38 protein-coding genes and 1 pseudogene are annotated in these 40389 nt (G+C 72.3%); 22 read left to right on the top strand and 17 right to left on the bottom strand.

The window, feature by feature from the left end; genetic code table 11:
- A pseudogene (locus ABZ930_RS35670) lies at window positions 1–95 on the bottom strand (phosphoglyceromutase); the annotation flags it as partial.
- Window positions 96–431: 336 nt separating this feature from the next.
- On the opposite strand from ABZ930_RS35670, the gene ABZ930_RS35665 reads away from it, so the two are divergent.
- From ABZ930_RS35665 to ABZ930_RS35655, 3 genes are all read left to right on the top strand, one after another.
- Window positions 432–1133 carry an AAA family ATPase gene (locus ABZ930_RS35665; RefSeq protein ID WP_361557665.1) on the top strand — a complete coding sequence of 234 codons (702 nt, stop codon included), beginning with the start codon at window positions 432–434 and terminating at the stop codon, window positions 1131–1133.
- A gap of 64 nt (window positions 1134–1197) precedes the next feature.
- Window positions 1198–1803, top strand: coding sequence for an AAA family ATPase (locus ABZ930_RS35660; RefSeq protein ID WP_361557662.1), 606 nt, complete (start codon window positions 1198–1200; stop codon window positions 1801–1803).
- 53 nt (window positions 1804–1856) lie between these two features.
- Window positions 1857–3017, top strand: coding sequence for an LLM class flavin-dependent oxidoreductase (locus ABZ930_RS35655; protein WP_361557659.1), 1161 nt, complete (start codon window positions 1857–1859; stop codon window positions 3015–3017).
- A gap of 76 nt (window positions 3018–3093) precedes the next feature.
- Here the strand turns inward: ABZ930_RS35655 and ABZ930_RS35650 are convergent, their stop codons facing one another.
- From ABZ930_RS35650 to ABZ930_RS35635, 4 genes are all read right to left on the bottom strand, one after another.
- Window positions 3094–3849 carry a glucose 1-dehydrogenase gene (locus ABZ930_RS35650; protein WP_361557656.1) on the bottom strand — a complete coding sequence of 252 codons (756 nt, stop codon included), beginning with the start codon at window positions 3847–3849 and terminating at the stop codon, window positions 3094–3096.
- Window positions 3850–4518: an HAD family phosphatase gene (locus ABZ930_RS35645; protein WP_361557653.1), complete on the bottom strand. Its 669-nt coding sequence runs from the start codon at window positions 4516–4518 to the stop codon at window positions 3850–3852. It abuts the gene before it with no gap.
- Window positions 4519–4850: 332 nt separating this feature from the next.
- Window positions 4851–5777, bottom strand: a complete 927-nt coding sequence (locus ABZ930_RS35640; protein WP_361557650.1) for a hypothetical protein — start codon at window positions 5775–5777, stop codon at window positions 4851–4853.
- 59 nt (window positions 5778–5836) lie between these two features.
- A complete protein-coding gene (locus ABZ930_RS35635) occupies window positions 5837–6589 on the bottom strand; it encodes a serine hydrolase (RefSeq protein WP_361557648.1) in 753 nt (250 codons plus the stop codon).
- Window positions 6590–7069: 480 nt separating this feature from the next.
- Here ABZ930_RS35635 and ABZ930_RS35630 point away from each other — a divergent pair, with 480 nt between their 5' ends.
- Window positions 7070–7492 (top strand): fumarylacetoacetate hydrolase family protein, encoded by a 423-nt coding sequence (locus ABZ930_RS35630; protein WP_361557671.1) that lies wholly within the window; start codon window positions 7070–7072, stop codon window positions 7490–7492.
- A gap of 382 nt (window positions 7493–7874) precedes the next feature.
- Window positions 7875–8018 carry a hypothetical protein gene (locus ABZ930_RS35625; RefSeq protein ID WP_361557645.1) on the top strand — a complete coding sequence of 48 codons (144 nt, stop codon included), beginning with the start codon at window positions 7875–7877 and terminating at the stop codon, window positions 8016–8018.
- 39 nt (window positions 8019–8057) lie between these two features.
- Here ABZ930_RS35625 and ABZ930_RS35620 read toward each other — a convergent pair whose 3' ends face one another.
- Window positions 8058–8345, bottom strand: coding sequence for a hypothetical protein (locus tag ABZ930_RS35620; protein WP_361557642.1), 288 nt, complete (start codon window positions 8343–8345; stop codon window positions 8058–8060).
- A gap of 163 nt (window positions 8346–8508) precedes the next feature.
- The gene (locus tag ABZ930_RS35615; protein WP_361557640.1) at window positions 8509–9765 is read right to left on the bottom strand and encodes an MFS transporter; all 1257 of its coding nucleotides are present in this window, start codon (window positions 9763–9765) and stop codon (window positions 8509–8511) included.
- 401 nt (window positions 9766–10166) lie between these two features.
- Here ABZ930_RS35615 and ABZ930_RS35610 point away from each other — a divergent pair, with 401 nt between their 5' ends.
- From ABZ930_RS35610 to ABZ930_RS35595, 4 genes are all read left to right on the top strand, one after another.
- Window positions 10167–13730, top strand: a complete 3564-nt coding sequence (locus tag ABZ930_RS35610; RefSeq protein ID WP_361557637.1) for a BTAD domain-containing putative transcriptional regulator — start codon at window positions 10167–10169, stop codon at window positions 13728–13730.
- A gap of 320 nt (window positions 13731–14050) precedes the next feature.
- Entirely contained in the window at window positions 14051–15043 is a 993-nt protein-coding gene (gene dhaK, locus ABZ930_RS35605; protein WP_361557634.1) for a dihydroxyacetone kinase subunit DhaK, read from the top strand.
- Between the two features lie 47 nt (window positions 15044–15090).
- Window positions 15091–15702: a dihydroxyacetone kinase subunit DhaL gene (gene dhaL, locus ABZ930_RS35600; RefSeq protein WP_361557631.1), complete on the top strand. Its 612-nt coding sequence runs from the start codon at window positions 15091–15093 to the stop codon at window positions 15700–15702.
- Entirely contained in the window at window positions 15699–16112 is a 414-nt protein-coding gene (locus ABZ930_RS35595) for a PTS fructose transporter subunit IIA (protein WP_361557628.1), read from the top strand. The genes dhaL and ABZ930_RS35595 overlap by 4 nt, the downstream gene beginning before the upstream one ends.
- Window positions 16113–16126: 14 nt before the next feature.
- On the opposite strand, the gene ABZ930_RS35590 is transcribed toward ABZ930_RS35595, so the two are convergent.
- Window positions 16127–16843, bottom strand: coding sequence for a glycoside hydrolase family 75 protein (locus tag ABZ930_RS35590; RefSeq protein ID WP_361557625.1), 717 nt, complete (start codon window positions 16841–16843; stop codon window positions 16127–16129).
- A gap of 218 nt (window positions 16844–17061) precedes the next feature.
- Here ABZ930_RS35590 and ABZ930_RS35585 point away from each other — a divergent pair, with 218 nt between their 5' ends.
- Together ABZ930_RS35585 and ABZ930_RS35580 are read left to right on the top strand one after the other, a co-directional pair.
- Window positions 17062–18054 (top strand): fibronectin type III domain-containing protein, encoded by a 993-nt coding sequence (locus ABZ930_RS35585; RefSeq protein WP_361557622.1) that lies wholly within the window; start codon window positions 17062–17064, stop codon window positions 18052–18054.
- Between the two features lie 161 nt (window positions 18055–18215).
- Window positions 18216–18707 (top strand): hypothetical protein, encoded by a 492-nt coding sequence (locus ABZ930_RS35580; protein ID WP_361557619.1) that lies wholly within the window; start codon window positions 18216–18218, stop codon window positions 18705–18707.
- Between the two features lie 51 nt (window positions 18708–18758).
- Here ABZ930_RS35580 and ABZ930_RS35575 read toward each other — a convergent pair whose 3' ends face one another.
- The 3 genes from ABZ930_RS35575 to ABZ930_RS35565 form a co-directional block, all read right to left on the bottom strand.
- Window positions 18759–19313 (bottom strand): PadR family transcriptional regulator, encoded by a 555-nt coding sequence (locus tag ABZ930_RS35575; RefSeq protein ID WP_361557616.1) that lies wholly within the window; start codon window positions 19311–19313, stop codon window positions 18759–18761.
- Window positions 19314–19410: 97 nt separating this feature from the next.
- Window positions 19411–21426 carry an NADPH-dependent 2,4-dienoyl-CoA reductase gene (locus ABZ930_RS35570; RefSeq protein WP_361557613.1) on the bottom strand — a complete coding sequence of 672 codons (2016 nt, stop codon included), beginning with the start codon at window positions 21424–21426 and terminating at the stop codon, window positions 19411–19413.
- Between the two features lie 102 nt (window positions 21427–21528).
- On the bottom strand, window positions 21529–22620 hold the full coding sequence (locus ABZ930_RS35565; protein WP_361557609.1) for a tyrosine-protein phosphatase: 1092 nt from the start codon (window positions 22618–22620) through the stop codon (window positions 21529–21531).
- A 742-nt stretch (window positions 22621–23362) separates the two neighbouring features.
- On the opposite strand from ABZ930_RS35565, the gene ABZ930_RS35560 reads away from it, so the two are divergent.
- Window positions 23363–23812, top strand: coding sequence for a MarR family winged helix-turn-helix transcriptional regulator (locus ABZ930_RS35560; RefSeq protein WP_361557607.1), 450 nt, complete (start codon window positions 23363–23365; stop codon window positions 23810–23812).
- Here the strand turns inward: ABZ930_RS35560 and ABZ930_RS35555 are convergent.
- Entirely contained in the window at window positions 23785–24540 is a 756-nt protein-coding gene (locus ABZ930_RS35555) for a GNAT family N-acetyltransferase (protein WP_361557605.1), read from the bottom strand. The genes ABZ930_RS35560 and ABZ930_RS35555 overlap by 28 nt on opposite strands.
- Before the next feature lie 169 nt (window positions 24541–24709).
- Between ABZ930_RS35555 and def the strand changes: the two genes are divergently transcribed.
- Complete coding sequence (gene def, locus ABZ930_RS35550) at window positions 24710–25366, top strand: peptide deformylase (protein ID WP_361557603.1); 657 nt, start codon at window positions 24710–24712, stop codon at window positions 25364–25366.
- 3 nt (window positions 25367–25369) lie between these two features.
- Here def and ABZ930_RS35545 read toward each other — a convergent pair whose 3' ends face one another.
- Together ABZ930_RS35545 and ABZ930_RS35540 are read right to left on the bottom strand one after the other, a co-directional pair.
- Complete coding sequence (locus ABZ930_RS35545) at window positions 25370–26164, bottom strand: VOC family protein (RefSeq protein ID WP_361557601.1); 795 nt, start codon at window positions 26162–26164, stop codon at window positions 25370–25372.
- Window positions 26165–26212: 48 nt separating this feature from the next.
- Window positions 26213–26875, bottom strand: coding sequence for a TetR family transcriptional regulator (locus ABZ930_RS35540; protein WP_361557598.1), 663 nt, complete (start codon window positions 26873–26875; stop codon window positions 26213–26215).
- A gap of 82 nt (window positions 26876–26957) precedes the next feature.
- On the opposite strand from ABZ930_RS35540, the gene ABZ930_RS35535 reads away from it, so the two are divergent.
- Entirely contained in the window at window positions 26958–27890 is a 933-nt protein-coding gene (locus tag ABZ930_RS35535; RefSeq protein ID WP_361557595.1) for an oxidoreductase, read from the top strand.
- Here the strand turns inward: ABZ930_RS35535 and ABZ930_RS35530 are convergent.
- Window positions 27817–29592, bottom strand: coding sequence for a phosphatidylglycerol lysyltransferase domain-containing protein (locus ABZ930_RS35530; RefSeq protein WP_361557592.1), 1776 nt, complete (start codon window positions 29590–29592; stop codon window positions 27817–27819). The two genes, ABZ930_RS35535 and ABZ930_RS35530, sit on opposite strands and share 74 nt — an antisense overlap.
- 160 nt (window positions 29593–29752) lie before the next feature.
- On the opposite strand from ABZ930_RS35530, the gene ABZ930_RS35525 reads away from it, so the two are divergent.
- Together ABZ930_RS35525 and ABZ930_RS35520 are read left to right on the top strand one after the other, a co-directional pair.
- Window positions 29753–30976, top strand: a complete 1224-nt coding sequence (locus ABZ930_RS35525; RefSeq protein ID WP_361557589.1) for an alpha/beta hydrolase-fold protein — start codon at window positions 29753–29755, stop codon at window positions 30974–30976.
- Window positions 30977–31072: 96 nt separating this feature from the next.
- A complete protein-coding gene (locus ABZ930_RS35520; protein ID WP_361557586.1) occupies window positions 31073–31585 on the top strand; it encodes an NUDIX domain-containing protein in 513 nt (170 codons plus the stop codon).
- Between the two features lie 21 nt (window positions 31586–31606).
- Here ABZ930_RS35520 and ABZ930_RS35515 read toward each other — a convergent pair whose 3' ends face one another.
- Together ABZ930_RS35515 and ABZ930_RS35510 are read right to left on the bottom strand one after the other, a co-directional pair.
- On the bottom strand, window positions 31607–32638 hold the full coding sequence (locus ABZ930_RS35515) for an NlpC/P60 family protein (protein WP_361557668.1): 1032 nt from the start codon (window positions 32636–32638) through the stop codon (window positions 31607–31609).
- A gap of 215 nt (window positions 32639–32853) precedes the next feature.
- On the bottom strand, window positions 32854–33570 hold the full coding sequence (locus ABZ930_RS35510; RefSeq protein ID WP_361557583.1) for a class I SAM-dependent methyltransferase: 717 nt from the start codon (window positions 33568–33570) through the stop codon (window positions 32854–32856).
- 364 nt (window positions 33571–33934) lie between these two features.
- Between ABZ930_RS35510 and rho the strand changes: the two genes are divergently transcribed.
- The 6 genes from rho to ABZ930_RS35480 all read left to right on the top strand — a co-directional run bounded on the left by rho (window position 33935) and on the right by ABZ930_RS35480 (window position 40254).
- Entirely contained in the window at window positions 33935–35101 is a 1167-nt protein-coding gene (rho, locus tag ABZ930_RS35505) for a transcription termination factor Rho (RefSeq protein WP_361557580.1), read from the top strand.
- Window positions 35102–35131: 30 nt separating this feature from the next.
- Window positions 35132–35638: a GNAT family N-acetyltransferase gene (locus tag ABZ930_RS35500; RefSeq protein WP_361557577.1), complete on the top strand. Its 507-nt coding sequence runs from the start codon at window positions 35132–35134 to the stop codon at window positions 35636–35638.
- Between the two features lie 75 nt (window positions 35639–35713).
- Window positions 35714–36229 (top strand): inorganic diphosphatase, encoded by a 516-nt coding sequence (locus ABZ930_RS35495; RefSeq protein ID WP_361557575.1) that lies wholly within the window; start codon window positions 35714–35716, stop codon window positions 36227–36229.
- Window positions 36230–36544: 315 nt separating this feature from the next.
- The gene (locus ABZ930_RS35490) at window positions 36545–37753 is read left to right on the top strand and encodes a hypothetical protein (RefSeq protein ID WP_361557573.1); all 1209 of its coding nucleotides are present in this window, start codon (window positions 36545–36547) and stop codon (window positions 37751–37753) included.
- Between the two features lie 190 nt (window positions 37754–37943).
- Window positions 37944–39458, top strand: a complete 1515-nt coding sequence (locus tag ABZ930_RS35485; protein ID WP_361557570.1) for an MFS transporter — start codon at window positions 37944–37946, stop codon at window positions 39456–39458.
- 82 nt (window positions 39459–39540) lie between these two features.
- Complete coding sequence (locus ABZ930_RS35480; RefSeq protein WP_361557567.1) at window positions 39541–40254, top strand: dienelactone hydrolase family protein; 714 nt, start codon at window positions 39541–39543, stop codon at window positions 40252–40254.
- The last annotated feature ends 135 nt before the right edge of the window (window positions 40255–40389 follow it).

The following is a 40389-nucleotide window of genomic DNA, read 5'->3' as shown; positions in this document are numbered from 1 at the left end:
AGGTACGTGCCGCCCGGCTTCACCGGCTTGAAGTCGGCGTCCAGTTCGTAGGCCAGCGGGATGCCCGTCGGGATGTTGAGGCCCGCGATGTCGGCTGTGTGTGTCACGGACCGCCGCGTGTCACACCCCGCCGCACCCGTCATCCGTCCGACTCCCCTTGCCCGGGATGCTGTTGGTGGGGGCAATGGTGTGCGCGACGGCTGGCCCGCCAACACTGTTGAATCGGGAGTCTGGGCACCTCCGCGGGCCGTTGCCATGCTTCTCACGTAGGCCGCGAGGGCCGAACACGCAGTGCCCCGCACCGTGTTCACCCGCCCACGCCGGCGGACCGGACGTCCGGGCACCGTCCAGCGCACGGACGACCCGTCCCACGCCCCCCGGCCCACGCCACCTTCCTCGTCACGCCCCTCACGACTCCAACGGGAGCATCAGTGAACCTGTCCATCTCCGGCACCTACTCCGTCGGCAAGACGATCACCAGCATGGCGATCGCCCACCTGACCGGGATCCCGCGCACCTCGGCTCCCACCATGCGCGAGCTGCTGCCCATCTCCCTCCCGGGGAAGACGCTCGAGGAGTGCAACGGCGCCGAGCTGATCATGCTGATCACCCGCCGGATCCAGGGCCGCGCGGTCGCCGAGAGCCACCTGCCGAACGGCTACATCTCCGACGGCTCGGCCCTGCACGAGTGGTCGTACGCCAACGTCCGGGTCAAGGTCGGCATCAACCCGAACGAGTCCGTGGACCTCGACAACGTCGAGATGCCGGACGACGTCCGCTTCTACGCCGAGGTCATGAAGCAGATCGCGATACCGGCGAAGCAGCACACCAAGAGCAACTACGACGCCTTCGTCCACCTGCCCATCGAGTTCCCGATCGTCGAGGACGGGCACCGCCCGGTGAACGAGCGCTTCCGCCAGCTCGCCGAGCAGCTGCTCCTGGAGACCCTGGAAGAGCTGGAGATCCCGGTCCACATCGTCGGCGGCACGATCCCCGAGCGGCTGGCGCGGATCGTCGAGATCTTCGGCTTCCCGCAGGTGATGACCGTCGAGCAGGCCATCGCCCGGGCCGAGGAGGAGTACGCGCAGCTCGACACCCGCAACGAGCTGGAGCGCATGGCCGACGCCGCCTGACGCCCACCCCCCCCGGCCACGACTTCGACTTCGGATTCAGCTTCGACCTACGAGAGGTACCCACATGCGCATCGCTTTCGTCGGCGCGTACGGCAACGGCAAGACGACGCTCACCACCGAACTGTCCAAGAAGCTCGGCCTCGATCGCTCCCACGGCAGCGCCATGCGCGACCCCGCCGGCGGCACGCCCAAGGCGCTGGAGGAGACGAACGAGCCCGAGCTGGTCCAGCTCGCCGTCCGCCGCTTCACCGAGCGGGCCGTCGAGGAGGCCGCCCACCCCGAGGGCTTCCTGTCGGACGGTTCCGTGCTGCACGAGTGGGTGTACAGCAAGGTCCGCCTGGCCGTCGGCCGCTTCCCCGAGCCGACCGACACCCTGGCCGACGCGGTCCGCGAACCGCGCACCCGGCTGTTCGAGGAGGTCGTGGACCAGCTGGGCCTGCTCGCCAAGGAGCACGCCCGCACCGGCTACGACGTGTTCGTCCACTGCCCCGTCGAGTTCCCGCTGCCGCAGGGCGTCGACCCGATCAGCGAGAGCTTCCGCACGCTGTCGGACGAGCTGATGCTCGACATCCTCAAGACGCTCGACATCCCCGTGCACATCGTGACCGGAACCTTCGAGGAGCGGCTGGACAAGATCCTCGCCATCCCCGGTGTGTCCGGCTCCGCCTGACGCTCCACGATCCCGTACCGCCCTGATCGCCCCCGCCAAGCCGAGGAGACACCTTGCACACCGGAATCGGAGCGTTCCTCTCACCGCTGCACGCGCCCGGCCAGGACCCGCACCTGACCATCCGCCGCGATCTGCAACTGGTGGAGCACCTCGATGAGTTGAACTACGACGAGTGCTGGTTCGGCGAGCACCACTCCCTCGCCTGGCCGACGATCGGCGCGCCGGAGACCTTCATCGCGGCCGCCGCCGAGCGGACCCGCCAGATCAAGCTGGCCAACGGCGTCGTCCCGCTGCCCTTCCACCACCCGTACAACGTCGCGAGCCGGGCGATCATGCTCGACCACCTGTCGCGCGGCCGCTACATCCTCGGTGTGGGACCGGGGGCGACGCCCAACGACGCCCACCAGTTCGGTGTCGATCAGGACGAGCTCAAGCGGATGGCCAGTGAGGCGATCCCCGCGGTCCGCGAGCTGGTGAACGGCGAGGAGCGGGTCAGCGCCAAGAGCGACTGGTTCGTGCTGCAGGACGCCAAGATGCAGCTGCCCCGCTACAGCAAGCCGGGCATCGAGATGGCGATCTCCAGCATCGGGTCGGCCAACAGCCCAAAGGTCGCGGGCCAGTTCGGCCTGAGCCTGGTCTCGTGGGGCGCGCCCCCGCCCGGCGCGCCGGCCGTCGACCTCGCGCAGCAGTGGCGCTACGCGGAGGAGTCGGCCGAGGAGCACGGCAACACGATGGACCGCGCCAAGTGGCGCGTGGTGGCTCCGCTGTACATCGCCGAGACCCGCGAGGAGGCCTACCGCGACGCCCGCGAGGGCTTCTCCACGTGGCTCTGGGACTACTGGGGCAAGGCCGCGGGGTTCGACGTCGCCACGAGCATGGAGGGGGTCAAGCGCTCCCAGGAGCTCGAGGCGGGCGTGGAGCAGGGCCTGGCGATCGTGGGTTCCGTCGACGACGCGGCGGCCGCCATCCAGCGCCTCCAGGAGGAGACGGGCGGCTTCGGCACGTTCCTCGTCTACGCCATGAACTGGGCCTCGTTCGAGAAGACGAAGCGGAGCTACGAGCTCCTCGCCGAGCAGGTGGCGCCCCACTTCTCGGGCAGCACCGCACGGGGCGACGAGTCGATCCGGTGGAGCGTCGACAACCGGCACGTCTTCCCGCACACGCAGGCCAGGCGTGAGCGGGCCGAACGCGAGGGACGGTCCATCCACTCCTAGACCGCGCACCGGTCACCGGCCCGGGCGGGATCCCCGCCCGGGCCGGAGCCACGAGGGCCTGTCGCGCACGTGCCGGTCAGGCCGTGGCCGTGGCACCGCCGTCGACCGGTACGGCGGCACCCGTGACGAAGGAGGACTGGTCGCTGCAGAGCCAGGCGGCGGCTCGGGCGATCTCGACCGGGTCCGCCATTCTGTGCTGCACCGACTCCGCCATGAAGTCGCCCTCCAGGCTCGGGTGTTCCGTGATGACCTGCTGCATCATCTCGGTCCTTGTGGCCCCGACGACCAGCGCGTTGACCCGCACCCCCTGTCGTCCGTAGTCGGCCGCCGCGGCCTTGGTCATGCCGATGACCGCGTGCTTGGCGGCGACGTACGCGGCGGAGGCGCCGGTGGCGGCCACACCGGCGACGCTGGAGGTGTTGACCACCGCGCCACCGCCGCCCGCCAGCATCGCCGGGATCTGCCGCACGAGACAGTTCCAGACGCCGCGCACGTTCACGTCCATCGTGCGGTCGTAGACGTCGGCGCCGATCTCGTGCAGCGGGACGCCGGCCGTGGCGAAGCCCGCGTTGTTGAACGCCGCGTCGAGCCTGCCGAACTCCTCCACCGCCTCGCGCACCGCGCGTTCCACGTCCTCCTCGCGGCAGACGTCCCCGGTCACGTCCAGCGCCCGGCCGCCGTCCGCGCGGATCCGCCCGGCCAGTTCGGCCAGCCGGTCCTTGCGGCGTGCCATCAGTACGACGGACGCTCCCTGAGCGGCGAACAGTTCGGCCGCCGCGGCGCCTATGCCGCTGGAAGCGCCCGTGATCATCACGACCTTGCCGTTCAGCATTCAGTTCCCCCAGAGCGTGCCGGTGGTCGCCTCTTCGTCGACGGTGCGCAGCAGGTCCTCGTCGATGTCGTCCAGGGACCGGATCAGGTGACGCACACCGGCCTCCTTCATCAGGTGCGCCTGGAAACTGTGCTCGAACGACGTGGGGAACCCTATGAACGGGAAGCCGTCCGCGCGCGCGGCCTCCGCCACCCGCGCCACGTCGTCCACGAACAGGGCCTGGTCGTGCCCGAGCGAGAAGACGTCGGTGGCGATCTCCCGGAGTCCGGGACGGATGGCATCGGTGCAGACGTATCCCGGCCCGTCGAACAGGGCGGCGTGCTCACCGAGGAACCGGTCGAAGTGGCTCTTGTCCAGGCCTCCGTAACAGACGGTCAGCAGCCCTTTCGCACGCAGCCGCGTCAGCAGTTCGACGGCCCCGGGCTGGACGGTGACCGGATGCTCCCGCAGGTACTCCTCCCGTTCCCGGAAGTACGCGGCCAGAGCCTGCGGGCCGGTCAGCCCGCCTCCCAGGACCGCTGCCATCCGCTCCCCCGCGATCTTCTGGGGCTGGGAGAAGACGGTGCGCTCCACGTCGGCCGTGTAGGCGGCACCGTGGCCGGTGATGTAGCGGTGGATGACAGGACTGAAGGTGTCGTTGAGCAGAACACCGTCAATGTTCAACGCCACCAGGCGCAAGCGGGCAAAACCAAGCGCGTTCGTCATTCACGCCTCTCTCGACGGAAGCCCACGCGACGACGCCCCGAACCCCGGGACGCACAGGGGGCACACCCAACAATCAGAACGTTCTTTATGTTATGGAGTCCCAGCCATGCGTGTCTACAGCTCCCCACCGCTCGAGCGCGCACAGCGGGGTGCCCCCACACAGGGACCCACGTCCTGACGTCCGGCTTACGCAGGAACGACCAACTGCTGCCTGCGGCCTCGGAACCGATGGCCCTCTGGGCAGCACGACGGGCCGCCTCAGCCCAGGGGCCTGGAAGCTGTCAGGTATCCGTGTTTCAAGGGGTGGGACCAGGGTTTCCCCGGTCGATGCTGAACACCACGCTGCTGCCGGTCTGCAACGGCGTGGTGAAAATGGCGTGGGCGGCGACCTGGCCGAATGAGTTCGGATAGGTCTGCCCATGGTGTGCCATGCCACCTGATCCTAGGCGGCTGAGCCCCGACACCTGTGTGTTGATGATCTGAGCATGGATTGACTCTCCGACGGTGAGACGGTACTCGGCGTCCAGAACCGGGCGGAACACATAGGCCTGAACTCGAATCTCCCGATCAACTCCCAAGTATTTCTTCGCGGTGACGCTGAACTCCACCGAATGGAATCCGTGGTGGCGGCGTGGTTCAGAGACGGGATAGCGGTATTCAACGGCGCGGGAGCCGTGCAGTGTGGTCGGGCGGGGACCCGGCGCGTTGAGTAGCTGGCCGTCCACGCGGACGTGCCCAATGCGGAAGCAGTCAGGATCGTCGGGGGTGAGTCCTTCGTCGACCTGCCAGCGGAAGACATACCGATCATCTCCGGCGAGACGGGTGAAGGACTCGTCCGTCAGGGACGAGACGCAGATGAAGCGAATTTCGCGCGGCAACTCATGAACCTGATATGAGACGCGCATGGCCTGCACAGCGTAGCCATCCGCTTCTGGCGCGTCGAGATGGCAGTCCCACCGGTATCGGGCGAGCGCGCCGGCGAAGAGATTCTCCCGGATCGGTTCGAGGACTTCCCTGAGCGCGTCATCGATGGCCTGGTCCACCTGCAAAGTCGTGTCCCGGACCGTGATCTGGCCGAAGATGAAACTCACCAGAGCTGCTGAGACCAGGGTGCTGCCCACCACCTCCAGAGTCTTGACCAGAACGTCCTCGTGCGCACGATTGACCGACAGGACGAGCGCGATCGCCCCCATGACGAAGACCAGCAGGTTGTAGGTGCGCACCGTGCGTCGCACCTCGGTGATGAGGCGTCGTTGGTCGCTCATCCGATGCCGCCGGCCGGCTAGACGGCTTCACCGAGGCGCCGCCAGACGCCCGCGATGCAGTCGCCGATTTCGATGCCGACCAGTGCCGTGTCCGGCTGCTCCTGGGTGAGAAAGACGGCAACCAAATCGGTGTCGCGGCCGAAAAGAACGCCCGCATCGTGCGCAAGCCCACGGAGGCTGCCAGTTTTGTGCGCCACATGCAGTTCATCGGGTAAGCGCAACGGCAGGCGGAAATTGCGCATGCTGTTGCGCATGGCATGGACCATGCTGTGCAGGCCCTTCCGCTCGGCCACATGGCGGAGGATGATAGCCATGTCACTGGCCGTCGTGACGCTGTCCCGGGCGGGCGCGCCCAGTTCGGCGTCGGTAAAACCTACGCGCATCTGCGTGTGCGTCGCCCCGATCCGGTGAGCGGTACGGGTCACCGCGGCCATGCCCACCAGCTCCGTCAGATACGCAGCGATCGGATTGTCACTGGTGGACAGCATGAGCGAGCACAATTCGCGCAGGGTGAACTGGTGATTCGCCGTGAAGATATCGAGCAGGGACGGATAGTCAGTCGATCCGATGTGCGCCCGCCTGACGGGCCGTTCGGCGTCAAGCTGTTCGAGTGCCGTGATGGCCAGGGGAACTTTCATCAAGCTGGCCGCCGGGAATTCCACGTCGGCATTGCGGTCTACCCGAAAGTCGCCGCCGCGCAGGGACCTCAGGACGACAGCCCGTCCGGGATCCTCGCGCACGAAAAGATCGACTGGATGTGCTGCGTCCATACCCGCCCCCGAGTAGCCCCGTCGAAGATTCAAGAATAGAGCGAACCTGAGTAGGACGTCCACGTACTGTGCCGCCCTCCCCTTAGACGCCACCTCGGTTGGCGTGACCTTGCGGCAGCCTGAGGTGACGACTGCTGCGCTTCCCGCCGGAGGACCTGTGGACCTCATTTCAGCGGGCGGTGCCGACCACACCGGTTCGCCCTCGGTTCGGAGGCCATCGGGACGCCCGGGAGTGGCCCGAACTCCATCGCCTGGTCACGGACGACGTCGGTCCTCGGGACGCGGAACGCACGGTCGTCGAGGTGAGCCGGGCCGGCCCGCGACGACGCAGGCATCCTCCACCTGTATCGCACGAACAACAGGATCGGCCCATCGGTGGCTCGCGCTGAGTGCCGGTGACGAGCCCGCCCCAGGCAGTCGTTTTCACATCGTCTCAGGGAGGAGCACTGGCACCGAAGGCGAGCAACATGTTGTCGTACTCTGCGGCAGCGTCCACCTCCACCGACTGCTGGAAACCGGGGCAGAGAGCGGCGTCGTCATCGGCAAGACGGTGCACCGCGCCTCACCGGACGAAACGCGGAGGGGCAGTGGGGAAGCGGCGACGAGATCGACGATCCCAAGGACATCACCATCCGCACCTGGTGCACCGGCACGCTTGCACAAGAAGGCAGCACGAGATCGAGGATCTTCAGCGTCGCCGAACTCATCGCCTACTGCTCACGTTGGTTCACCCCGGCACCCGGCGATGTCATCCTCCTCGGCGCACCGTCCAGATCGAGATCGCCGGTCTCGGACGGCTGCGTAGTCCCTGTTCGGGCCACGCTGACACGGCACTTCATCCGACCGATCCATCCGGCTGCCCCGGGACAATCCCCATCGCTCGGTCACCCCGCCTTCGCGTAGCGGCTGGCGGGGCGCGGCAGGCGCAGGTGGCCGCGGAGAGTGGCCCTGTCCTACGCGGTGCGGAAGGCACCGCGGCGCCGAGGCTCGGGTACCAGGCCGCGGGTGACCGCCGTGAGAACGTGCGGCAGGACGGCCTCACGGAGCCGGAAGCCGTCCAGTCCGGCGGCGCGCCAATCGCGCAGCAGGTCGGCCAGTTCGCCCGGGGTCCCGGTGAATATCTCGGCGTCGGAGCGGAGTTCGGCCCCGCCCCGCTCGTCGAGGAGGACGAGGAGGTCGGCGAAGCTCTGCAGCGGGCTCTCGGCGGGGTCGCGGGAACTGCCGGATCGTCGCGTCCTCGTGGGCGAGGATCGCCGCCACGCCCGCCCGATCGTGCGGGGTGACGGTGACGACGTCGGAGGCGGCGACGGCGAACTCGTACGGCGTGGAGGCGTGGGCGAGGCTGATCACGGGCGGCTGGCCCTGGGGGCTGCGCGGGGTGATCGACAGGCCCTTGACGCTGAAGTACCGGCCCTGGAAGTCGATGTGATGGACCTTGTCGCGGTCGAGGAAGCGGCCGGTCGGCGCGTCACGTATCTCGGCGTCGTCCCCAGCTGTCCCAGAGCCGCCGCACCGCCTCCACCACGCCGGTGGCGTCGGCGAACAGGTCGCGCAGCCGCGCGGCGATCCGCTCCGGGTCGGTGACGTCCTCGTCGGTGAGCCGAGGCCTGATACGGCGGCAGAGGTCGGCATCGGCCGCGCGGGACGCGGTCTGCGGGCGCCGGCTGGCCCGGCCCCGGCCGGCGTGGTCGAGGGTGGCGATGCCGATGGTCAGGTGGAAGGGCTCGGTGTGGGTGGCGTTCGCGGTCGGGACCAACCCGATGCGCGGGGATGGAACGCCGGCGGTGGTCCGCCGAGCGTGCACGCGCCCGCCGTCCGCCGCACAGTCCCGCCGGTCTCACTTCACGAGGTGTTCATTCCGGTCAAAGCGGCTCCCGGACGGTCGCAGCAGCTTGCTAGCCGTCGGTCGCCTTCGGGGGTCAGGGGGCCGGTGGCGCTCCCTCCGTCGGAGCCACCGGCCGGTGCGCCGGGAACCCCGCGCTGCGGGCGTGCAGGACGACCGCGATCACCGGCAGGAGGAGCAGCAGCACCGTCCAGGGGAACGACTGGCTGCCCAGCGCGTCCAGCAGGATGCCGCCGAGGATGCCGCCGCCGGCCATGGCGACGTTCCAGAGGGTGACGAGCATGGCCTGGGCCGAGTCGGCGTGGTCGCCGCCGGCGTCGCCCACGGCCGTCTGGAGCAGCGTCGGCACACCGCCCCAGCCCAGGCCCCACAGGACCACCGCGACGTAGACGAGGGCGGTGCTGTCGGACAGGGCGGCCAGCATCGCGGCCGCAACGGCGACGAGCACGGCGCCGCCGACGGTCAGTCCGCGCAGTCGGCGGTTGATCTGCGCGCCGACGATCCAGATGCTCGCCAGCGAGGCCCCGCCGAAGGCGAGCAGCACCAGGCCCGTGCTGCCGCCCAGGCCGATGTCGTCGAGGTAGGTGGCGATGTACGCGTACAGGATGGTGTGGGCGAGGACGAAGACGAGCGTGACGAAGAGGACCGGGGTGACGCCGGGGACGCGCAGGACGGGCAGCAGCCGGGACCGTTCGGCGCGCGCCTGTCCGGGGAAGTCCGGTACGGCCGCCACGATCCACCCGAGCAGGACGACCGTGAGCGCCGTCATGGACAGGAACGCCGTACGCCAGCCGAGCCAGTCGCCGAGGAAGGTGCCGGCGGGTACGCCCAGGGAGAGGGCGACGGGGATGCCCGCCATGGCGATGGCCATGGCCTTGCCCTGGAGGTGCACGGGGGCCAGGCGCCGCGCGTAGCCGGCGAGCAGGGCCCAGGCCAGGCCCGCCGCGACTCCGGCGACGAACCGCGCCACCATGGTCAGCCCGTAGACGGACGACACGGCCGTCACGGTGTTGGCGACGGCGAAGCCGCCCACGGCGGCGAGCAGCAGCTTCTTGCGCCGCCGGCTTGAGGTGGCGGCGGTGAGCGGGAGCGCGGTCAGGGCGGTGCCCAGGGCGTAGACGGTGACGGTCTGGCCGATGGCGGACTCGCTCACCCCGATGTCCCGGCTCATCGCGGGCAGCAGTCCGGCCGGCAGGGTCTCGGTGAGGCTGGTGATGAAGACGGCGGTGGCGAGGGCCAGCAGGGCGGACAGCGGGAGTTTCGGCCCGCCCGCCCCGCTCTCGTCGGCCGGTGCCGCCGCCGGGTCGGGTGCCGTGTCCGATGCGGTGCTCATGGGATGTGCTCCAGGTCTTCCGGATGCCGGAGGTGGGGCCTCGGTGCGGAGGCGGGGACGGGTGGCGGCGCCGATGGGCGTCCGGACGGTGGTGGGCGGTTCGCGGGGCGGCCGGGCCACCGTCGACGTGGCGGCGGGCGCCCGTGGTGAAGGTGGCGGCGGTGGCGAGACAGTGCGCGGCGCGGGCGACCTCCTCGGCGCCGCCGAGACGGCCCGTCGGGGGCAGCGGTGCGGCGCCCGGCGTCGACGCGGGGTGCCCGTCCTCGCCGGTGCGTGGGTGCCGCCCACGGAGCGACTCTGCGTCCGGGCGCTTCGGGGAACCTTCGGAAAACCTTCGGGCCGGTCACTCCGGGGGCATCGTGGTGTCAGCGGCCGGTTGCCCGGCGGGTACGGTGGCGCCCATGCGGTTTGGGGTGCTCGGGCCACTGGTGGTGTGGGACGGCGAGGGGCGGGAGATCAAGGTCCCCGAAGCCAAGGTCCGGGCGCTGCTCGCGGACCTGCTCGCGCACGACGGGGCACCGGTCTCCGCCGACCGGCTCATCGACGACCTGTGGGGCGACGCGCCTCCCGGCCGCCCTGCGGGCGCTCTCCAGGCCAAGGTCTCCCAACTGCGCCGGGTTCTCGGCCGGGAGCGGGTGCTGCGGCAGCCTCCGGGCTACCGGCTGCGGCTCGACGGCGGCGACGAGGTGGACGCCGCACGGTTCCACTCCCTGCTGACGCGGGCCCACGGTGTCGGGGATCCCCGCGCCCGGGCCGCGCTGCTCACCGAGGCGCTGGAGCTGTGGCGGGGGCCCGCGTACGCCGACTTCGCCGACGAGTCGTTCGTACGGGGTCCCGCGCAGCGCCTCACGGAGCACCGGTTGTCGGCGCTGGAGGCGCAGGCCGAGGCCCGTCTGGAGGCGGGCGAGCAGACGCTCCTCGCCGGTGAACTCGCCGATCCGGTCGCCCGGTATCCGCTGCGGGAACGGCTGCGGGCACTCCAGATGCGGGCCCTGTACGCGGCGGGCCGCCAGAGCGAGGCCCTCGCGTCCTACGCCGACCTGCGCACCCGCCTCGCCGACGAACTGGGCGTCGACCCGAGCCCCGAACTCGCCGCCCTGCACGGCGCGATACTCCGCCAGGACACACGGCTGAGCGCGGGGACGGGCACTTCCGGCGCGGCAGGTACGGCGGGGGCCGCTGGGGCGGCGGAGGTCGCGGAGGCTCAGGGCGCGGCGGGTGCCGCGGGCCCGGCCGGGACGGTGAGGCCGTCGGAGGGAGCTGGCGCCACGGAAGTCGCCCGGACCTCCGGGGCTGGCGGGGCCCTCAATTCGGCCGGGGCTCGGGCGGACACCGGCGTCACGGAGGGGGCGGGCTCGGCGGGCGCGGACAGAGCCGCCCGCGCTGTCCAGGAGCCCAACGCCGCGGATGCCGAGGTCGTGGGAGCCGCACCTGCCATCGGCCCCGCCGCACCCTCCCCTCTCCCTGCCTCCCTCACCCCCCTCATCGGCCGCCGCGACGCCCTCGCCCGTCTCTCCCTGGCGTTGGGGGGTTCACGACTGGTGACGCTCACCGGCCCCGGCGGCGTCGGCAAGACCCGGCTGGCCGTGGCGGCGGCCGCCGCCGAGCGGGACGGCGCCGCCCGGTCCGGCCGACCGGCGGACTCCGTATGGCTCGTGGAGTTCTCCGGCATCGGCGCGGGCACCGCCGCCGATCTGGCCCAGGTCGTCGCCACCACCCTGGGCATCCGGGACGACGGCCCCACTCCGCTGCCCGGCACCGGCAGCGCCACCCCGTCGCTGCCGCACCGCCTCGCCGCCGTGCTGCGGGACCGCCGTACCCTGCTCGTCCTGGACAACTGCGAGCACGTGGTCGACGCCGCCGCCGAACTCGCCGAGCTCCTCCTGCGCACCGCCCCCGGCCTGCGGGTCCTGGCCACCGGGCAGGAGCCGCTCGGGCTGCCGGGCGAGACGGTGTTCCTCGTGGAGCCGCTGTCGCCCGACGACGCCGTGCGGCTGTTCATGGAGCGGGCGGCATCGGCGGCCCCCGGCTTCCCGCGCTCCCTCGATGCCCTGGACGAGCCCGGCCGGCAGGCCGTCGCCGAGATCTGCCGTCGCCTCGACGGCATCCCGCTCGCCCTGGAACTCGCCGCGACTCGCGTACGGGCCCTGGGCGTACGGGAGTTGGCGGCACGACTGCACGACCGTTTCCGGGTGCTGACGTTCGGGCGGCGCGGCGCCCCCGCCCGCCAGCAGACGCTGCGGGCGATGATCGACTGGAGCTGGGAGTTGCTCGGCGCGCCCGAGCGCATCGTGCTGCGCCGCCTGGCCGCGCACCGCGACGGCTGCGACCTGGAGGCGGCCGAGGCGGTCTGCGCGGGGGACGGCGTGGGCCGGGAGGAGATACCGGACCTGGTCACCCGGCTGGTCGACCGGTCCCTGGTGGTCGTGGTGGACGGTCCGGCCGGGCCCCGCTACCGGCTGCTGGAATCCGTCGCCGCGTACGCCGCCGAGCGGCTGCAGGAGACGGAGGACCTCACCGCCGTACGGGACCGGCATCTGCGCCACTACCGGAACCTGGCCGAGCGGGCGGAGCCGCGGTTGCGCGGCGCCGGGCAGCGGTCGTGGCTCGCCCGGCTGGACGCCGAAGCGGGCAACCTCCGGGCGGCGCTGGACGAGGCGGTGCGTCGCGCGGAGGCGGGCGAGCCCGGGGATGCGGTCCGGCTGGCCACCGCCCTGGCCTGGTGGTGGCTGCTGCGGGGCAGGCTCACCGAGGCCCGCCGGAGCCTGGGCTCGATACCGGCGGCATCTCCCGGCGTACCCGGGTACGCCGAACTCGGCCTGCTGCGCTCCGCGTTCGCGCTGCTGACCGGAGACCGCGGGACAGTCGACGCCACGGCGCCGACGGGCGGCCGGTTCGCCGTTGACGGCGAGGCCGTCCCCGACACGGTGCGCCGGGCCCGCGCGCTGTGGCTGTGCGCGTACGGCCTGTTCAGCGCGGGCGACGCGGGCGCGGCCGAGGAGCTGAACGACCACGCCCTGGCGCTGTTCACCGCCGCTCGGGACGAGTGGGGCACCGCCGCGACACTCGGGCTGCGTGCGACGCTGGCGCTGGTCCGGGGCGACCTCGCCGGACTGGGGCGCGACGGTTCGCGCAGCGCCCGGATCTTCCACGAACTGGGCGACCAGTGGGGCGAGTTGCAGACCGTCTCGCCGCTCGCCGCGCTCGCCGAGATCAAGGGCGCCTACGCGGAGGCCGAGCGGCGTCAGCACGAAGGGCTGCGGATGGCGCGGGAGTTGGGCCTGGAGGCCGAGGTGTCCGCCCGGCTGTCGGGGCTCGGCCGTCTGGCGCTGCTCGCGGGCGCCTGGGACCGCGCCCGCGATCTGCACGAGCAGGCGCGCCGGATCGCCGTCGAGCAGGGGTACAAGTACGGGGAGATCCACGCCGAGATGGGCCTCGCGCTGGGCGCGCGCCGCTCCGGGGACCTCGACGGGGCCGAGGCACGTCTGCTGCGCATCCGCGACGGCCACGCCGAGGTGTCGTCGCGGGCGGGTGATCACCTCCTCCTGGCCGAGCTGGGCTTCGTCGCCGAACTGCGGGCCGACGCCCACGCCGCCGCGGCGCACCACGAGGAAGGACTGCGGATCGCCCGCGTGCTCGCCGAGCCCCGCGCCCTGGCGCTGTCGCTGGAGGGCCTCGCGGGCGCGGCGGCCCTTTCCCGCACGGCTACGGGCGCGTCCGGGGCGGCTCTCCTGCTGGGCGCGGCCGCCGCCGCGCGCGGCCGGGCCGGGGCGCCGCTGCCGCCCGCCGAACGCGCGGACGTCGACCGGATCACGGCCGCGGCCCGCACCACGCTCGGCGCGTCCGCGTTCACCGAGGCGTACGCGCGCGGCACGACGCTCTCACCGGACCAGGCCGTCCTGCACGCCCGCCCGGGCGACTCGCGCCGATCGGACGAAATCACTCCTCGGCCGTGCGTTTCCTGAGGCGACGGCACCCCGCGCGCCGGCCGAACCGGCGGCCGCAGCTCGCTTCCGCCACCTGTCGCACCCTCGCGGTGCCACACCGCGCGAGCCTCGGCGGGTGCTCGAAACAACTACAAGACCGATACTGGCGAGGGAGCGGCAGACACCGACCGGCACCAGCTGAGACAGCGTCAGCGAACTCGGCCTCAGGTCGGCATCTGCCCCGCCCCACCACTCCGTCGACCGACAGGGACCGCCACGATCCAGAACTAGTCACACCCAATCCGACCAGGCAACATGCAGGACAGGGAACTGTCTGCCAACGTCACTCGGAGGAACCAGTGAAGATGTTGATCAACGTGGCCGAGACCGTCGTCGACGATGCCTTGCGCGGAATGGCCTCGGCCCATCCCGATCTGGTCGTCGACGTCGACAACCGGGTGATCCTGCGCCGGGACGCGCCGGTCGCCGGGCAGGTGGCGCTGGTGTCCGGTGGGGGTTCGGGGCACGAGCCGCTGCACGGCGGGTTCGTCGGGCCCGGGATGCTGTCGGCGGCCTGTCCGGGTGAGGTGTTCACCTCGCCGGTGCCGGACCAGATGGTGCGGGCGGCGGCCGCCGTGGACAGTGGCGCCGGGGTGCTGTTCATCGTGAAGAACTACACCGGCGACGTGCTCAACTTCGACATGGCCGCCGAGCTCGCCGAGGACGAGGGCATCCAGATCGCCAAGGTCCTGGTGAACGACGACGTCGCGGTGACCGACAGCCTGTACACCGCCGGACGGCGCGGCACCGGGGCCACCCTGTTCGTGGAGAAGATCGCGGGCGCCGCCGCCGAGGAGGGGCAGCCGCTGGAGCGGGTCGAGGCGGTGGCGCGGCTGGTCAATGAGCGGTCGCGGAGCTTCGGGGTCGCGCTCGGCGCGTGCAGCACCCCCGCCAAGGGTGCGCCCACCTTCGATCTGCCGTCCGGCGAGCTGGAGTTGGGGATCGGCATCCACGGCGAGCCGGGGCGTGAGCGGCGCCCCATGATGACGTCCGGGGAGATCGCCGAGTTCGCGGTGAACGCCGTGCTGGAGGACCTGAACCCGAGCAGCCCGGTCCTGGTGCTCGTCAACGGCATGGGCGCCACCCCGCTGCTCGAGCTGTACGGGTTCAACGCCGAGGTGCAGCGGGTGCTCGGCGATCGCGGGGTGCCGGTCGCCCGCACCCTCGTCGGGAACTACGTCACCTCGCTCGACATGGCCGGCGCGTCCGTCACGCTCTGCGAGATGGACGAGGAGCTGCTGCGGCTGTGGGACGCGCCGGTCAGCACGGCGGGGCTGCGCTGGGGCAGGTGACAGCCCGGCCCGAGTTCGTCAACGCACCTACCAGGCAAGGAGACCAAGTGCTCGACGCCGACTTCTTCCGGCGCTGGATGTTCGCGACCGCGGTGGCCGTGGACCATGACGCGGCCCGGCTCACCGAACTCGACTCGGCGATCGGTGACGCCGACCACGGCAGCAATCTGCAGCGCGGTTTCGCCGCGGTCTCGCAGATCCTGGAGCAGGAGCCCCCGGACACGCCGGGCGGCGTGCTCACCCTCGCGGGGCGGCAGCTGATCTCCAAGGTGGGCGGCGCGTCCGGTCCGCTGTACGGGACGCTGCTGCGCCGCACCGGCAAGGCGCTCGGCGACGCCGCCGAGGTGAGCGAGGCCGATCTCGCGGCGGCGCTGCGGGCCGGAGTGGACGCGGTGGCGGCGCTCGGCGGAGCCGCGCCGGGCGACAAGACCATGCTCGACGCGCTGGTCCCGGCCGTGGACGCGCTGGACGGCGGAGACTTCGCGGCGGCCCGGGCCGCGGCCGGGCACGGGGCGGAGGCGACGACGCCCTTGCAGGCCCGCAAGGGCCGGGCCAGCTATCTGGGCCCGCGCAGCATCGGGCATCAGGATCCCGGTGCCACGTCGTCGGCGCTGCTGATCGGCGCGCTCGCCGACACGGCCGAAGGGGGCGCCGCGTGAACGCCCCGGACAAGGCCGTCGGCATCGTGCTCGTCTCGCACAGCCGGGAGGTCGCCGAGTCGGTGACCCGGCTCGCGGCGGGGCTCGCCGGTGGCGGCGCCCTCGCGCCGGTGGCCGCGGCGGGCGGCACCGAGGACGGCGGGCTCGGCACCAGCTCCGAGCTGATCTCGGCGGCCGCGGCGTCGGTCGACCGGGGCGCGGGCGTCGCCGTCCTGGTGGACCTCGGCAGCGCGGTGCTCACCGTGAAGTCCCTGCTCGCCGAGGGGGACGAACTCCCGGACGGGACACGGCTCGTGGACGCCCCGTTCGTGGAGGGCGCGGTCGCCGCCGTCGTCTCCGCGTCGGCCGGCGCCGATCTGGACGCGGTGGTGGCCGCGGCCTCCGAGGCGTACACGTACCGCAAGGAGTGAGGGAGGACGGCCCCTCAGGGGGCCGCCACCAGCTTTCCGGCCGCCGCCCGTCCCGCCGTCGCCGCCGCGCGACGGCTCTCGATGGGCCGGGCGGTCGTACCGGGGAAGAGGATGTACGTGACCTCGTCGGCGGTGCCGCCCCGCACCGGGTCGGGATTGATGCCGAGGCCGCGGGCGGCCGCGTAGGAGGCCTCGCCGATGAGGTCGGTCGGGCCGGTGTCGCCGACGACGGCGTACAGCACCTTGTCGCGGTGGACGAGCGCGGCGACCGTCCCGCCCCGGATGCCGGAGCGTGCCGGCTTCCAGATGCGGCTCGCGCCGGGGACGACCACGTAGGGAAGCCGTTCCGCGCTCAACTGCCGTCCGTCGGACTGCTGGTACGCCGTCGTGTTCAGGAACAGCGGATCGGTACGGCGGTTGCAGTGACGGCCGGGGCGGCCGTCGCAGTCGACGTCGAGATCGGCCTTCCAGTACACGGCGCCGCGCCGGCCGCACACCGGGATGTTCGCGCGGGCTCCGTCGTCGCTGCGGTAGCGGCCGCGCGAGATCTGCGGGCAGCCGCGCACGGCGGCGCGCAGCGCGGTGGCGCTCACGCCTCCCTCGCGGGTGGACGGCGCGGCCACGTCCGGTTCCTGACGGGTGTTCGGCTCGGCGGCCGCCGGGGGCAGCGCGGCCGGGGCGAGGAGAGCGGCGCCGCAGACGGCGGCGAGGGCCAGGGATCGAGGGTGCACGCGGAAGCCTTCGGTCGGGGACGGAGCACGAGACGGGAACGTCTGGGCCGGCCGGGACGACCGGGGGACATACCCGTCCAATGTGGGGTGGCCACGCGGCCGCGTCCACCGCTGGTGGGCCGGACGGGCACGCACCCCCTCTTGATGAGGACCCGTCACCCATGCCATACAGGTCTGAGGTCTGTACCAATTCGGCCCCGCCGAGCGGAAGGCATCCCGTGCGACGTGTCCCCCCACGCCCGCTGCTCCCCCGAGCGGCCTGCGCCACCGCCCTGTTGACGGTCCTCTCCGGCTGCGGGCTGCTGTCCTCCGGCGACGGCGCGGACGGCCCGGCCCTTTCGGAGCCGCTCGGCGTCACCGCGCAGGCGGGCAGCGCCACCTCCGTGCACGTCATGTGGAACCGGCCGACGAGCACCGCCGGCGTCGAGGGCTACGAGGTCTACCGGGGCAAGGTACGGGTGAAGCAGTTGCCCGCGACCCAGCAGATGGTCGACGTCACCGGGCTGCGGCCGAAGACGCGGTACGTGTTCACCGTGCGGGCCCGCGACAAGGACGGGGAGCCGGGCCCGGCGAGCCGCCGGGTCACCGTGACGACCCCGGCCGCCGTCGCCGCGGACCGTTCCGCGCCGTCCAGGCCGACCGGTCTGCGCGGGGAGGCGGACGGGGCGCGCTCGGTGTCGCTGTCGTGGCGGAAGGCGCACGACGACAAGGGCGTCGTCTCGTACGACGTCTACCAGGGCACGACGAAGATCCACAGCGTGCCGGGGACCCGGACCGAGGCCCTGCTGACGGGGATGCGGCCGGGCACCGCGTACACCTTCTCGGTGCGGGCGCGGGACGCCGCCGACAACACCTCCCCCGCGAGCGAGAAGGTGCGGCTGACGACCGCGCGGGGCGAGGACGAGGGGGCCGGCACCGCGCCCGCCGACTTCCGGGCGGCCCTGCGCCGCTCGGACGGCGCCTCGTACATCGATCTGACCTGGACAGCGCCGCGCACCGGCGGCGACGTGCCGGCGTACCAGGTGTACCTGGACGGGAAGCAGGCCACCACGGTCGTCTGGGGCGACAGCGCGCCCAAGGGAGCGGCGAAGTACAGCTTCTACACAGGTGACGGCGGCGACGCCCGGCACCGGGTGAAGATCCGGGCGCAGTTGCCGGACGGGACCTGGGGCGCGTTCTCGCCGGAGCGGACGGTGACCGGTCGTCAGTAGGCGCGGCTGGGCCGGACGACGGAACATGTCACCTGCCCGGCCCCGGTCCGCATGCGCCCGCGTCGGCCGGGACTTTGGCTGAGCGTCAGGCAGCACGGGCTTTGCCGACTCGGGCGGGGCACGGGACGTACCGCCTCCCGTGCCGCCGGAGGGCAGACAGCATGCGCATCACGTCGACCATCGCTCGCTCCGGACTCACCGTCGCGGCCGCGGCCGCGCTGCCGCTGGCGCTGGCCGCCCCCGCGGCGCACGCCTCGGGAGTCTCGGTCACCGCCGACGGTTCCACGGTGACGGCCACCACCACGGCCTGCACGAACGGCGGCAACGGTTCGCTCCTGGCCGCCGGCCAGGCCGACTTCGCCCAGGGCCGGCAGACGGCGCTCACCTCGGGGAGCGCCACCTGGACCGGCGTCGCCTCCGGTACCTACACGGTCGTGGTCGTCTGCGCGGACCACTCGACGGCGGGCACCCAGTCGGTGACCGTCTCGGCGAGCCCGACGATCTCGGCGACGTCCAGCCCGCTGGGCGGCGTCCGGGGCGGCCTCGGCGGGGCGTCCGAGGACTACGGCACGCTGACGTACGCCGCGGGCGGCACCCTGGTGGCCGCCGCCGTGGCCGGTGGCGTCTGGTACCTGCGGCGCCGCCGCGCCTGAGCCGATGCGGGAAGGCCGCCGCCCGGGGTCCGGGCGGCGGCCTTCGCGCGTTCAGTCCTCCGAGGCCTTCGGTTCCGGCGCTTCGAGTTCGCTCAGCGTGCGTTCGAGCCAGCGGACCCAGAACGTCTCCAGGTCGATGCCGGCCCGGAGCACCGCGTGCCGCAGCCGGTCCGCCTCGGAGTCCTTCTCCGGCGGGAAGTCCCGTCGGTCGATCTCCTCATAGGTGGCCAACTGCCGCCGGTGCAGGTCGAGATGGCGGTGGAGTTCGGCGTCGACACCGGACGTGCCGACGACCGCGGCGGAACGCAGGCGCAGCAGCAGGGGGTCCCGCATCGGCTTGGGGTCCTGGGGCGCCGCGGTCCAGCGCTCCAGTTCGGCCCGCCCGTCCGGCAGGACCTCGTACTCCTTCTTCTGGCCGCGCGCCGGTGCCTGGGCCGGCAGGGCGCGGATCAGCCCGTCGCGCTCCAGCTTGCCCAGCTCCCGGTAGATCTGCTGGTGCGTCGCCGACCAGAAGTAGCCGATGGACCGGTCGAACCTGCGGGTCAGTTCGAGGCCGGACGACGGCTTCTCCAGGAGGGCCGTGAGGATCGCGTGCGGCAGTGACATGGCGTAAGCCTAGAGCGGGTCTCTCGGGCGGAGGGGTGGTCACGCGGCCGGCGGGCCCGGCCACGTGACCACCCGGTTCAGGGGGTCGGGGCGTGGCTCAGAGGGCCGCGGCGACCTCGGTGCCCTGCTTGATGGCGCGCTTGGCGTCCAGCTCGGCGGCGACGTCGGCGCCGCCGATGAGGTGCGGGGTGCGTCCCGCGGCCACCAGGTCGTCGTACAGGGACCGCAGGGGCTCCTGTCCCGCGCACAGCACGACCGTGTCGACGGGGATCAGGGACTGCTCGCCGTCGACGGTGATGTGCAGGCCGGCGTCGTCGATCAGGTCGTAGGTGGCGCCCGCGACCATCGTGACGCCCCGGTGGCGCAGCTCGGTGCGGTGGATCCAGCCGGTGGTCTTGCCGAGGCCCGCGCCGACCTTGGAGGTCTTGCGCTGGACGAGGTGGACCTGGCGCGGCGGGGTGGGCCGCTCGGGCTTCGTGAGGCCGCCCCGGTCGGCGTAGTCCATGTCGACGCCCCACTGGCGGAAGTAGGTGGCCGGGTCCTGGCTCGCCTGTTCGCCGCCGTCGGTGAGGTACTCGGCGACGTCGAACCCGATGCCGCCCGCGCCGATGACGGCCACGCGGTCGCCGACGGGCGCTCCCCTGCGCAGTACGTCGAGGTAGCCGACCACGCTGGGGTGGTCGACGCCCTCGATGACCGGGGTGCGCGGGCTGACGCCGGTGGCGACGACGACCTCGTCGTACCCGTCGAGGCCGTCGGCGCCGACCCGGGTGCCGAGGCGTACGTCCACGTCGCGCAGGTCGAGCTGGGTACGGAAGTAGCGCAGCGTCTCGTCGAACTCCTCCTTGCCGGGGACCTTGCGGGCGACATTGAGCTGGCCGCCGATCTCGGCGGCGGCGTCGAAGAGCGTCACCTCGTGTCCGCGTTCGGCGGCGGAGACCGCGCAGGCCAGACCGGCGGGACCGGCGCCGACGACGGCGACGCGCTTCTTCGTGCGGGTCGGCGAGAGGACGAGCTCGGTCTCGTGGCAGGCGCGCGGGTTGACGAGGCAGGAGGTGATCTTGCCGCTGAAGGTGTGGTCGAGGCAGGCCTGGTTGCAGCCGATGCAGGTGTTGATGGTGTCGGAGCGGTCGGCGGCCGCCTTGTTCACGAAGTCCGGGTCGGCGAGCATCGGGCGGGCCAGCGAGACCATGTCGGCGGCGCCGTCGGCGAGCAACTCCTCGGCCAGTTCCGGGGTGTTGATGCGGTTCGTGGTGACGAGGGGGACGGACACCGCGCCCATGAGCTTCTTGGTGACCCAGGTGTAGGCGCCGCGCGGCACGGAGGTCGCGATGGTCGGGATGCGGGCCTCGTGCCAGCCGATGCCGGTGTTGATGATGGTGGCGCCGGCCGCCTCGATCTCCTTGGCGAGCCGCACGACCTCTTCGTGGGTGGAGCCGCCGGGGACCAGGTCCAGCATGGAGAGGCGGTAGATGAGGATGAAGTCGTCGCCGACGCGCTCGCGGACCCGCTTCACGATCTCGACGGGGAAGCGGGTGCGGTTCTCGTAACTGCCGCCCCAGCGGTCGGTGCGCTGGTTGGTGTGGGCGACGATGAACTCGTTGATGAGGTAGCCCTCGGAGCCCATGATCTCGACGCCGTCGTACCCGGCCGACCTGGCGAGCTCGGCGGTGCGCGCGAAGTCCTCGATGGTCTGCTCGACGTCGGCGTCGCTCAGTTCGTTCGGGACGAACGGGCTGATGGGGGCCTGGATCGGGCTCGGCGCGACCAGGTCCTCGTGGTACGCGTAGCGGCCGAAGTGCAGGATCTGCATCGCGATCCTGCCCCCGGCGGCGTGCACCGCGTCGGTGACCTCGCGGTGCTGGGCGGCCTCTTCCTCGGTGGTCAGCTTGGCACCGCCGGCCCACGGGCGGCCCGCCTCGTTCGGGGCGATGCCGCCCGTGACCATGAGGCCGACACCGCCCCGGGCGCGGGTCGCGTAGAACTCGGCCATCCTCGCGAAGCCGTTCTCCGCCTCCTCCAGACCCACGTGCATCGAGCCCATCAGGACGCGGTTGGGCAGGGTGGTGAAGCCCAGGTCGAGCGGGGCGAGAAGGTGGGGGTAGCGGCTCATGGGGCCCTCCGTGCGCGGCGAACGTCGTACCTGTTGTAGACGACGCCGGCACGTTTATGCAACAAGTTGCAGAAGAGAGGTGCGCCACCCCGGCCCCGCGCCTCAGGGGGTGAGCAGCCGGTTGCGCAGGCTCTGGATGGTCGCGTCGTCGAGGCCGAGGCCCTTGCGGAGATACGCGTCGAAGCTGCCGTAGATGTGGTCGACCTCGGCGAACGCGGCGCGCAGCCAGGAGAGTTCGACCGCCTCGGGGTTGCCCGTGTAGTCGTTGCTGGCGAGGAAGTCGGCCTCCACGGTGGCGCGCGGGACACCGAGCAGGGTGAGCAGCACGGCGGTGCCCCAGCCGGTGCGGTCCTTGCCCGCCGAGCAGTGGTAGACGGTGGCCCCGGCGTTGGTGTCGACGGCCGTGAGCAGGTCCTTGAAGGCGTGGTCGGCGCCGACGAAGTTGACCATGAACGGGTAGCCGATGGACTGCCCGAGGTCGGAGGAGCCGGAGAACAGTCCGGCGGCGATGGCCTGGGCGAGGGTCATCAGGGCCGGATCGTGGAAGCTCACCCCGTGCGCCAGGGACACCACGTCGGCGACCTGGTAGGCGACACCGGCGGGGACCTTGTCCGGCTCGTCCTTGCGCTCGAAGTAGTTGCGCAGGTCGACGTCGCGGGTGATGCCCTGGTCGACGATGCGCTGCTGCTCGGCGGCGGTGAGGTTGCTGAGCTTGTTGCTGCGGTAGACGATCCCGTACTTGACCCAGCGGCCGTCGCTCGTACGGTAGCCGCCGGCGTCGCGGAAGTTCTTCGCGGAGGCGATGCCGAGGGAGCGTTCGGCGACGACGTAGGCGCCGCCGGTGTCGGGGGTCAGCTCGAAGTACCAGCGCCGGTCGGCCGCCAGCTTGCCCGCGGGCACCGTCAGGGTGCCGGTGCCGGCCGCGCTGCCGAGTGAGGTGCCGGGGTCGCTCGCGTCGGGCTCGGTGTGGGCCGTGACCTGGACGGTCGTCGCCGGCGACGACCAGGAGAGCGTGTACGAGCCGTCGGCGGCGAGGTGGGCTGCCGCCTGCGTGAACGGCACGGGCTGCGCCGCGAGGCGCTCCGCGGTGGCGGTGGGGGTGTGCGGCTCGGCCAGTGCCGGGTGGGCCAGGGTGGCGGTGCCGGTGAGGACCAGGGTGGCCAGTGCGGCTGCGGTCAGGCGTCTGGGCTGCATGGTCGGGCGTCTCCTCGCGGTGGGGGCGGCGACTTCGGCAGCCATGATGTCGACGGGGGGCGCCGGTTTGAACTGGAGCGTGGATCAAAGCGGGGGCGGTGGGGTTGTGACGGGTGACAAGAGGGGGCGTCGTGGTCGGGTGCGGCTCCGGTGGGGGCTGGTCGCGCAGTTCCCCGCGCCCCTGAAGGCATGCGCTGCGCGCAGCCTTCCCCTGAGGCCGCAACTCCGCCACGCCTCCCCGACAGGTGCTGCATGGGACACGCCTCCCCGACGGGTGCCGCACGTGGCACGCCTCTCCACCAAGGCACCGCACGGGACGCCCCCCTCCGCTAACGCACCGCACGGGACGCACCCCTCCACCGACGCACCACACGGAGCACGCCCCTCCACCAAGGCACCGCACGGGACGCACCCCTCCACCGACGCACCACACGGGGCACGCCCCTCCACCGACACACCACACGGGACGCACCCCTCCACCAAGGCACCGCACGGGGTGCGCCTCTCCACCGACGCACCGCACGGGGCACGCCCCTCCACCGACGCACCGCACAGGGTGCGCCCCTCCGATGAGATGGCGCACGCAGTGCGCATCTCAGGGGCGCGGGGAACTGCGCGAGAAGCGGCCACCGGCGCGCACACGAACAACAACCCGTCGAAAGCGCCGGGAACCGCGCGACCGGCCACGACGGCCCCCGCACCCAGTTGTAGAGTGCAACGAGCGCAGGGAGAGGATCGGCACGTGGCGCAGGACGAACGGGACGGGGGCCGGCAGGCCGCCGTGGAGGTCATTCAGCGGGAGCTGACGTCCTTCGCACGGCGCGCGAGGGCGACGGCGGCACGGATCCACCCCGAGCTGTCCCTGGTGTCGTACACGCTGCTCAGCCATCTCGACGAGCAGGGCGGCTGCCGCGCCACGGACCTCGCGGCGCACTACGCGCTGGACAAGTCGACGGTCAGCCGCCAGGTCTCCGCGTTGGAGCGCTCCGGCCTCGTGATGCGGCGCGTGGACCCGGACGACCACCGGGTCCAGGTCCTGCACCCGACCGAGGCCGGCGCGGAGATCCTGCGGCAGGTGACGGTCAGCCGCCGGCAGATATTCGGCGACCGCCTGACGGACTGGCCGGCGGACGACCTCGAACGGTTCGCCGCGTACCTGGTGCGCTACAACGAGGCCGCGCGGGAGGACTGAGCGCCCCCCGGCACCCGCGCGGTGCGGAACCGCGTGGTGCGCCGCAGCCGGAAGCCGAGCGCCTCGTACAGCCGGATCGCGTTCGTGTTGGCCGCGCTGGTGTGCAGGAACGGCGTCTCGCCGCGATCCCTGATCCCGGCGGCGACGGCCCGCACGAGCCGCCCGGCGAGTCCCTGTCCGCGGTACGCGGGGTCGGTGCAGACGGCGCTGATCTCGGTGAACCCCGGCGGGTGCAGCCGCTCCCCCGCCATGGCGGCGAGCACACCGTCGCGCCGGATCCCCAGGTAGGTGCCGAGTTCGATGGTGCGCGCCTCGAACGGACCGGGCTCGGTGCGGGCCACCAGATCGAGCATCTCCGGCACGTCGGCCTCGGTCAGGCGCACCGCCTCCGGGTCGTGCGCCGCGTCCACCCCGTCGTCGACGAACTGCACGCCGGGCAGGTCGAAGACGGCCTCCCAGCCCTCGGGCAGGTCCTCGCTCACCCCGGGGACCGGCACGGTGCCGTCGGAGTCGGCGAACGCGGCGAGGTCCGTCCAGTCCCCGGCCGTGAAGTCGTCGGGCAGGGCCAGCCACGGCGAGACGTCGGCCGGGTAGCGCAGCACCCGGCCGCTGCGCTCGGCGAAGCGCGCGTGCGGGCCGGTCAGCGCGGCGTACGCGGGGTTGTCCAGCGGGTGCGCCCCGGCGTCGGGCAGGCCGGCGCCCCCGTGCTCCTCGTACGTCTGCGTCATACCGGTCCCCTTCGCGCGTGGTGAGGTGTGTTCCGTCGTCCTGTCAGTGCGCCGCGGCACACCTCACCGTCGAACCCCCGGGTCGGGGCGGTTCATTCCCGTGCGCGCAGGGTGTTCACGAGCCTGCAATGTGTTGCCGGGCGGTGATCGCGCTTGGCATGCTGGCGCGATGCCGACGATGCCACTCCATGATCAGGTCGAGGCGCTGCTCGCCGCCGCCGACGCGGGCACGCTGCCGATCGTCGCCGCCGGCGACCCGGTGCTGCGCCGCCCCGCCGAACCCGTCGACGGACAGCTCGACGACGCTCTCCTCGACCGGCTCGTCGAGGTGATGCGCCGCACCATGCACGCGGCGCCCGGCGTGGGGCTCGCCGCGCCGCAGATCGGGGTGGCGCTGCGGCTCGCGGTGCTGGAGGACGCGGCGACGGTGACCGAGGAGGTGCGGGCGGCCCGGGGCCGGGTGCCGCTGCCGTTCCGGGTCCTGGTCAATCCGTCGTACGAGGCCGTGGACGGCGGGCGCCGGGTGGCGTTCTACGAGGGGTGTCTGAGCGTGCCGGGCTACCAGGCGGTGGTCGCCCGGCACGAGCGGGTGCGGCTGCGCGCCCTGGACGAGCGCGGGCGCGCCGTCGACGAGGAGGTCGGCGGCTGGCCCGCGCGGATCGTGCAGCACGAGACGGACCATCTCGACGGCACCCTGTATCTGGACCGGGCCGAGCTGCGCTCCCTGTCGTCCACGCAGACACAGGCGGCGGTGGAGCGCTGGGCGCAGCCGACGCCCCGGCTGGCCGCGGCCGAGCTGGGGTTCCCGCTGCCGGAGTCCGGCTGACGCTCAGTCCATGGGCGGCATCTCACCCTGCGTCCTGGTGACGTCGATGACGGAGAACGCGCAGCCCTGCGGGTCGGCCACCGAGGCCATCCGGCCGAAGGGGCTGTCCATCGGGCCGAAGTGCAGCTTGCCGCCGAGGCGCTGCACGGTGGCGACGGCGGCGTCGCAGTCCTCGACGACGAAGTACACGTTGACGTACGACGGCACGTGTTCCGGGAAACCGTCCCCCATCCGCATCCGGCCGAGGACGGGCTCGTCGCCGAGCTGCCAGACGTGGAAGTCGACGTGCTCGTCGGCGACCTTCTTGGCGTCGTACGGGAAGACGGACGTGAAGAACGTGTCGGTCTTGGCGGCGTCGCGGGTGTTGACCTCGGCCCAGCAGTACGCGCCGGGTTCGTTGACCGCCTCGAAGCCCTCGTGCGAGCCGGGCTGCCAGAGGCTGAACATGACGCCGGCCGGGTCCTGGACGGTGACCATGGTGCCGAAGTCGGAGACCTGCATCGGCTCCATCATCAGGGTGCCGCCCGCGCCCGCGGCCTTCCGGGCGCTGGCGGCGACGTCGGGGGCGGCGAGGTAGAGGTTCCAGGACGGCGGGACGCCCTCCGCGCCGGGCATCTGCGGCACGAGGGCGGCGACGTGCTTGCCGTCGGCGTTCTTCGCCTGCGTGTAGTTGCCGTACTCCTCGGCTCCCGGGTCGTAGCTCCAGCCGAACAGCTCGGTGTAGAAGGCCTTCGCCGCCTCCAGGTCCGGATACATGGCGTCGGCCCAGACGGGCGCGCCCTCGGGACGTAGGGACATGACGCGACACCCTTTCCTGGGGGTGCCGGGCGGCGGTGCGCCCGGCGGCTACGGCTCCACGCTAGGCCTGCGCGCCCCGGTCCGCGATCGGTGCGCCGGTGCCGGGGACGCGAGGTCGAGGGTGGGCGCCACCACGGCGAACGCCTCGTCGAGGAGGGACACCGGGTCCTGCGCCCCGTCCCCCGCACTCCAGCGCTGGAGGACGACGTGGAAGGCGGTGAGGGCGGCGCCCGCGGCGAGCGCGGGGTACAGGTCGGCGACGGGATCGCGGCCGGTCCTGCGGGCCAGCTCGGCCGCGAGGTCGTCGCGCCAGCGGTCCTGGCGCTCCAGGAACCGCGCGAGCAGCGCCGGGGTGCGCAGGATCAGCCGGACCACGCGGAGCGCCCGCTCGGAGTCGGCGGCGCAGGTGGTGACGGGCACCCGGACGGTGTGCAGCAGCGCCTCGGACGGCGTCTCGTCGGCCGGCCGGCCGACGAGTGCGGTCCGCATGTCGTCGCCCATACCGGCCAGGAACTGGACGACGACGTCCTCCTTGGACCGGAAGTAGCGGAAGAACGTCCGCTTCGAGACTCCGGCGGAGTCCACGATCTCGTCGACGGTGACGGCGTCGAAGCCTCTGATGGCGAGCAACTGCAGCGCCGCCTCGGTCAGTTCGTCGGCGACGAGCTGCCGCTTGCGCTCGGCCAGGGTCGACTCTGCTCGGGTACTCACCCGTGCATCCTACATGCCGTGCCTCTCATGGCACCAGAAGCACTTCTTGACACCAAGTGCCATCGGGGTCAATCTGTGCCGCATGACACGGGAGCGATGGACCGACGACCGAATGTCCGACCAGAGCGGCCGCACGGCCGTCGTGACGGGAGCGAACAGCGGGGTGGGGCTCGCGACGGCCCGGGCCCTCGCGCGGCACGGGGCGCGTGTGGTCCTCGCGGTGCGCGACGCCGACCGGGGGCGCCGCGCCGCCGCCGGCATCACCGCCGAGTTCCCGGCCGCCCGGCTCGACGTGCGCCACCTGGACCTGGCCGACCTCGACTCCGTCCGCGCGTTCGCCGAGGGGATGCGTGCCGGGCGGCAGCGGGTCGATCTGCTCGTCAACAATGCCGGGGTGATGGCGCCGCCGCGCACGCTCGGCGCGCAGGGGCACGAGCTGCAGTTCGCGACGAACCATCTGGGCCACTTCGCGCTCACCGGGCTGCTGCTCGACCTGCTCGCCGGGGGCGACGACTCCCGCGTGGTGACGGTGAGTTCGCCCAATCACCGGCAGGCCCGGATCGCCTTCGACGACCTGGACGGGGAGCGCGCGTACTCCCCCATGGGCCACTACGGCCAGTCGAAGCTCGCGAACGCCGTCTTCGGGCTGCACCTGCACCGGCTGCTCGGGCGCACCGACAGCCCGGTCCGCAGCGTGCTCGCGCATCCCGGGTACGTGGCGACGAATCTGCAGAAGGGAACCCCGGTCGCGGGGGTGCGGCTGCTGTACGGGCGGCTGCTCGCGCCGCTCGCCCAGGGACCGGCCGACGGTGCGCTGTCCGTGCTCTACGCGGCGACCGAACCGGGCGTCCGGGGCGGCGAGTTCATCGCGCCGGGCGGCCGGGGCGAGCTGCGCGGGGCCCCGGTCAGGGTGGAGCCCGCGCCGCGCGCCGCGGACGCCGCTACCGGCCGCCGCCTGTGGGAGGTGTCAGAGCGGCTGACCGGTGTGCGCTTCCCGCTGCCGGTGGCCGGGTGAACGGCCGTCGTCGTCGCGTCCACTGGCGCAGCCGCTCGGCGGGCCGGGGCAGCACCACGAACGCCTCGGCCTGGAGGCAGGCCCAGCCGATGCGCGGCAGGTCGCGGGCGGTGGGGTAGACGACGAAGCGGGGCTGCCACTCGGGCCGGAACTTGGCGTTGAAGCGGTACAGCGACTCGATCTGGAACCAGCGGGAGACGAAGACGAGCAGGGACCGCCACACTCTCAGCACCGGTCCGGCGCCGAGCCGTTCGCCGCGGGCCAGCGCGGCGCGGAAGACCGCGAAGTTGAGGGAGACGCGGCTGATGCCGAGGGCGGGCGCGTCGCGCAGGGCGGCGACGATGAGGAGTTCGTTGAGGCCGGGCTCGGCGGTGCGGTCGCGGCGCATCAGGTCCAGGGAGAGTCCGTCGTCGCCCCAGGGCACGAAGTGCAGCAGGGCGCGCACCTGCTCGTGTCCGGCCGCGTCCTTCTGGTGGGCGGTGACGACGACGCAGTCCCCGTCGGCGGGGTCGCCGAAGCGGCCGAGCGCCATGGAGAACCCGCGTTCGGTGGCGCTCCCCCGCCAGGCCGCGGCGGCCTCGCGCAGCTGCTGCTTCTCGGTGTCGTCGAGGTCGCGCACAGGGCGGGTGCGGCAGGAGTATCCGGCGCGTTCGATGCGGTGCACCATCTGGCGCACGTTGCGCATGGCGCGTCCGGAGAGGCTGAAGGCGGCGCAGTCGACGATGGCCTCGTCGCCGAGTTCCAGGGCCCTAAGGCCGCCTTCGCGGATCCACACCTGCCCGCCGAGTTCGCTGCAGCCCATGACCGCGGGGGTCCAGGCGTGCCGCTCGCAGTGGCCGAGGAACTCCTTGATGGCGCCGGGCCAGGCCTCGGGGTCGCCGATCGGGTCGCCGCCGGCGAGGGCGACGCCGGAGACGACCCGGTAGCCGATGGCGGCCTTGCCGGTCGGTGAGAACAGGACGGACTTGTCGCCGCGCAGCGCGAAGTAGCCGAGCGAGTCGCGGCGCCCCTCGCGGTCGAGGAGGGCCCGCAGCCGGGCCGTGCCGTCGGCGGGTGCGAGCCGCACCGGGCGCAGGACGAGGTACGTGGTCGTGGCGCCGGTGACCAGGCCGAGCGCGAGCAGTGACAGATGGACGGCGTCGCCGACGCGATCGGACGCGTAGGTCAGCGGTCCCGCCGCCCCCACGAGCCCGGCCGCCACCTGCTGCACACGGTCGCCGAAGGAGATCCCGTCCCCGGCCTCGTCGCCGGCGCGCACGCCGACGATCAGCAGGCCGATGCCGAAGCTGAGCGAGCCGAGCACGAGCAGATTGCTCAGGGCGCGGATGCGGCCGCGCGGATCGCTGCGGGCCCGGAACTCGTCCCGGAACACGACGAGTCCGGCGCACAGCAGCGCGGAGACGGCCGCGGCGACGAACGCGTGGTGACGCAGTCCCTGGACGACGGCGCTCGCCGCCAGCAGGAGTACGGCGGCCTCCCAGGCGCGCCGTTTGCGGCGGCGCAGGCCCCGGGCGAGCAGCACGAGGAGGAGGCCCGAGGCGAGCGCGGCGGCGCGGGCGATGGAGTCGGCGAGCCCGGGTACGTACGGCGCGATGCGTTCGATGCGGGTGACGCGGACGTGCGGGAAGACGGCCGTCGCGATGTCGAGGAGCCCGATGAGCAGGCACGTGTGACCGGCCACGGCGGCAGGGCGAGGTTTCACAGCCGCCGAGCGTAGGGACGCCGGACACCGGTGGAGTAAGAGCGGGTGAGGAGGAGGGTAAGAAGGCGCGCCCTGGCCAACCCGCCTGCCCGGCGGCCGCTCTTCACCGGAGGAGGCTGCGGGTTCGGCGGTGCGCCGCCCGGCGAGAGGAGAGGTGCGGATGGGCCTGACGAGTCGGGCGTTGCTGTACGCGATGGTGCTGATGGCATTGGGCTGCGTGGGTCTGACGGTGTGGGTGTGGCCACGTCTCGCGGGCCGGGGACCGCTGCCCGTGCTGGGCAGGCTGGGGGCGATCGTGGTGACGCAGTGCGCGGTGCTCCTGGCGTGCGCGGTGGCCGTGAACGGCGAGTTCGAGTTCTACGGCACCTGGGACGAACTGCTCGGTCATGTGTCGACCGCGCCCGCCCACATCGCCGAACTGGGCACCGGCGGCGGCGTCTACGCCCAGCGCACCGCACTGGTGCAGCCCGCCGGTCCACAGGGCCTGGACCGCGTCGAGGGGCTGCCGGTGGGGCCGCCCGCGAAGGTCGGGCGGGTGGAGTCGGTGCGCATCGTCGGACGGCGCACCCATGCGATCGACCCGGCGTTCGTGTATCTGCCGCCGCAGTACTTCCAGCGTCAGTTCCACCGGCAGCGCTTCCCGGTGATCGTGGCGATCAGCGGCTATCCGGGCGGCATCATGAACCTCGCCTCGTTCCTCCGTGTGCCGCAGACGGCTGGGCAGTTGGAGCGGTCGAACCGGATGCAGCCGACGGTGATCGTGATGGTGCGGCCGACGATCGCACCGCCGAGGGACACCGAGTGCGTGGACGTGCCGGGCGGCCCGCAGGCGGAGACGTTCTTCACCCAGGACCTGCCCGAGGCGGTGAAGGCGGCCTACCGGGTGGGCCACGATCCGAGCGCGTGGGGTGCGCTCGGCTACTCGTCGGGCGGCAGCTGCGCCCTGCAACTCGCGCTGCGCAACCCGAGGGTGTACACGTCGGCCGCCGCGCTGTCGGCCGACTACAGGATCGACGACGATCTGACGACGGGCAGCCTGTTCGGTTCGGGACCGCTCGCCGCGCGCCGCAGGGACGGGCACGACCTGATCTGGCGGCTGCGCCATCTGCCGGTGCCGCGGGTGTCGGTGCTGGTGGCCAGCAGCCGGCAGGGCGAGCGGGACTACGGGCCCACCCTGCGGTTCCTCAAGGCGGTGCGCGCGCCGATGACGTCGGCCCGGATCATCCTGCCGCGCGGCAGCCACCACTTCACGACGTGGGTGCGCGAGATCGGGCCCGCGATGGCGTGGATGGGACAGCAGCTGACGTTCCCGCAGGACACGGCACCGGCACCCCGCCCGCCGCACAGGACCGCGCAGGCCGGGGCGCCGCCCCGGAGGCGCTGACGTCGGGCCTCGTGGCCGGCGGCGTGACTCCCGCCGCCCGTCACCGCCCCGCCCGGCCTGTTCCTCCCGGATCCGACCCGCCTAGGATCGGCGGCCATGACCCTGACCCGGCGTCTCACCTCACGCGTCCTGCTGCTGGACGACCGTGACCGGCTGCTGTTGTTGTGCGGGCGCGATCCGCGGCGGGCGGGGGCCCGTTGGTGGTTCACCGTCGGCGGGGGCGTGGAGGACGGCGAGAGCCATCCGGCGGCGGCCGTGCGCGAGATCCGGGAGGAGACGGCCCTGTCGCTGCCCGTCGCCCGGCTCGGCCCCCTCGTCTGGACCCGGCGCACCGTCTTCCACGTGGACGGGCGCGGGTTCGACCAGCACGAGGAGTACCGCGTCGCGCGCGTCACGGCCGGGGAGCGGGCCCGGATGGAGATCGATCCGGCCGAGGCCCGCTACGGCCATCACTGGTGGTCGGTGCCGGAGCTCGCGGCGACGGACGAGTCCGTACGCCCGCACCGGATGGCCGAACTCCTGCCCGCCCTGTTCCGTCCCGTCCCCGCGGACCGGCCGCCCCTGTATCTGGGACACGTCGACGAGGGCCCCGGGCAGGAAGGAAGCTGAACCCCGGTGCGGACCGGGTGATCAGCCCGCGACGCGGACGCCGAACTGGAAACTGCCGATCGTGCTCATCGACTCGTAGCGGACGACGGTGCCGGGGTACGGCGCGTGCAGCACCTGGCCGTTGCCCGCGTAGAGGCCGACGTGCTCGGTGTTGTTGAAGAAGACCAGGTCACCGGGCTTGAGCTGGCTCATGCCGAGGTGGGGGCCCTCGTTGACCTGGGTGTACGTGACCCGGGAGATCTGGACGCCGGCCTGCGCGTACGCCCACTGGGTCAGGCCCGAGCAGTCGTAGGAGTTGGGGCCGGAGCCGCCGCGGAGGTACGGCTTGCCGATCTGGGAGGCCGCGGCGCTCAGGGCGGCGGCGCCGAACTTGGAGCCGGCCACCTCGTTGCCGAGGTCGACGCGGCTCGCGGAGGAGCGGCTGGCGCGCGTCTCCTCGTCGGCCATGGACTGACGCTCGGCGGCGGTCAGGGAGTTGAGCAGCTTCTGCGCGGCGCTGAGCTTGCCCTGGATCTCGCGCTTCTTCTTGCCGAGTTCGGTGCGGGTGTCGGCGAGGTCCTTGAGCTTCTCGGATGCCTCGGCGCGCTCCTGGGCCAGCGTGCGCTGCTTCGCCTGGACCTTCTTGAGCGACTCCAACTGCTGCTCGGAGAGCGAGTCGAGGGTGGACGCCTTGTCGAGGTAGTCGTCCGGGTCGGCGGAGAGGAAGAGCTGGACCGAGGCGTCTATGCCGCCGGAGCGGTACTGCTCGCTGGCCATGATGCCGATACCGGCGCGCAGTTCGTTCAGCTCGCTCTGCTCCCGGGCGACCTTGTCCTGGAGCCGGTCGATCTCCTTCTCCAGCTTGTCCTGGTTCTCCTTGGCACCGTCGTACTGGTTGGTGGCCCGCTCCGCCTCTTCGTAGAGCTTGTCGACCTTGGCCTTGACCTCGCTCTTCGTGGGCTTCGGAGCCGCGTTGGCGGCCTGGGAGGTCAGGGCCACGGCCGCGGCGGCGGTCGCGGTGAGCACGGTCACGCGAGTGCGGCTCGGCTGCTTGGGTCGACGGTGGGACGCCACGAAGGCGAGCTCCTTCATCCTCCGGCCGCCCACGGACGAACCCATGGACGGTGCCCCTCCACCGTCACGCACCTGTTGTGAGTGATCGCGAGTGGAAGGTCGAAGCCCTGACACTAGTGACCTCCCTGTGACCATTTCAAAGTCTGTTGTGAAAAAACTCGGTCATACCCTGCATTCTTTGCACACAATTCACGGGCAGTGATGTCTTTTTGACGCTACGTTGCCCGGCGCGTGGCGATGACGAGTCCGCACCGCGGGTTGCCGTCCGGCCGTTCCCCCAGCTCGGGGAGGCTCCGCAGCTCCAGATCGAACCCGGCGCGGTCCAACTCCCGGCGCACCTCGCCGAACCGGAACACCCGGTAGTACATGACGAACGGCGGCCGCCACACCGCGTTCCGCACCCGCATCACCGTGTCGAATCCGAGCATGGCCCAGTAGCCGCGCGAGCCGGGCCGCGCGGGCGCGGGCATCGGGAAGACGAACTGCCCGCCGGGGCGCAGCACCTGGCGCACCTGCGCGAACAACTCCGCCTGCTGGCGCGGCAGAAAGTGCCCGAACGCCCCGAAGCTGACCACCAGGTCGAAGGCGGGCCCAAACGGCAGCGCGAGCGCGTCCCCGCGCACGTACGACGCCGTGGGCTCAGCGCGCCGGGCGACGTCCAGCATGCCGGCGCTGAAGTCGACCCCGACGGCCCGCTCGGCGCACACCTCCCGCAGCACGCCGAGCCCGGCCCCCGTGCCGCAGCACAGATCGAGCCCGGTGCGGTAGGGGCCGAGTTCGCGCAGGGCGCGCGTGACCGGGGCGAGGATGGCGTCCGGGGTCCGGAACGGCGTGTGGTCGAACTTCGGCGCGAGCAGGTCGTAGCCGCGCTCGACCGACGAGAGCGCCTGAACGGCCAGTTCGCGGAGGGTGGGGCCCTGGGGGGTGAACATGGCCGCTCAGCATAGGTCGGCGGTCCCGGGAAATCCGGGCTTGCCACGCACCAGGTGCGGCGTGGTACTGTCCCAGTGGTACTTGTGTACGCCTCCTCTTCTCCCCATCGGGGCCATCGAGGCGCCGGTACCGATCCTCTCTTTTCAGCGCGTGAGCGTTCGGCATCGCCTTTTCGGCGCACTGCCGCCCTGGCGCGCACCATCCCTGGTCAACGGGTTCCGACGGGTTCCGTCCCGCCCCTGTTCCAGGTTCTCCTCCCGGCCGGCCGGGCGTGACATGTCCGCCCGCCCCTCGTATCGCCGGAAATCCCACCCCCTCTCCGCCCGCGTACGACAGCAGTCCGCGAAAGGACCCTGATCCCTCATGACCACCACCACACTCCGCGCGCCGGAACAGTCCGGCGCCTCCCCGTCCGCCCCAGCCCCCGTCAGCGCGGCCGGTGTCCTCGACATCGCCGGGAACGGGGCCGGATTCCTGCGCTCCCCCGGCCTGGTGCCCGCGCCGGACGACGTCCAGGTCCCGGACCGGCTCATCCGCCAAAGCGGCCTGCGCACCGGCGACTTCGTCACCGGGGTGTGCGGCAGGCCGCGCACCCTCGCCCGCGTCGAGACCGTCGAGGGACTGCCCGCGCAGACCGCGCGCAGCCGGCCGCGGTTCGCCGATCTCACCCCGCTCCACCCGGACCGCAGGCTGCGCCTCGACAGTCCCGCGGGCGGCCTCGCGGGCCGCGTCGTGGACCTGGTCGCGCCCGTCGGCAAGGGGCAGCGCGGTCTGATCGTCGCGCCGCCCAAGACCGGCAAGACGGTCCTGCTCCAGCAGCTCGCCGCCTCGATCGCCGACCGGCACCCCGAGGCCCATCTGATGGTGGTGCTGCTCGACGAGCGCCCCGAGGAGGTCACCGACATGCGCCGCTCGGTGCGCGGTGAAGTCCTCGCCTCGACCTTCGACCGGCCGGCCAAGACCCATATCGCGCTCGCCGAACTCGCCGTGGAGCGCGCCAAGCGTCTCGTCGAGCGGGGCGTCGACGTGATCATCCTGCTCGACTCGCTGACCCGGCTGTGCCGGGCCCACAACAACGCCGCCGCGGTGTCGTCCAAGGGCGGCCGCACCCTGTCCGGCGGGGTCGACGCGGCCGCGCTGCACGGCCCCAAGCGGCTGTTCGGCGCGGCCCGCAACACCGAGGAGGCCGGTTCGCTGACCATCCTCGCCACGGCGCTGGTCGACACCGGTTCGCGCGCCGACGACTACTACTTCGAAGAGCTCAAGAGCACCGGCAACATGGAACTGCGCCTGGACCGCACCCTCGCCGACGCCCGCGTCTTCCCGGCCGTCGACATCACCCCGTCCGGCACCCGCAGGGAGGAGCTGCTGCTGCCCGCCGCCGAGCTGGCGACCGTGAGCGGACTGCGCCGGGCCCTCCAGGGACGCGACGGACGCTCCGGCTACGAGGCGCTCCTCGACAAGCTCCGCAAGACCCCCGACAACGCCGCGTTCCTGCGCCAGGTCCACGGCACCGTCCCCACGGCCTGACGGGCTCCTCGGATACGTAATACTCGTCCTATGACTGCGAGCATTACGCGCCCGGGACGAGGGCCGTCCGTGACGGTCCGCCGGGCGACCGCGCGGGACGCCAAGCGCCTCACCCGTCTCGTGCGCGGCTCCCGTGCCTACGAGGGCCGGTACGCGGCGATGGTCGAGGGCTACCGCGTGGGCCCCGCCTACATCGACACCCACCGGGTCTTCGTGGCGGTCGACGCATCGGGGGACGCCGGTGCGCCCGAGCGGGTTCTCGGCTTCTACGCGCTGCTGGTCGACCCGGCCGAGCTGGACCTGATGTTCGTCGCCGACGCGGCGCAGGGCCGCGGCATCGGACGGCTCCTGGTCGCCCACATGCGGCAGGAGGCCCGCGCCGCCGGGCTCGACCGCGTACGGGTGGTCTCGCATCCGCCCGCCGAGGGCTTCTACCGCAGCGTGGGGGCCCGCCGCACCGGCACCGCTCCTGCCTCCCCGCCGGCGGTCGCCTGGGACCGGCCGGAACTCGAATTCGCCCTTCCGCCCGACGCCTGAGGGGTTCCGCCCCCGGCGCCTTCGGCGCACACTCGGGGGCACCGAACCGGGCGACCATGGGGCAAGGAGGCCACATTGGGCGACAGTGAGGCACGCAGCGAGGCGTTCGACGTGATCGTGGAGATCCCGCAGGGCTCCCGCAACAAGTACGAGATGGACCACGACCTGGGCCGCATCCGCCTCGACCGGATGCTGTTCACCTCGACCCAGTACCCCGCCGACTACGGCTACGTCGAGGACACGCTCGGCGGTGACGGCGACCCGCTGGACGCCCTGGTGCTGACCGCCGACGCCACGTTCCCCGGCTGCGCCATCGAGTGCCGGGCGATCGGCATGTTCGTGATGAGCGACGAGAAGGGCCCCGACGAGAAGATCCTCTGCGTCCCCGCCCACGATCCGCGCCACGCCTCGGTCCAGGACATCGAGGACATCCCGGAGTTCGACCGTCTGGAGATCACCCACTTCTTCGAGGTCTACAAGGACCTGGAACCCGGCAAGTCGGTCGACGGCTCGCACTGGGAGGGCCGCGACAAGGCGTACGAGGAGATCGCCCGGGCCCGTGCGGCCCTGCGCGGGCCGAGCGGCGGCTGACCCGGGGCGCCCCGCGCGATCCGGGCCGTTCGGCCCCCCGGCAGGGTCGGTCGGCCCACCTTCAACCTCCTCCCACCCTGAGATGCTTCTGCACGGAGCCTCCCGTGTGCCCGCTCTCCCGCCGCGGCGCACGGTAGAGGCACGGGCCCGTCGGTCGTGGGCGGGGGAGCCTCGAGCGACGGGCCCGGCACGGGGTCGACGGCGATCTTCACGGGCCGGGACGCGCGACGCGACAACTGGCGCGCAAATCAGCCCAATCGGAGCGATAAAGTGGCCCGTCAACCCACACGCGCCCGATCACCCAGGAGCATCTACGTGACCGTAGCCATCGACGCCTCCGAAGCAGCGGCCCCGACCGGCGACGACGCCGTACCGCCGCAGGCCGCGGAGTCCACGCCCGCGGTCGACGCGCAGGGGAGCACGACGGACGAGCAGGCGGGCAACTTCTGGCAGCCGCCGACGGACATCGGCGCCGCGCCGGAAGGGGCCGAGGAGGCCGCGGAGGCCGAGGAGGAAGCCTCCGGCGAGGTGCCGGAGGAGATCGCCAGGGACGCGCACGAGTTCGGCGTGTACGCGCGCACCGGCGGCTGGGCGTTCGCCCTGAAGGTGGCGCGCAGCGTGCGCCCCGGCGGCCAGCCGGCCGGTGAGACGTCGAAGGTATCGGCGCGCAGGTTCGCCGAGCTCGCCGGCTGCTCGGCCGACCGTGTCATGCGCTTCTACAAGGCGTGGGACCGCGCGGCGGACGACGGCATCGTGCCGCAGTTCGAGTCGCTGGCGCCGGGGGCCGAGATCGAGCTTCCCGAGGCCGATGTCTGGCTGTCGTACTACGTCTCGCGCTCCAGCGGCGCCTCCGTGCGCGGCCAGGCGATCACCGAGGCCGCCGAGGCGGAGGGCATCCGGCCGACGAAGGCCCTGGAGGTCGCGGAGAACCCGACGGCGCTGCGGGCCGCGATCCTCGCCGACCCGGGCACCGCGGAGGCCGCCCGCAAGGCGCTGATGGACCGGCTCGGCGAGGACCCGGTGCTGCGCACGGGGATGGCCCGGGACATCGTGCGCACCGACGACCTGAAGAAGGCGGTGGCCGAGGAGAGCAAGACCGGCGGCCAGCTCGACTACGTACGGAAGATCGTCGAGGAGGGGCAGGTCAAGACGCCCGCGGGGCAGAAGATCGAGGCTCCGCGCTCGCTGCGCGAGGAGGCCGAGCGCCACCTGTCCCTCATCGACGAGCTGGACGAGGACGAGGAGACCGGCGAGTGGGCCCAGGAGGCCTACGACAGCGTGCGCACGCTGGTCGCCGAGACCGTCGAGAAGGATCCCGAGCTGCGGGTCCAGGAGCGGCGCGCGAAGTTCTACAGCAGCCTGCAGAAGGCGACGAAGGCGTTCGAGGAGCTGACCTTCGACGACGTCGACGGCGAGGAGATGGACGACATCGTCGAGGACGACATGCTGCAACGCCTGGAGGAGCTGCAGCAGGCGATCTCGACCTGCATCTCGGCCCTGCAGAAGGCCAAGACCGGCAGCTGACCCGCCACGCCGCACCCGCCGATGCCCGGCACTCCCCCACGGGAGCGCCGGGCATCGGCGCGTTCTGGGGGTGTTACCTCGGTCACCCGCCTAGCGAAACGTTGTCGTTTCGCTAGTGGAGGGCTTACGCTCGTCAAGAACCTGAACGAAACCGTTTCGTTCACATAGCTTACGCCCTGGAGTGGCTCCCATGTCTCAGACCTCCGCGGTCGAGGCCACCGACGTCTCGGCCCGGCGCCCGCAGGACACCCACGACGTGTCCCGCAAGCGCTGGTGGATCCTCGGCATCATCGGCATCGCCCAGCTGATGGTCGTGCTCGACGCGACCATCGTGAACATCGCGCTCCCCTCGGCCCAGCGGGACCTCGGCTTCAACGACGGCAACCGGCAGTGGATCGTCACGGCGTACGCGCTCGCCTTCGCCTCGCTCCTGCTGCTCGGCGGCCGCATCGCCGACCTCTTCGGCCGCAAGCCGGCCTTCCTCATCGGCATCGCGGGCTTCGCCGGCGCCTCGGTCCTCGGCGGCGCCTCCACCGGCTTCGGCATGCTGGTGACCGCGCGGGCCCTCCAGGGCGTCTTCGGCGCGCTGCTCGCCCCGGCGGCCCTGTCGCTGCTCAACACCACGTTCACCGACGCCAAGGAGCGCGCCAAGGCGTTCAGCGTCTACGGCGCGATCGCCGGTGCGGGCGGCGCGGTCGGGCTGCTGCTCGGCGGTCTGCTCACCGACGCGCTCGACTGGCGCTGGACGCTGTACGTGAACGTCGTCTTCGCGATCGTCGCCTTCGTCGGCGGCTGGCTGCTGCTGGGCAGCCACCGGGACGCCGCGGGCTCCAAGCTGGACCTGCCCGGCACGGTGCTCGTCTCGGCCGGTCTGTTCTCCGTCGTGTACGGCTTCAGCAACGCGGAGACCCACGACTGGGGCTCCCCGCTGACCTGGGGCTTCCTGCTCGCGGGCGGAGTGCTGCTGGCGGCGTTCACCTGGTGGCAGACCCGGGCCGCGCACCCGCTGCTGCCGATGCGCGTCCTGCTCGACCGGGACCGGGCCGCCTCCTTCCTCACCGTGCTGATCACCGGTGCGGGCATGTTCGGCGTGTTCCTGTTCCTCACGTACTACCTGCAGCTGAACCTCGGCTTCAGCCCCACCAAGACCGGTGTCGCGTTCCTGCCGATGATGGCCACGCTGATGGTCATGGCGCAGATCTCCACCACCGTCCTGGTGCCCCGGATCGGCCCGAAGATCATCATCCCCGGCGGGTTCGCCGTCGCCGCGCTGGGCATGGCCTGGCTGACCGGGATCGGCCTCGACTCCGGGTTCGCCACCCACGTACTGCCGCAGCTGCTCGTGATCGGCGCGGGCCTGGGCGCCGTGATGCCGCCCGCGATGTCGCTGGCCACCAGCGGGATCGGCGCCGAGGACGCGGGGGTCGCCTCGGCGACGGTCAACACCATGCAGCAGGTGGGCGGCTCGATCGGCACCGCCCTGCTGAGCACCCTCGCGGCGAGCGCCGCCACCAGCTACCTCACGGGCCGCAACCCGGCGGACAAGCTGACGCAGGCGCAGGCCACGATCGAGAGCTACACGACCGCGTTCTGGTGGTCGGCGGGCTTCTTCGCCGCCGGCGCGGTCATCACGTTCCTGCTGTACCGGCGTGGAACCGTGCGGCAGTCCGCCGACACCCAGGCGGCACCGGTCGTCCACATGTGACGACGCCCGCCGCCCCGCCGGGAGCGCCGGCGGGCGGGGTGGCATCGTGGGAGTGATCACCGGACAACCCAGGAGTCATCCCATGTCGGAATCCCCCCGGCCCACCGGCAAGCCCGCCCACCAGAACGTCACGTTCGACAGCAACGGCACCCCCGCCCACGGCTATCTGGCCCTGCCGCCCGGCGGAAGCGGGCCCGGTGTCATCGTCATCCAGGAGTGGTGGGGCCTGACCGACCACATCGCGGACGTCACCGACCGGCTGGCGGCGGAGGGCTTCGTGGCACTCGCCCCCGACCTGTACGGCGGGAACGTGGCGCACGACTCCCAGGAGGCGTTCCGGATGATGCGGGAGCTGCCCGTGGAGCGCGGCGTGGCCCTGCTGTCGGGCGCCGTGGACCATCTGCTCGCGCTGCCCGAGGTCACCTCGGACACGGTCGGCACCGTCGGTTTCTGCATGGGCGGCGGCTTCGTCCTGTACCTGGCCGCGCAGGACCCGCGCGTGAGCGCCGCGGTGCCGTTCTACGGAGTCATCCAGGGCGAGGTCCCCGACTTCTCGGGGCTCAGGGCCCAGATCCTCGGCCACTACGGGGAGCGCGACGAGACGGTCCCGGTACCCACCCTGGACGGCCTGGCCCGCACGATCCGCGAGCAGTCCGGCATCGCGCCGGACTTCCGGATGTACCCGGCGGACCACGCGTTCTTCAACGACGGCCGCCCTGAGGTCTACGACGCGGACTCGGCGGCCAAGGCCTGGGCGGCCACGGTGGAATTCCTGAAGCGCACACTCGGCAACTGAAAGCCCCTCCGGCGATTGAGGAGCGGGGTCCGGGGCGGAGCCCCGAGACGGCGGGGCCGGGAGGCATCGACCTCCCGGCCCCTTCCCAGGGGGGAGTATGCCGCGGTGGCCGATGCCGGGCATCTCGTGCACTAC

It is taken from the genome of Streptomyces sp. NPDC046716 (assembly GCF_040645755.1).
Classification (GTDB): Bacteria; Actinomycetota; Actinomycetes; order Streptomycetales; family Streptomycetaceae; genus Streptomyces.
Note: the sequence above shows the minus strand (reverse complement) of the source record. Positions and strands in the feature narration are given on the sequence as shown.

Excerpts from the sequence above, each read along its gene's own strand:
- ABZ930_RS35660 (WP_361557662.1), top strand. The coding sequence starts at position 1,198 with ATGCGCATCGCTTTCGTCGGCGCGTACGGCAACGGCAAGACGACGCTC.
- ABZ930_RS35650 (WP_361557656.1), bottom strand. The coding sequence starts at position 3,849 with ATGCTGAACGGCAAGGTCGTGATGATCACGGGCGCTTCCAGCGGCATA.
- ABZ930_RS35635 (WP_361557648.1), bottom strand. The coding sequence starts at position 6,589 with ATGGACGCAGCACATCCAGTCGATCTTTTCGTGCGCGAGGATCCCGGA.
- ABZ930_RS35615 (WP_361557640.1), bottom strand. The coding sequence starts at position 9,765 with ATGAGCACCGCATCGGACACGGCACCCGACCCGGCGGCGGCACCGGCC.
- ABZ930_RS35610 (WP_361557637.1), top strand. The coding sequence starts at position 10,167 with ATGCGGTTTGGGGTGCTCGGGCCACTGGTGGTGTGGGACGGCGAGGGG.
- ABZ930_RS35580 (WP_361557619.1), top strand. The coding sequence starts at position 18,216 with ATGCGCATCACGTCGACCATCGCTCGCTCCGGACTCACCGTCGCGGCC.
- ABZ930_RS35575 (WP_361557616.1), bottom strand. The coding sequence starts at position 19,313 with ATGTCACTGCCGCACGCGATCCTCACGGCCCTCCTGGAGAAGCCGTCG.
- ABZ930_RS35570 (WP_361557613.1), bottom strand. The coding sequence starts at position 21,426 with ATGAGCCGCTACCCCCACCTTCTCGCCCCGCTCGACCTGGGCTTCACC.
- ABZ930_RS35565 (WP_361557609.1), bottom strand. The coding sequence starts at position 22,620 with ATGCAGCCCAGACGCCTGACCGCAGCCGCACTGGCCACCCTGGTCCTC.
- ABZ930_RS35555 (WP_361557605.1), bottom strand. The coding sequence starts at position 24,540 with ATGACGCAGACGTACGAGGAGCACGGGGGCGCCGGCCTGCCCGACGCC.
- def (WP_361557603.1), top strand. The coding sequence starts at position 24,710 with ATGCCGACGATGCCACTCCATGATCAGGTCGAGGCGCTGCTCGCCGCC.
- ABZ930_RS35545 (WP_361557601.1), bottom strand. The coding sequence starts at position 26,164 with ATGTCCCTACGTCCCGAGGGCGCGCCCGTCTGGGCCGACGCCATGTAT.
- ABZ930_RS35535 (WP_361557595.1), top strand. The coding sequence starts at position 26,958 with ATGACACGGGAGCGATGGACCGACGACCGAATGTCCGACCAGAGCGGC.
- ABZ930_RS35525 (WP_361557589.1), top strand. The coding sequence starts at position 29,753 with ATGGGCCTGACGAGTCGGGCGTTGCTGTACGCGATGGTGCTGATGGCA.
- ABZ930_RS35520 (WP_361557586.1), top strand. The coding sequence starts at position 31,073 with ATGACCCTGACCCGGCGTCTCACCTCACGCGTCCTGCTGCTGGACGAC.
- ABZ930_RS35510 (WP_361557583.1), bottom strand. The coding sequence starts at position 33,570 with ATGTTCACCCCCCAGGGCCCCACCCTCCGCGAACTGGCCGTTCAGGCG.
- rho (WP_361557580.1), top strand. The coding sequence starts at position 33,935 with ATGACCACCACCACACTCCGCGCGCCGGAACAGTCCGGCGCCTCCCCG.
- ABZ930_RS35500 (WP_361557577.1), top strand. The coding sequence starts at position 35,132 with ATGACTGCGAGCATTACGCGCCCGGGACGAGGGCCGTCCGTGACGGTC.
- ABZ930_RS35485 (WP_361557570.1), top strand. The coding sequence starts at position 37,944 with ATGTCTCAGACCTCCGCGGTCGAGGCCACCGACGTCTCGGCCCGGCGC.
- ABZ930_RS35480 (WP_361557567.1), top strand. The coding sequence starts at position 39,541 with ATGTCGGAATCCCCCCGGCCCACCGGCAAGCCCGCCCACCAGAACGTC.